The organism is Chryseobacterium sp. KLBC 52, from assembly GCF_003347605.1.
Classification (GTDB): domain Bacteria; phylum Bacteroidota; class Bacteroidia; order Flavobacteriales; family Weeksellaceae; genus Chryseobacterium.
The window spans coordinates 1-57671 of the sequence record NZ_QDFZ01000001.1 but is presented as its reverse complement, the minus strand read 5'-3'; the positions used below and the strand labels follow the sequence as shown (position 1 = coordinate 57671).

Annotated in this window: 60 protein-coding genes and 1 riboswitch (1 of these 61 running past the window's edge); of the genes, 24 read left to right on the top strand and 36 right to left on the bottom strand. The window is 36.6% G+C overall.

Annotated elements, in window-relative coordinates; all coding sequences use genetic code 11:
- Both DDF69_RS00310 and DDF69_RS00305 read left to right on the top strand, forming a co-directional pair.
- Positions 1 to 2121 carry the 3' portion of a TonB-dependent receptor gene (locus DDF69_RS00310; RefSeq protein WP_114819024.1) on the top strand. It extends 669 nt beyond the left edge of the window, so the window shows 2121 of its 2790 coding nt (coding positions 670–2790); its start codon lies off the left edge, out of view; it ends in the stop codon at positions 2119 to 2121.
- Between the two features lie 44 nt (positions 2122 to 2165).
- Entirely contained in the window at positions 2166 to 3575 is a 1410-nt protein-coding gene (locus DDF69_RS00305; RefSeq protein ID WP_114819023.1) for a hypothetical protein, read from the top strand.
- Between the two features lie 478 nt (positions 3576 to 4053).
- Here the strand turns inward: DDF69_RS00305 and DDF69_RS00295 are convergent, their stop codons facing one another.
- The 7 genes from DDF69_RS00295 to DDF69_RS00265 all read right to left on the bottom strand — a co-directional run bounded on the left by DDF69_RS00295 (position 4054) and on the right by DDF69_RS00265 (position 12165).
- On the bottom strand, positions 4054 to 5292 hold the full coding sequence (locus DDF69_RS00295; protein WP_114819021.1) for an amidohydrolase: 1239 nt from the start codon (positions 5290 to 5292) through the stop codon (positions 4054 to 4056).
- A gap of 79 nt (positions 5293 to 5371) precedes the next feature.
- On the bottom strand, positions 5372 to 6217 hold the full coding sequence (locus tag DDF69_RS00290; RefSeq protein WP_114819020.1) for a helix-turn-helix domain-containing protein: 846 nt from the start codon (positions 6215 to 6217) through the stop codon (positions 5372 to 5374).
- A 238-nt stretch (positions 6218 to 6455) separates the two neighbouring features.
- Positions 6456 to 7787 (bottom strand): amidohydrolase, encoded by a 1332-nt coding sequence (locus tag DDF69_RS00285; protein ID WP_114819019.1) that lies wholly within the window; start codon positions 7785 to 7787, stop codon positions 6456 to 6458.
- A 324-nt stretch (positions 7788 to 8111) separates the two neighbouring features.
- Positions 8112 to 9401, bottom strand: a complete 1290-nt coding sequence (gene hemL, locus DDF69_RS00280; RefSeq protein ID WP_114819018.1) for a glutamate-1-semialdehyde 2,1-aminomutase — start codon at positions 9399 to 9401, stop codon at positions 8112 to 8114.
- A gap of 74 nt (positions 9402 to 9475) precedes the next feature.
- Complete coding sequence (locus tag DDF69_RS00275; RefSeq protein WP_114819017.1) at positions 9476 to 10534, bottom strand: glucosaminidase domain-containing protein; 1059 nt, start codon at positions 10532 to 10534, stop codon at positions 9476 to 9478.
- Positions 10535 to 10600: 66 nt separating this feature from the next.
- Positions 10601 to 11509, bottom strand: coding sequence for a 1-aminocyclopropane-1-carboxylate deaminase/D-cysteine desulfhydrase (locus DDF69_RS00270; protein WP_114819016.1), 909 nt, complete (start codon positions 11507 to 11509; stop codon positions 10601 to 10603).
- Between the two features lie 329 nt (positions 11510 to 11838).
- Entirely contained in the window at positions 11839 to 12165 is a 327-nt protein-coding gene (locus tag DDF69_RS00265) for a hypothetical protein (RefSeq protein WP_114819015.1), read from the bottom strand.
- Positions 12166 to 12205: 40 nt separating this feature from the next.
- On the opposite strand from DDF69_RS00265, the gene DDF69_RS00260 reads away from it, so the two are divergent.
- The 3 genes from DDF69_RS00260 (at position 12206) to DDF69_RS00250 (ending at position 15018) form a co-directional block, all read left to right on the top strand.
- Positions 12206 to 12388, top strand: coding sequence for a DUF5522 domain-containing protein (locus DDF69_RS00260; RefSeq protein WP_047434227.1), 183 nt, complete (start codon positions 12206 to 12208; stop codon positions 12386 to 12388).
- Between the two features lies 1 nt (position 12389).
- Positions 12390 to 12917 carry a DUF4136 domain-containing protein gene (locus DDF69_RS00255; RefSeq protein WP_110011388.1) on the top strand — a complete coding sequence of 176 codons (528 nt, stop codon included), beginning with the start codon at positions 12390 to 12392 and terminating at the stop codon, positions 12915 to 12917.
- Between the two features lie 310 nt (positions 12918 to 13227).
- A complete protein-coding gene (locus tag DDF69_RS00250; RefSeq protein ID WP_114819014.1) occupies positions 13228 to 15018 on the top strand; it encodes an endonuclease in 1791 nt (596 codons plus the stop codon).
- A gap of 188 nt (positions 15019 to 15206) precedes the next feature.
- Here DDF69_RS00250 and DDF69_RS00245 read toward each other — a convergent pair whose 3' ends face one another.
- The 17 genes from DDF69_RS00245 to namA all read right to left on the bottom strand — a co-directional run bounded on the left by DDF69_RS00245 (position 15207) and on the right by namA (position 31142).
- The gene (locus DDF69_RS00245) at positions 15207 to 15926 is read right to left on the bottom strand and encodes a hypothetical protein (protein WP_162800838.1); all 720 of its coding nucleotides are present in this window, start codon (positions 15924 to 15926) and stop codon (positions 15207 to 15209) included.
- Positions 15927 to 16078: 152 nt separating this feature from the next.
- On the bottom strand, positions 16079 to 16456 hold the full coding sequence (locus DDF69_RS00240; RefSeq protein ID WP_114819012.1) for a hypothetical protein: 378 nt from the start codon (positions 16454 to 16456) through the stop codon (positions 16079 to 16081).
- Positions 16440 to 16913, bottom strand: coding sequence for a LemA family protein (locus tag DDF69_RS00235; protein ID WP_228411891.1), 474 nt, complete (start codon positions 16911 to 16913; stop codon positions 16440 to 16442). Before DDF69_RS00235 ends, DDF69_RS00240 begins: the two co-directional genes overlap by 17 nt.
- An 86-nt stretch (positions 16914 to 16999) precedes the next feature.
- Complete coding sequence (locus tag DDF69_RS00230) at positions 17000 to 17782, bottom strand: hypothetical protein (protein ID WP_114819010.1); 783 nt, start codon at positions 17780 to 17782, stop codon at positions 17000 to 17002.
- A 93-nt stretch (positions 17783 to 17875) separates the two neighbouring features.
- Entirely contained in the window at positions 17876 to 18526 is a 651-nt protein-coding gene (locus DDF69_RS00225; RefSeq protein WP_114819009.1) for a hypothetical protein, read from the bottom strand.
- 67 nt (positions 18527 to 18593) lie between these two features.
- Positions 18594 to 19247, bottom strand: coding sequence for a hypothetical protein (locus tag DDF69_RS00220; RefSeq protein WP_114819008.1), 654 nt, complete (start codon positions 19245 to 19247; stop codon positions 18594 to 18596).
- Between the two features lie 9 nt (positions 19248 to 19256).
- Positions 19257 to 20072, bottom strand: coding sequence for a hypothetical protein (locus DDF69_RS00215; protein ID WP_228411890.1), 816 nt, complete (start codon positions 20070 to 20072; stop codon positions 19257 to 19259).
- 8 nt (positions 20073 to 20080) lie between these two features.
- On the bottom strand, positions 20081 to 22741 hold the full coding sequence (locus tag DDF69_RS00210) for an OmpA family protein (RefSeq protein ID WP_114819006.1): 2661 nt from the start codon (positions 22739 to 22741) through the stop codon (positions 20081 to 20083).
- Positions 22742 to 22752: 11 nt separating this feature from the next.
- Positions 22753 to 23241, bottom strand: coding sequence for a DUF4280 domain-containing protein (locus DDF69_RS00205; RefSeq protein ID WP_114819005.1), 489 nt, complete (start codon positions 23239 to 23241; stop codon positions 22753 to 22755).
- 28 nt (positions 23242 to 23269) lie between these two features.
- Positions 23270 to 24313: a LysM peptidoglycan-binding domain-containing protein gene (locus DDF69_RS00200; RefSeq protein ID WP_114819004.1), complete on the bottom strand. Its 1044-nt coding sequence runs from the start codon at positions 24311 to 24313 to the stop codon at positions 23270 to 23272.
- A 57-nt stretch (positions 24314 to 24370) separates the two neighbouring features.
- Entirely contained in the window at positions 24371 to 25783 is a 1413-nt protein-coding gene (locus DDF69_RS00195) for a T6SS phospholipase effector Tle1-like catalytic domain-containing protein (protein ID WP_114819003.1), read from the bottom strand.
- 34 nt (positions 25784 to 25817) lie between these two features.
- Positions 25818 to 26792, bottom strand: coding sequence for a DUF2931 family protein (locus DDF69_RS00190; RefSeq protein WP_228411889.1), 975 nt, complete (start codon positions 26790 to 26792; stop codon positions 25818 to 25820).
- 61 nt (positions 26793 to 26853) lie between these two features.
- Positions 26854 to 27024: a hypothetical protein gene (locus tag DDF69_RS21965; protein ID WP_156106421.1), complete on the bottom strand. Its 171-nt coding sequence runs from the start codon at positions 27022 to 27024 to the stop codon at positions 26854 to 26856.
- A gap of 1 nt (position 27025) precedes the next feature.
- Positions 27026 to 28957, bottom strand: coding sequence for a type VI secretion system Vgr family protein (locus tag DDF69_RS00185; RefSeq protein ID WP_114819001.1), 1932 nt, complete (start codon positions 28955 to 28957; stop codon positions 27026 to 27028).
- Positions 28958 to 29103: 146 nt separating this feature from the next.
- The gene (gene tssD / locus DDF69_RS00180) at positions 29104 to 29508 is read right to left on the bottom strand and encodes a type VI secretion system tube protein TssD (protein ID WP_034695070.1); all 405 of its coding nucleotides are present in this window, start codon (positions 29506 to 29508) and stop codon (positions 29104 to 29106) included.
- A gap of 270 nt (positions 29509 to 29778) precedes the next feature.
- Positions 29779 to 30057 (bottom strand): DUF2752 domain-containing protein, encoded by a 279-nt coding sequence (locus tag DDF69_RS00175; RefSeq protein WP_114819000.1) that lies wholly within the window; start codon positions 30055 to 30057, stop codon positions 29779 to 29781.
- A 32-nt stretch (positions 30058 to 30089) separates the two neighbouring features.
- The gene (namA, locus tag DDF69_RS00170) at positions 30090 to 31142 is read right to left on the bottom strand and encodes an NADPH dehydrogenase NamA (RefSeq protein ID WP_114818999.1); all 1053 of its coding nucleotides are present in this window, start codon (positions 31140 to 31142) and stop codon (positions 30090 to 30092) included.
- A gap of 101 nt (positions 31143 to 31243) precedes the next feature.
- Between namA and DDF69_RS00165 the strand changes: the two genes are divergently transcribed.
- Entirely contained in the window at positions 31244 to 31726 is a 483-nt protein-coding gene (locus DDF69_RS00165; RefSeq protein ID WP_110011371.1) for a cytidine deaminase, read from the top strand.
- A 310-nt stretch (positions 31727 to 32036) separates the two neighbouring features.
- Here DDF69_RS00165 and DDF69_RS00160 read toward each other — a convergent pair whose 3' ends face one another.
- The 8 genes from DDF69_RS00160 to DDF69_RS00125 form a co-directional block, all read right to left on the bottom strand.
- Positions 32037 to 32348: a barstar family protein gene (locus tag DDF69_RS00160; protein WP_114818998.1), complete on the bottom strand. Its 312-nt coding sequence runs from the start codon at positions 32346 to 32348 to the stop codon at positions 32037 to 32039.
- A complete protein-coding gene (locus DDF69_RS00155) occupies positions 32345 to 32968 on the bottom strand; it encodes a Zn-dependent protease (protein ID WP_228411888.1) in 624 nt (207 codons plus the stop codon). Before DDF69_RS00155 ends, DDF69_RS00160 begins: the two co-directional genes overlap by 4 nt.
- A gap of 73 nt (positions 32969 to 33041) precedes the next feature.
- On the bottom strand, positions 33042 to 33395 hold the full coding sequence (locus tag DDF69_RS00150) for a GIY-YIG nuclease family protein (RefSeq protein ID WP_262510842.1): 354 nt from the start codon (positions 33393 to 33395) through the stop codon (positions 33042 to 33044).
- Between the two features lie 24 nt (positions 33396 to 33419).
- Entirely contained in the window at positions 33420 to 33923 is a 504-nt protein-coding gene (locus DDF69_RS00145) for a ribonuclease domain-containing protein (protein ID WP_114818996.1), read from the bottom strand.
- Between the two features lie 26 nt (positions 33924 to 33949).
- A complete protein-coding gene (gene nadE, locus DDF69_RS00140) occupies positions 33950 to 34741 on the bottom strand; it encodes an NAD(+) synthase (protein WP_114818995.1) in 792 nt (263 codons plus the stop codon).
- A gap of 13 nt (positions 34742 to 34754) precedes the next feature.
- Complete coding sequence (locus DDF69_RS00135; protein ID WP_185144301.1) at positions 34755 to 35288, bottom strand: GNAT family N-acetyltransferase; 534 nt, start codon at positions 35286 to 35288, stop codon at positions 34755 to 34757.
- The gene (locus DDF69_RS00130; RefSeq protein ID WP_114818994.1) at positions 35285 to 35815 is read right to left on the bottom strand and encodes a GNAT family N-acetyltransferase; all 531 of its coding nucleotides are present in this window, start codon (positions 35813 to 35815) and stop codon (positions 35285 to 35287) included. The genes DDF69_RS00135 and DDF69_RS00130 overlap by 4 nt, the downstream gene beginning before the upstream one ends.
- Before the next feature lie 11 nt (positions 35816 to 35826).
- The gene (locus tag DDF69_RS00125; protein WP_114818993.1) at positions 35827 to 36465 is read right to left on the bottom strand and encodes a leucine-rich repeat domain-containing protein; all 639 of its coding nucleotides are present in this window, start codon (positions 36463 to 36465) and stop codon (positions 35827 to 35829) included.
- 52 nt (positions 36466 to 36517) lie between these two features.
- Between DDF69_RS00125 and DDF69_RS00120 the strand changes: the two genes are divergently transcribed.
- The 9 genes from DDF69_RS00120 (at position 36518) to DDF69_RS00080 (ending at position 43676) form a co-directional block, all read left to right on the top strand.
- Positions 36518 to 37501, top strand: coding sequence for a gliding motility protein GldB (locus tag DDF69_RS00120; protein WP_185144300.1), 984 nt, complete (start codon positions 36518 to 36520; stop codon positions 37499 to 37501).
- A 33-nt stretch (positions 37502 to 37534) separates the two neighbouring features.
- On the top strand, positions 37535 to 37858 hold the full coding sequence (gldC, locus tag DDF69_RS00115) for a gliding motility protein GldC (RefSeq protein ID WP_034695059.1): 324 nt from the start codon (positions 37535 to 37537) through the stop codon (positions 37856 to 37858).
- Between the two features lie 128 nt (positions 37859 to 37986).
- Positions 37987 to 39126: a cystathionine gamma-synthase gene (locus DDF69_RS00110; protein ID WP_114818991.1), complete on the top strand. Its 1140-nt coding sequence runs from the start codon at positions 37987 to 37989 to the stop codon at positions 39124 to 39126.
- A gap of 67 nt (positions 39127 to 39193) precedes the next feature.
- On the top strand, positions 39194 to 39643 hold the full coding sequence (locus tag DDF69_RS00105) for a GNAT family N-acetyltransferase (RefSeq protein WP_114818990.1): 450 nt from the start codon (positions 39194 to 39196) through the stop codon (positions 39641 to 39643).
- An 89-nt stretch (positions 39644 to 39732) separates the two neighbouring features.
- On the top strand, positions 39733 to 40245 hold the full coding sequence (locus DDF69_RS00100; protein WP_114818989.1) for a DinB family protein: 513 nt from the start codon (positions 39733 to 39735) through the stop codon (positions 40243 to 40245).
- Positions 40246 to 40490: 245 nt separating this feature from the next.
- The gene (tnpA, locus tag DDF69_RS00095) at positions 40491 to 40919 is read left to right on the top strand and encodes an IS200/IS605 family transposase (RefSeq protein WP_114818988.1); all 429 of its coding nucleotides are present in this window, start codon (positions 40491 to 40493) and stop codon (positions 40917 to 40919) included.
- 300 nt (positions 40920 to 41219) lie between these two features.
- Positions 41220 to 41768, top strand: coding sequence for an L-threonylcarbamoyladenylate synthase (locus tag DDF69_RS00090; protein ID WP_114818987.1), 549 nt, complete (start codon positions 41220 to 41222; stop codon positions 41766 to 41768).
- Between the two features lie 107 nt (positions 41769 to 41875).
- Positions 41876 to 42220 carry a nuclear transport factor 2 family protein gene (locus tag DDF69_RS00085; protein WP_114818986.1) on the top strand — a complete coding sequence of 115 codons (345 nt, stop codon included), beginning with the start codon at positions 41876 to 41878 and terminating at the stop codon, positions 42218 to 42220.
- 37 nt (positions 42221 to 42257) lie between these two features.
- Positions 42258 to 43676 carry a CCA tRNA nucleotidyltransferase gene (locus DDF69_RS00080; RefSeq protein ID WP_114818985.1) on the top strand — a complete coding sequence of 473 codons (1419 nt, stop codon included), beginning with the start codon at positions 42258 to 42260 and terminating at the stop codon, positions 43674 to 43676.
- 153 nt (positions 43677 to 43829) lie between these two features.
- On the opposite strand, the gene DDF69_RS00075 is transcribed toward DDF69_RS00080, so the two are convergent.
- From DDF69_RS00075 to DDF69_RS00065, 3 genes are all read right to left on the bottom strand, one after another.
- Positions 43830 to 44888 (bottom strand): YncE family protein, encoded by a 1059-nt coding sequence (locus DDF69_RS00075; protein WP_114818984.1) that lies wholly within the window; start codon positions 44886 to 44888, stop codon positions 43830 to 43832.
- Positions 44889 to 44909: 21 nt separating this feature from the next.
- On the bottom strand, positions 44910 to 46736 hold the full coding sequence (locus DDF69_RS00070; protein WP_114818983.1) for a TonB-dependent receptor plug domain-containing protein: 1827 nt from the start codon (positions 46734 to 46736) through the stop codon (positions 44910 to 44912).
- A 32-nt stretch (positions 46737 to 46768) separates the two neighbouring features.
- A riboswitch (cobalamin riboswitch) is annotated at positions 46769 to 46947 on the bottom strand.
- A 136-nt stretch (positions 46948 to 47083) separates the two neighbouring features.
- On the bottom strand, positions 47084 to 48379 hold the full coding sequence (locus tag DDF69_RS00065) for a T9SS type A sorting domain-containing protein (RefSeq protein ID WP_228411887.1): 1296 nt from the start codon (positions 48377 to 48379) through the stop codon (positions 47084 to 47086).
- Positions 48380 to 48551: 172 nt separating this feature from the next.
- Between DDF69_RS00065 and DDF69_RS00060 the strand changes: the two genes are divergently transcribed.
- Both DDF69_RS00060 and DDF69_RS00055 read left to right on the top strand, forming a co-directional pair.
- A complete protein-coding gene (locus DDF69_RS00060) occupies positions 48552 to 50168 on the top strand; it encodes a helix-turn-helix domain-containing protein (RefSeq protein ID WP_114818981.1) in 1617 nt (538 codons plus the stop codon).
- Complete coding sequence (locus DDF69_RS00055; protein WP_114818980.1) at positions 50165 to 51295, top strand: tetratricopeptide repeat protein; 1131 nt, start codon at positions 50165 to 50167, stop codon at positions 51293 to 51295. The genes DDF69_RS00060 and DDF69_RS00055 overlap by 4 nt, the downstream gene beginning before the upstream one ends.
- Before the next feature lie 234 nt (positions 51296 to 51529).
- Here DDF69_RS00055 and pafA read toward each other — a convergent pair whose 3' ends face one another.
- Complete coding sequence (pafA, locus tag DDF69_RS00050) at positions 51530 to 53176, bottom strand: alkaline phosphatase PafA (RefSeq protein WP_114818979.1); 1647 nt, start codon at positions 53174 to 53176, stop codon at positions 51530 to 51532.
- 101 nt (positions 53177 to 53277) lie between these two features.
- On the opposite strand from pafA, the gene DDF69_RS00045 reads away from it, so the two are divergent.
- From DDF69_RS00045 to DDF69_RS00010, 7 genes are all read left to right on the top strand, one after another.
- The gene (locus DDF69_RS00045; protein WP_114818978.1) at positions 53278 to 54063 is read left to right on the top strand and encodes a hypothetical protein; all 786 of its coding nucleotides are present in this window, start codon (positions 53278 to 53280) and stop codon (positions 54061 to 54063) included.
- Between the two features lie 20 nt (positions 54064 to 54083).
- Complete coding sequence (locus DDF69_RS00040) at positions 54084 to 54476, top strand: VOC family protein (RefSeq protein WP_114818977.1); 393 nt, start codon at positions 54084 to 54086, stop codon at positions 54474 to 54476.
- Positions 54477 to 54493: 17 nt separating this feature from the next.
- Positions 54494 to 55030, top strand: a complete 537-nt coding sequence (locus DDF69_RS00035; RefSeq protein ID WP_114818976.1) for a GNAT family N-acetyltransferase — start codon at positions 54494 to 54496, stop codon at positions 55028 to 55030.
- Positions 55031 to 55110: 80 nt separating this feature from the next.
- Positions 55111 to 55344, top strand: coding sequence for a hypothetical protein (locus DDF69_RS00030; protein WP_114819244.1), 234 nt, complete (start codon positions 55111 to 55113; stop codon positions 55342 to 55344).
- Between the two features lie 113 nt (positions 55345 to 55457).
- Positions 55458 to 56024 (top strand): putative glycolipid-binding domain-containing protein, encoded by a 567-nt coding sequence (locus tag DDF69_RS00025; RefSeq protein ID WP_114818975.1) that lies wholly within the window; start codon positions 55458 to 55460, stop codon positions 56022 to 56024.
- An 87-nt stretch (positions 56025 to 56111) separates the two neighbouring features.
- A complete protein-coding gene (locus tag DDF69_RS00020) occupies positions 56112 to 56660 on the top strand; it encodes a hypothetical protein (RefSeq protein ID WP_114818974.1) in 549 nt (182 codons plus the stop codon).
- Between the two features lie 312 nt (positions 56661 to 56972).
- Positions 56973 to 57524: an REP-associated tyrosine transposase gene (locus tag DDF69_RS00010; RefSeq protein ID WP_114818972.1), complete on the top strand. Its 552-nt coding sequence runs from the start codon at positions 56973 to 56975 to the stop codon at positions 57522 to 57524.
- Positions 57525 to 57671: the final 147 nt, after the last annotated feature.

Here is a 57671-nt window from a genome sequence, read left to right as displayed (position 1 = left end):
GAATATACAGGTGAATGGGGAGGTGCACTGATTCAGGTAAATACGAAAGATATTCCTAATAAAAACTTCTTCAATGTACAGGTAGGTGTAGGTGGAAACACCGCTACTATGGGACAGGAATTCCACATGCAGAAAGGAGGAAAGTGGGACTTTTTAGGAATTGATGACGGTTACAGAAAACTTCCTACCAATATGCCTGCAAAAAATGCTTTCAGTATTCTGACTGAAGCACAGAAAACAGAGATTGGTAAAGGATATACAAAGAATCTTGGATACAACAGTATCGGTTATCCTGAAAACTTAAGTTTACAGTTAGACGGAGGTTTCAATACGAAATTATTTGGAAAAGATTTAGGAGTAATTGCTGTTTTAAACTATAGTAACAACAAAAGAAGAACTGAGTCTACCAACCGTTTCTTTACGATCAACAACCAGCTTGCTGACACCAACTTCGATTATTTTACAGAAAAATACAGTAATGATATCATTTTAGGAGGGATGTTGAACCTTTCTTTAAAGCTGAACAACAATAATAAAATTTCCCTGAAGAATATCATTACCAACAATACGGTAAACCACATGTCCTTCAGAACAGGAAAGGACTTTGAATTTGATCCGATTAACGGTACCAATATCATGGCAAGGGAAATTGGATTTAAAGAAACTACTTTCTATAACTCTACCCTTTCCGGTAATCATAAAATTGATGTTCTTGGCGGATTGACCGTAAACTGGTACGGAAGTTTCGGAATCCTTGATCAGTATATTCCTTTGCTACAGCGTTTACAGTACAATCAATATACTACCATGCCGGGAAGTCCTTATTTAGCATTGATTTCTAATGGTCTTTCTCAGAAATCAGGAAGTGTATTCTACTCTACATTAAGTGACTATTTATATAATGCAGGAGGTGACGTATCCAAGACGTTTACGATGTTCGGACAAAAGCAAACGATCAAAGGAGGGTATTTATTCCAGGTAAAAGACAGAATATACAACTCAAGACCATTCTCTGTAAGACTTGAGAACTTCAATCAGGGATTACTTTCCCAGCCTTTTGAAACTATTTTCAATCCTGGTAATTTCGGAACTAACGGAGGATTTACATTTGATGAAATTGCTGGAAACCAGTACAGATATATTGCCAACACCATCCTTAACGCAGGATATTTACAGTTTGATAACAACTTCACACCATGGTTAAGAGCAGTTTGGGGATTAAGAGTGGAGAACTTTGACCAATTGGTAGGAAGCACGAAGAAAAGCGATGACCGTTTTGTCAATACACGTGTTACAGATTTCTTACCTGCTGTTAACTTAACATTCAAAGTAAATCCTAAAATGAATATCCGTCTTGCAGGTTCACAAACTGTTGTAAGACCGGAATTCAGAGAGGTTTCTCCTTTGGCATACTATGATTTTGACCTTGGAGCAACGGTAATCGGTAACAAATCTATCGAAAGAACTAAAATCACGAGTGCCGACCTTCGTTGGGAATTCTATCCAAGAAACGGAGAAATTATTTCCGTGGCAGGTTTCTATAAAAACTTCAAAAAACCTATCGAATTATACTTCAACCAATCAGGGGTAGGAACGAGTAACACCTTCAACTACCTTAACGTAGATAAAGCTGATGCTTATGGATTGGAAGTTGAAGCCAGAAAAAAACTGGATTTTGTAAGTGCTCTTAAAAACTTTACCCTTGGTGGAAACGTAGCATTAATCAAAAACAGAGTAACGGACGAAGCTACTAATATTGACAGACCAATGCAGGGACAATCTCCATACACTGTAAACCTAAGTCTTCAGTATGATACTGAAAAATCAGGATGGTCTTCAACATTATTATTCAACATGATTGGAAGAAGAATCCTTTACGTAGGAAACGATCAGGTTCCACCAATCTGGGAAGCACCTAGACCTCTTCTTGACTTCCAGCTTGCTAAAAAACTATGGAGCAACAAGGGAGAGATCAAGCTGAATGTTTCAGATATCCTGAACCGTCGTGCGAAATTCTACCATGACCTGAACGACAATGGCAAATATGACAGCAAAGATGCTCTTGCTATTGAAAGACTTACAGGAACCAATATCAGTTTAACACTGGGATACAATTTTTAATTCACTCAACAAATAATCTAATAAATAATTTAATTCTTTATAACATGAAAAAGTTCGTTTTATATTCTTTAATGCTTGGCGCTCTAGTATCAACTACCGCATGTAGAAATATAGAAGAAGATGGACCTACCATTATTCAAAATGGAGGTAACGGAAACGGAGAAACTGAAAACCTTATTCTTTCAGGAAAAATCACTTCCAATACTACGCTTAAAGCAAATAAAATTTATAAGCTGAGAGGACTGGTATATGTAACTAACGGAGCTACTTTAACGATCGAGCCAGGTACAAAGATTGTAGGTGAGGCTGATAAAAACGGAGCTTTAATCATTACAAGAGGAAGCAAAATCATGGCAGAAGGAACTGCTGCTAATCCTATTATCTTCACTTCAGAAAAAGCAAGTCCTAAAAGAGGAGACTGGGCAGGTGTAGTAATCTTAGGAAATGCTCCTACTAATGCATCTTTCGGAGGTGCAAACGGAGTGGGAGAAATTGAAGGAGGGATCAACAACTCTGAAGGTCTTGGACTTTATGGAGGAACTAACGCTGCTGACAACAGTGGTGTATTAAAATATGTAAGAATAGAATATGCAGGATATGCATTCTTACCAGATAAAGAGATCAACGGACTTACCTTCGGTGGTGTAGGTAATGGAACTACAGTAGATTATGTAGAAGTTGCGTATGCTAATGATGACAGTTTTGAATGGTTCGGAGGAACAGTAAACTGTTCTCACCTTATTTCTTACAAAGGTCTTGATGACGATTTCGATACAGATAACGGGTATTCAGGAAATGTACAGTTTGGTATTGCTGTAAGAGATTCTCAGGTAGCAGACGTTTCCGGTTCTAACGCATTTGAATCTGATAATGATGCTAACGGTTCTACTTTAACGCCTCAGACTTCAGCTACGTTCTCAAACATGACGATTATCGGGCCAATCAACTCTGCAGCTCCGGGATCAATCAATGCTTTATTCCAGAATGCGTTACAGATCAGAAGAAACTCTTCAATCTCTGTATTCAACTCTGTATTCACAGGATTTCCGGTTGGTTTATTCATTGATGCTACTAAAGGATCTCCAACGGATAACAACATCGTAGGTAATAAATTATTCTTTGAAAACAACGTTTTAGCAGGAAATACAACTCCTTTAAAATTCGGACCATCTACCTCTACTCCGACAACCTATACATTAAACGATCTTACAACGTGGTTTAATGCTAAAGGAAATACAATCCTTGCTTCTACAGCTGATGTAAAACTTGCCGGTGCATGGGCTCCTGCAGGAACTACACCAAACTTTACGCCTAATGCTGGATCTCCATTATTAACAGGTGGAGCATTTACCAACCCTAAATTAGCAACCTGGTTTACACAGGTTACTTACAGAGGTGCTGTAAAAGATGCTACGGATACATGGTATGCAGGATGGACTAACTTCAACTTATAACATATCATCATATAAGTACCTAGATTTAATTTCAAATAAAAGGCCTTCGGAAATATTTTCTGAGGGCTTTTTTTATCGTTATTATCCGATATGATGTTGGTCTCACGAAATTAATATTAAGAGGTGTTCATATTGTAAAAACAGAAAAAGGGAATATGAACAGTAATTTTTGGGTTTGAACACAGATAGATGTTCTTTCATAAGTTTGGGCTAAAGCCTGAGGAGTTTATTCTATTAGATTTAAACGGGCTAAAGCCCGTTCCTATTGAATATAAAAAGTTCGAAGTTCACAACCCCAACCCAAAACCTCAAAACTCGAATCACGAATCACGGATCTCAAAACCTCGAATCCCGCACCCAGAAACCTCATCATCGATCATTCATCAATCATCATTCATCATTTATAAAAAAAAGCCACCAGGAAATTCCCGATGGCAATTACAAAAAACAAGTGTATAAAAAATATATATACTTCAGATTAATTTCTCCAGAATAAATTCCCGTCATTCATCAGGGCTTTAATTTCTGACATTCTGGATACAGCTTCTGCAGAACATGACGCGTCTGTCAGAACAATAGCGGCTTCATCACCGGCTTTAGGCCATTGCTGCTTTCCTTTTTCATCCAGAGGAAGAGTGCTTTGAGTAGCAAACTGCAAAGATCTTGATAAGGCATATTCCGTAGCATAACCATACAGCTCTGCAATCAGATTCGCTTTCTGCAGCATATTTCCGGATCCGAAAGTACTCCAGTAATCCTGTACATTATCATTTCCGATCAATACATTTACTCCGTATTTTTTCAGGGTTGGAATAGGCATTATCTTTCCTTTAAAAGGTACAGAAGAAGCAATTCCTACTTTTCCGGCAGCCAGTCTTTCTGCAATCTGCTCTGTTTCTTTAGGAGAAAGGTGAGCTAAAGCAAATGCATGGCTTACAAACGTTTTTCCCTGAAGTGCCGGATTTTCCATGGCTTTATCAATCAGATAATTGATCGTTTTCATTCCCGACTCTCCTGCTTCATGCAGATGAATATCAATTCCTTTATTGTGATCTAAAGCCAGTTGAACCGTAAAATCCATTACTTTCTCAATACTTCCATCAATGCTCAGTGGATCCAATCCTCCAATAAAGTCTACAATTTTCAGTTGGGCAGCTTCTTTCATCAAAGGAGCAGATTCTGTGTAATACACTCCATGTTGGGGAAAGGCTACCAGTTCAGCTTTGAAAGAATCTTTTTTGTTTTCAAGTGCCTGCTCAAGATGTTCCAGAGATTTCAATCCTGATGTAGGATCTATGTTGAAATGAGTTCTTGCAAAATGAGTCCCATAATGCTGCTGCAGACTGATCAGCTGTTCTGCTCTGCTTACCGAAGTTTTCAGCAATTCAGGGATGATTTCCTGTTCATAAGCGATCATATCTTTCACCGTTCTTCTTTTTGGAGAAAGTGCCTGCCATGGAAGACCATACAATGTTTTATCCAGATGGATGTGCATATCCCTGAAAGCAGGAAGCATCAGATATCCTTTAGCATCTATCGCTTGGGAAGCAGGATCATTGGCTTTTACACTTTTTATTTTTCCGTCTTCAATTTCGATACTGAACAGGTCTGTTTTTGTTCCGGTAACCTCTTCATTTTCGTATTCAAAACCTGTTTCCAGGCGGACATTTTTAAGGGAATAGTTTCCTTTTGCAGTTAATTGATAGGGAAATTTCATGATTTAAAATTTAACAATACAAAATTAAGCCGGCTTGAGGGTAAAACCGGTGTATCAATTATGTCTTGTTTTGTACAGATTATTCTTTAAACTGGGAAGGTGTCATTCCTGTTTGGGCTTTAAAGAATTTGGAAAAGCTGGCATGATCATAAAACCCGAGGTCATACACAATATCTTTTACAGACATTTCGGAAACTTTTAAAAGTCTCTTTGCTTCCAGTAAAATGCGGTCCTGAATAAGGGATGAAGCCGAAGCATTGAGGTTTTTCTTGCAGACAATATTCAGGTAGTTGGCAGAAATATTCAGTTTATCGGCATAGAAAGAAACGGATCTTTCTGTTTTGAAATACTCATCAATGAGATGCAGAAATTTTGAAATAATAGGATTTGAATTATAGACTTCAAAATCTTTATAAGCACCTTCCACAGATTTACTCACCAATAAACCGATGAGTTCACTTCTTTTCTGAATCAGTTCCCAAAAGACTTTTTCTCCGTTCAGTTCTTTCTGAATGGCCTGAAATTCATAGAGAAAAGTTTCAAAAACTTCTTTGGAAAGATTGATCACCGGATGGTTCTGGTAATAGGAGGCAGAAAATCTTAACGAGGGCAGAAAACTTTCAAACCAATCTCTGCTGATCATCAGCTGATATCCGATGGTTTCTTTTTCAATCACCCATTGATGTACCTGGTCCGGAAAAACAAGATGAATTTGGTAATCTTTCACCTCATATTCTGTAAAATCTATGGCGTGTGAGCCTACTCCCTGCTCAAAAAGATTGATGATAAAAAAGTCATGTTTGTGCGGATCATCAATGGAGCGCGCACCGGAAAGTTCATTGAACAGCAGATTACAGCCTTTCAGCTGATTTTCACTAAATTCCTGAATTCCCAAAATAGGAAAATGATCTGTATGATAAGCCACTCTACCTGATTTTCTCCTAAAATTACTAAAATTTATGAGAGAAAAAACTAAAACAACCACAAAAGGAACAAAAGCTTTATCTGCATCACTCTATCTTCAGTCTCTATCTTCATTCAGTGACGGTCTCTGAAAATCTTAACAGATTCGCAGGCTTTCCCGTAAAGCTTTCATGCCCTTTGTGGTCGAAAAAACACAACTAGATTATATATTAATTTATTTAATCCTTTTTTATTTTAAATTAAAAAACAACGTTACCATTGTGAACTAAAGATTCCACCTCTGAAATTCTTGATACTGCTTCTGCGGAGCAACTTGCGTTGATCAATACAAAATCTGCTTTATCACCTGACTTTGGCCATTGCTGAGTTCCTTTATCATCCAACGGAAGAATATTTCCAGTGGCCAGTTTTAAGCTTCTTGATAATAAAAACTCTGTTGAATATCCATACAATTGTGCCATTAAATTGGCTTTCTGAAGTACACTTCCTGTCCCGAAAGTATTCCAGTGGTCTACAATGCTGTCATTCCCGGTAAGGACAGTTACGTTATGTTTGTAAAGCGTTGGAATAGGCATAATCAGCCTTCCGAAAGGGATTGTAGAGACAATTCCGATCTGTGCTTCACCTAATTTTTCAGCAATTTCTTCCTGTCTCGCCGCTTCTAATTTTCCAAGAACAAAACAGTGGCTCAAATAGGTTTTCCCTTTCAAAGCAGGGTTTTCATTCACTTTTTTAATCAGATATTCTACCGTTTTCAATCCCGAGTCTCCGGTTTCGTGTAAGTGAATATCTATTCCTTTTTTATTGTCTAAAGCAAGCTGAACCGTAAAATCTACCACTTTTTCGATATCTCCATCGATGTTGAAAGGATCTACTCCACCGATAAAATCAATATCCATCTTCGCCGCTTCTTTCAGATAAGGTACGGAATCCGTATAGAAAACACCATGCTGTGGAAATGCCACCAGCTCGGCTCCAAAACCTTTCTTCTTATTTTCTAACGCTTTTTGCAGATTTTTTAATGACTGAAGTTTGGAAGTCGGTTCAATATTCACGTGACTTCTTGCATAGGAAGTTCCCTTAGACTGTAATAACTCAATCAGTTTTTCAGCTTTGAAAGTTGAATTTTTCAGCATCTCAGGAAGCATTTTCTGCTCCAGTTCTATCATGCCTTTTACCCCTCCGGTTCTTTTTCTCACGGCCTGCCACTGATCTCCATAGAACGTTTTATCAAGGTGAATATGCATATCTTTAAATGCGGGAAGCATCAATAGACCTTTTGCATCTACCGCTTTAGCATTCGGTTGATTGGGTGAAATCTTTGTGATTTTTCCGTTTTCAACTTCTACATAAAAAAGACCTGTTTTGGTAGAAGACACTTCTCCATCCTGGTAATCAAAACCAGTTTCCAGACGAACATTTTTCAGGCTCATTTTTCCTTTTACTGAAAGATTTTTCTCATCGAAAGGCGATGCAGTCATGATATTCGGTATTAAAGTGAGTCCCGCTACAGCCAGCACTGAGTTTCGGATAAAGTCTTTACGGGAGATATTATTGTCTGAGGTCTTCATTTCCAATCTATTTAAGACAAAATTAAAAAGAAGTGCTCTGAATGAGGTGTATGGTTTATTACAAAATCTGTATGATTTATGCTTTGTGGTAATTATTTGGGAGAATACTTTATCATTTCCTTAAATTATCTTTTCTATACTACAAGAAAGAAAATATCCACAACGCTTGTCATTCCGCAGGAATCCCAATTATGCTGTTTTTACGTTGCTGAGACTCCTACGTAATGAGAAAGATTGTGTTAATCTTTTTTCAATTCAAACTCTTTAAATCAAATTTCTTTTGCATAAAAAAACCGGATTTAAAAAATCCGGCTTCATGTATTTTTATTTATTTGAATATTCAAATTTTCTTACTGCTTCCAGTGTCATATCAATTTCTCTATCCTTGATGGCATCACTGATGAAATATGTTTCGTAGCCGCTTGGCGGAAGGTATACTCCATTCTGTAACATTTGATGGAAGAAATTATTGAACAATGGATGGTTTGCTTCCTGTGCTTCATCAAAGTTGGAAACACTCTTGATATGGAAGAATACAGACATCATTGAACCTTTTCTGTTGATTCTGTGAGCAATTCCTTTTTCGTTCAGAATTTTTCCGATTTCAAAATCCAATGTTTCTGTTGTTTTTTCCAATCTGCTGAAAAATTCAGAATCATTTTTAATAAGCTGAAGGGTCTTTAATCCTGCTCTCATGGCTAAAGGATTTCCACTTAAAGTTCCTGCCTGGTAAACACCGCCTTTCGGTGCAAGGTGATCCATAATTTCATTTCTACCAGCGAAAGCTCCTACCGGAAGACCTCCTCCGATTACTTTTCCGTAAGTTACCAGGTCTGCTTTTACATTGAAAAGTTCCTGAGCACCTCCGAAAGCTAATCTGAAACCGGTCATTACTTCATCAAAGATTAATAAAGCTCCGTTTTCATCACAGATTTTTCTCAGTTTTTGTAAGAAATCATTTTCTGGCAATACGCAACCCATATTCCCTGCAACCGGTTCTATAATTACTGCAGCAATCTCTCCCTGATTGTGACGGAATAAATCCTCAACCTGTTCGAAATCATTATAACGGGCTAGCAAAGTATCTTTTGCAGTTCCGGCAGTTACTCCCGGAGAGTTTGGGTTTCCGAATGTAGCGGCACCACTTCCCGCTTTGATCAGGAATGAATCTGAATGCCCGTGATAACAGCCTTCAAATTTTACAATTTTATCTCTTCCTGTATATCCTCTTGCCAGCCGGATAGCGCTCATGCATGCTTCTGTTCCTGAAGAAACCATTCTGATCTGGTCAATATTCGGGACATTTTCAATGATGAATTTTGCAATTTCTGTTTCCAGTTCTGTAGGTGCTCCGAAAGAGAATCCTTTCTCAGCCTGTATCTTCAGTTCTTCCAATACTTCAGGATGCGTATGTCCTAAAATGGCAGGCCCCCACGAGTTGATATAATCGATATAAGTATTGTCATCTGCATCGGTAAGGTAAGCCCCTTTTGCCGATTTCATAAAAACGGGCACTCCTCCTACGGATTTGAATGCTCTTACCGGAGAGTTTACGCCTCCCGGAATGTATTTGTAGGCTTCATCAAATAAAGCCGAACTTCTCTGATATTTCATATATACTTAGTTGCTGTTGACAGTTGCTGGTTGGCATTTATCTGTCAACGGTAGACTCTCAACAAAAAATTAAATTAGTTTCGTGGTTTTTTGTCTATTAAATAAATCAGCTGTCCTGCTGAAGGCTGCTGCCCTTCATCCATTCTGTTTTTAGCATATAATTTATTTAACTTGATTCCGAATTTTTGTGCAATATCATGCATATCTTCTCCGGATTCAGCTTTATAAATTGCAGTATTTCCTGTAGAATTTTTTGACTCAAGGAAAACAATGTCATTTTTCTTTAAAGTCTCCGTTTCCAGTTCATTCCACTTCATCAGTCTGCTTTCGCTTACTTTGAATTTATTGGCAATGAATTTTACATCGGTATCTTCAGGAATGATAATATACTTCAGCCCGTCATTCGGGTGACTTTTGATCAGAATAGAATTAAGAATTTCAGCTTTCGTTTTGATTCTTTCTACTCTTTTCTGCTGTTGTGCATAAGAAGTCTGTTTGTAAGGAACTTCTACAGTTACCGGCTCTTTCACTTTTCTGGTTGCTTTTGAAGGTTCCAGTTGTGCCATGAAAGTTCTGTCGTCTTTCAGATCCGGATACATTTTGAGAACAGCATACAATACTTCATTAGAATTGGTATTGTCGTATTCGTATAGCTTATACTTTTCAATTTTAGTGATCAGAATAGAAGCATAACGTGGATTGGTAGCATACCCTGCTTTTTTTAAACCGGTTGCCCACGCTCTGTAATCTTTCATATCCAATTTGAAAAGGTTGGCGTAATATTTTCTTGTGGATAAAAATATAGAATGGTCTTCATAAGACTGTCTTGGATCGTCGTACACCCGGAAACATTCGTTGGGTGCATCATCGGTATGTTTCATTGTTCTACCGGTCCAGTCTTCTTTACATTTTATACCGAAGTGGTTTTTACCTTCCTGTGCCAGCCTGCTCTGCCCGCCTCCGGTTTCCAATAATCCCTGGGCAAGGGTGATAGAAGCCGGAATTTTATATTTTTCCATTTCTTCTACAGCATATTTAGCAAACTTCTGAATATACTGATCTTCGGTTGCCCAAGTCTGGGCTGAAAATTTTGATAAAACTAAAAGGCTTATGGATAGAAAAAGTCTTTTCATCTTATATTTTTTATTGTTTTAAAATGAAAGATGGAACACTAAGTGTTTCATGTTTTTCAATTTTACTTATATAATTAAATTTCTATTCTGTTTTTCCAACAGCAGATTCGCTCCTTCAATTCCCTGTAAACCACCAGTGTGAAAGCATAAAATCTTACTGTTTTCAGGAAAATACCCTTCTTCTATCAGTTCAAAAACTTTCTCCATCATTTTCCCTGTATAAACCGGCTCCAGAGGAATACCGTATCTCTCCTTGAAATCATTGATAAAACAGACGTTTCCGTCACTTATTTTACCATAACCTCCGAAACATGAATCTATTAGATTAAAATTATGTCTCAAAGTTAATTCAAAAATTTTACTTTCCAGAGAAGCATCATCAACAGCTTTAAATCCTATAACTTTCTGATTCTCTTCACAAAATTTTGAAATTCCTGCAATGGTACCTCCGGTTCCAACTGCGGTGCAAAGATAGTCAAAATCTTTTGTTTGTTCGTTGAGCATCATTTTCACTCCTTCTACAGCCTCTTCATTAGTACCTCCTTCAGGAACTATCAATGCCTCAGGAAACTCCTGCTGAAGGAATTCGGTGAGCTTTTCTTTATGGCGGTATTCTTCGCGGGTGACAAATTTCAGGTTCATTCCGTTTCTTTTCGCAAAAAGTAAGGTTGGGTTATCCCTCCATTTATGCTGCAGTTCTTCTCCTCTGATAATTCCCAGTGTGGGAATTCCTGCCATACTGCCTACAGCAGAAACCGCTGCAATGTGATTGGAAAAAGCACCTCCAAAAGTGATGATATAAGGATTATCAGTAACTTTTTCCAGATAGTGATTGACATTATGAAACAGTTTCCAGTATTTATTTCCTGAAATTAAAGGATGAATCTGATCTTCCCTTTTAATGAAAAGCTTTACATTTTTATCAATTGGAATTTCCTGGATGGAAACAGGTTCTGTGGGAAGTTTTAATAGCATTTCAGTTTTACGAATCAGGTTTTACTCTTTGCAAAAGTAACAAAAGATTTGGTGTTGTGAGGGTTTTCTTTTTTCCCACAGATAACACGGATTTTCACAGATGTCTTTTTTGATTTTTAGGCTTTTAGGTTTAGGCTAAAGCCAGATGAAAACTGTTTTTTTATAAACCGGGCTAAAGCCCGCTCCTACTGAATATTAAATGTTGACTACAGAGAATATTGAAATTAAAGTATAAAATATAAATTCCAAAACCAACTTCCAAAAACTCACCTCAAAACTCGAATCCCGAAAACACGCAACTCATCATTCATCATTGATCATTTATAATTTCAAAGGTATTTCCTGAAGTTCCAGAATTTTCTTTTTCTAAGATAATTCATATTTTTTTCATTAGCGTAAGCTTCTCTTTCGAAAGAAATTCTTCTGTAAGCAAGGTAGCCGTCTTTGAGTTTGAAAAACCAGTAATAGTATTCAATAACATAGAAAATATAGAAGAAAATGACAAGCATTTCCAATTGTTGCCGCAAATGGATTTTTTCGTGATTGATCAATACATTATTTTCCTTATCTTCGGGTTTCCTAATGAAGATAAAGGGAAAGAGAGCAATGCCATTAATTTTTAATTTTTTTAAGGGCTTTTGGCATACAATTATCATAGTAACAAATATAAAAAGTTTTTTGACTAGCATTTAACTTATGGCCCATTATGACATCAAAGAAGGTGAAGACTTCTACTATAATGAACAGGGGTACAAAGTTTTTACAGAAAAATTCCATCTGAAAAGAGGATATTGCTGTAAAAGCGGCTGCAGACACTGTCCTTACGGGTACGATAAAAAGACTGATACATTCATTAAAAGTGATAAAAAAAATAAATAAAATGAAAAAATATATTTTTATTTTGTTGGCATCTGCTACATTAGGCTTAACTTCTTGTAGCCCTTTTCAGGTACGTTCGGATTATGCTGAAACCGCCAATTTCAATTCTTATAAAACATACAAAATCAGAATTGATGATCTGAAACTGAATGATATTGATAAAGACAGAGTACTGAATGAACTGTCCAGACAGCTTCAAAGCAAAGGACTTCAGTCTGGAGAAAACCCTGATCTGATTATCAACGTAAAAGCAAATCATAAAAAAATCACGGATATCAATTCCTCTTCTCCTTACGGAATGTGGGGATGGGGCGGACCATTCGGATGGGGTGTTGGTATGAACAGAACATGGACAACCAACTATAATGAAGGCGCTTTGATTGTTGACCTTATTGATGCAAAAAGCAACAAATTGGTTTGGCAAGGGATCGGAAGCGGAATTTCTGTAGATTCTCCAAAAGCAAAACAGAGACAGATTCCAGAAATTATGGCTGAGATTATGAAAAATTATCCGCCACAAAGAAAATAAGATTTAAGTCATCCATTATATAGGCCGGTACATTGTGTACTGGCTTTTTTTTATGGATAAAATTATTAAGTTTTAAATTTTGGCTAAAGCCTGATGAATTGAATTATAATGTATAATACGGTCTATAGCCAATCTTTATTGAATTGAAAACAGATACAGATATTTAACCACAACATCATTCATCATTTATCACTTATCATTCATCACTCATTATGTATCGCATACAGTGCATTTAAAATTAACAATTTTGTAATTTTTTATTCACAAAAATTGTGGTATTCTTGCTGAAACTTTATACTAAATATTAATTATGAAAAAAATCATTTTATTTTCTGTATTTGCAGGACTTGCCCACGCTCAGGCTCCTGCAGGGTACTACAATTCTGCCAACGGACTGAGTGGTGCAGCACTGAAAACGGAATTAAGCAGTATTATTACCAACGGACATATGGATAAAGGGTACAGTGGACTTTGGACAGCGTATAAAACTACTGATATCGATAAGGACTACGAAAATGACGGGACTATCCTTGATATTTATTCTGAAAGGCCTACAGGTAGTGATCCTTACACTTATACTCCGGGATCTGATCAGTGTGGGACGTATTCTACTGAGGGAAATTGCTACAACAGAGAGCATATTGTTCCTCAAAGTCTATTCAATCAGGCTTCACCAATGGTTGCAGATATTCACTTTATCAGAGCAACAGATGGTAAGGTAAATGGGATGAGAAGTAATTATCCTTTCGGAAAGGTAGGAAGTGCTTCTTTTACTTCACTGAATGGATCAAAGCTTGGAACTTCTGCTTCTTCAGGATATTCGGGGACTGTATTTGAGCCGATTGATGAGTTTAAAGGAGATGTTGCCCGTATGATTTTCTATTTCGTAACCCGCTACCAAAGCAAACTTTCAACATTTTCATCAGGAAATATGTTAGGAAGCTCTACTTTCCCGGGATTACAGACCTGGGAACTTAATGTTCTGCTGGCATGGCATAATCAGGATCCGGTTTCTCAGGCTGAGATCAAGAGAAATAACGCATCCTATACTTTCCAGGGGAACAGAAATCCTTTTATAGACAACCCGAATTATGTTAACCTTATCTGGGGTTCCCAGCAGCCTTCAGGTGACACTCAGGCACCTACTGCGGCGACAGGTCTGAATGTTTCAGGAACAACTTCCAGCAGCATTTCTCTTGCATGGAATGCTTCTACCGATAACGTAGGCGTAACAGCTTATAATGTTTATATGAACGGAAGTCTGCAAACGACTACGGGTTCAACTTCTACAACAATTTCAGGACTTACTCCTTCCACAACTTACAGTTTTTATGTGGTAGCGAAGGATGCAGCTGGAAATTCTTCATCGAACAGTTCAACAGTTTCCGGTACTACTAATTCAGGAGGTACTACTCCAGGAACCAACTGCGCCAATGAAAATTTTGAAACAATCCCTGCAGCCAATTCTACGTATACAACTAGAACATGGAGCAACGGAGGTATTTCCTGGACCGCAACGGATGCAAGAACAGACCAAACGATTAATAATAAAGCGATTACGGTAAGAAGCGGCTCTTTAACTTCCGGAAGCTCTGCAAACGGTATCGGATCTTTAACGGTAACGACACAGCTTAAATTCTCGGGAACCAATGGTACTTTTGATGTAAAAGTAAACGGAACTACCGTAGGAACTATTCCTTACAGTACTTCAGTGACAACGACGACCATTAACAATATCAACGTTTCCGGAAATGTAGTGGTAAGCCTGGTTAATAGTTCTGCAAGCAACAGAGTGGCTATTGATGATCTTGCATGGACATGTTATTCAGGATCAAGTGCAAGAATGGCTCAAAATACAGCTGCTGAAACGACTTCCAACAGTTTTAAAATCTCTCCTAACCCAATCACCAATCAGGAGATTTTTGTAAAAGGAGATCTTCAGAAGGTAAAAAAAGCGGAGATTTATAATCTTCAGGGGAAAACTCTTCAGACGATTGATCAGCCTTTCAGAAATGGCAACTCTATTAAAACAAGAAATCTTGGTCAGGGAGTGTATATTTTGAAGCTGGATCAGGTAACGATGCAGTTCTTAGTAAAATAATTCAAATACTGATTTGATATAAAAATGCCGGTTCTTTTTAGACCGGCATTTATTTTTTTTAAAACTCTCGCAGATTGTGCTGATTGAGCAGATCTTTTTAACCTAAAGTTTTTATCTTTCTAATGTTTTATTTCAGAGGGCAAAGAGGAATCAGCAAGCAAATGGTTTAATTTCTTTGCTATATTCTTTTAGTTCAGGGAGATTTTATCCAGGTCCGGATATCCTGACCCTTTCAGAAGATCTTTCCATTCTTTATTTTTGAATACGAAGAGATTACAACGGTATTCGTCCGGTTTATTATCTATTTTGGTTTCGCAATAGTAATAGAGCATATCTCTGTTTCTCCAGATAGCAACTTCCTGTCTGAATTTATTATGAGTCTGAATGACCTCATTGTCTTTAACTTCAGATTCAAAACCTTCGCGGATGGTATCAAAGCTTGGTTTCTGAAGTGTTTTATTCAGATTATCCAGGAGTGCTGTTTTTTCCTGTTCCGTATAGATATCAAGCTGATACATTCCCAATTCATCTTCTTTTTCATTAGCAAGCGGGCCGATTTCCTGGTCTACTTTTCCAAAATGCAGAAGGACTTTATTGATGTTTTTATTATTCTTTCCTTCTAAATCTATCCCGTTGAAATGTAATAATTCTTTTGAAGAAAAAGCCAGCTTTTCATTTCCGATCAGCGTAACGTCAGTGGTACGAACAGCATCTTTGGAGGTTGCTCCGGCAGATTTTAAAATATCGTTGATATTTTGTCCAACAGCAACTTTAGCAAGATTGAAGGGCTCTGTCTGAGTACTTCCCTGGGTTTCAACCAGAGACTCAGTTTCTTTATTTTTCTGATGGCCGCATGAAGCAATTGCCAAACAGACCATTGGTATTATTATATATTTCAATCCTTTCATAATCTTAGTGTTAGTATGCAGCTATCAATAATAGAACAGAAAAAAATGGATTCAAGTATCCGGAGATGCTTTTTTATTTGTTTTGCTCTATTTTAAATGCCTTTATTTAATCATATACTTATTCCTTGGAGAAGCGATATTTCAATCTAAAATTACTGATTTTCTTTTTCTTTAATTATTTTAGACCAATCGGTAAACATTTTAGTAATGGTATTGGCGTTAATCAGGCTGAAAATAAACATTCCTGTAAAAACCGTAAGCCAAGAATAGGCCAGTTTCACTCCATTTTTATCGGTAATAAAGAAAAGGATCAATATGGTGAGTGTTCCTACTATAAATGTAAAAAGCAAAGTATACATCAATACATGAATGATGTACATATTGAATTTCAGCTTTCTAAAGATCCATCCTATCACTGCCATCGGAATAAGCAGCAAAATGGGTACTAACATCGCTCCGAAAATGGTTGCTTCCGGGTAAGCAGCAATTTTGTCTTCTAATCCGAAAAAAGTATTAAAACTGAACTCCATTATATTGTTTTTCAGAGTCTGTTATTTCCAGTAGTGTTTTGTCTTTATATGCCAGCATTTTTGCCAATATCACATTGGGAAATTCATGAATTCCGATATTATAAAGGTTTACACTGTCATTGAAAAATTCTCTTCTGTCTGCTATTTTGTTCTCCAGATCGGAAATTCTTTTCTGCAGTTCAAGAAAATTATTATTAGATTTCAGTTCAGGATAGTTTTCTGAAACCGCAAAGAATGAAGAAAGCGCTTTTGAGGTTTCATTGGCAATCTCGGTTCTTTTATCGGCATCCGTACTGTTATTGTAAAAAGTTCTGAGCTCTGTAAGGCGGGTAAGCAGCTTTTCTTCGTAGTTCATAAAGTGTTTGGCAACGGTGACCAAATTGGGAATTTCATCTGCACGTTGTTTCAACACCACATCGATATTGCCGTATGCTTTGTCAACGTTAAATTTGAGCATGACCAATTTGTTGTACAAATTGATCAAAAAACTTATAACAACTACCCCAAGCAGGATAAGTAATATGATAGCGACCGTCTGATTCATTATTGTGTAAGTATATAAATAATTATTAAAAGGATGATGGAACAGGTAAACATAAATGACCTCAACAATGGCTGATATTTATTCCAGACTGTGATTCCTGATGATGAAGTAATCCCGAGGATTTTATAATGCTCATCTTTTCTGATGAAAGGGGTTCCGTTTCTGGAATCGGCATAGCCTACCAGCAGCATCTTCTGACCGTCTTTTAAAAGAGTTTCTTTGTACCTTTTACCGCCATGGCTGCTTATATTGGTTTCTTCCAATAAAACCAGCTCTATTCCTTCCGGTTCTACTTCTATGGTTCCTGTGTCATCTTTAACCCTGAAGGTATTGCATTTCGTTTCCCTGTGAATAGTTCTGTAACTTTCTTTGCCGTCTGAATCTCTGTCAATATCTTCAATGGTATAATAATATCCGATGCAGGCCTCATTATTTACTGGTGAAAATAAAGGATTCATCATCATTAATGTTCCTTCAATCTCTGCCAGTCCTTTTGCTACAGAATGGATCTTAGAGGTTGGCAGTGAGGATTGCAGACGTAAAAAACGTTTTGACGCAGTAGGCTTCATTAAAACAATAAAGATGAAAACAAAAAAAAGTAAAGGAAAAAAAACGATCGCTTTCTCTGCGTAACTGTCATAGTTATTGGAAATTTCAGAAGCATACTCATGCAGCGGCATTTTATCTTTGAAAATAATCCACAGAATAAAATAAATAAAGCCTGCAGCTATTATTCCTAAAATACTATAGGCAATGTATGGTTTTCCCTTTTTTACTTCCATCTATTTTGTTGCACAATCTGGTGAAATATCTGAATTTTGCTTCAGTATTTTTCTTGTCAATGATGTCTCATTCTTTTCTCTATGGAAAAGATTTTAGTTCATATACTTATACCATGGAGAAGCAGGAGGTGTAGGATATTTCAATCCAAAAACTGCATTATTACGATAGGCATCTTTCGTCACAGAAATGTATTTATTTCTTATTCTCCCATCATCTTCAATAGAAATACTTAATATGGAATAATTTTTCCCGTCATCCCAGAAGAAAGAAGTTGGATAAGTAAAGGAATTTTTCTCATTTTGATTCCATGACACTTTTTCTGGAGAAAGTTTTTTAAGCTTTTCAAAAATAGGTTTTACCAGCTTAGCATCTACAGTTGCTTTATCTGTAATTGAAGCAGTAGGATTTCCATTCTTTTTTACTATTTTTTCTACAAATTCCAAAGAATATTTTTCGGCAGCATTGGTGTCCAGAGCCCCTACTTTTCCTTTGTATACTGTAATCCTTGTACCCATGGTATTATCTAATGGTATATTTCCATAGGTTATTCCTTTGTTTTCATCAGCATAGTATTGAATGATATCGGTTTTTGCTACATCTTTCAGAAATAAGTCTTTGTTTTCAAAATCATACTTCTTTGCATCTTCACCTAAGGAAACGGATGACAGGTCAAATGATTTATTTCCACAACAGATATTGATCAATACTACAAAAATCAATACCAGCACTCTTGCTTTTTTCATACTACTTTATATTTTGATGATTATTATAATTCGTTATCTTTTTGATAAACTCTCTTTTTAAAAAAAATTATGATTTCAAATATATGAATACTATACAGGAAATATTAATGAAAAGCAGTAATAGTGCCAACCGGACAGACCAGTTTATTCTTTTTTTCATAGGATATGATGTGGTGTAGGTAGAAATTAAGGCAGCAAAAAATGCAGCAAACCCTGTAAAAAAACAGCCACCAACAAACATCACCCAATCCAGCTGAAGAGCATTGGTATTTTCTTTACCTGCTTTATCTGTTATCTTTAGTTTCTGTCCCATAGCGGGTGGGTTATCGCTTGTAATATCCAATGTTTTTATCACTTTTTTCCCATTATTATCTGTATATTCTACTTTTGGAAAAAAAATAGCTTTATCCCTGTAAGTAGAGTTTGAAAAATTTTTAAACTTCGTTATTTCTTTTTTATATCCCACCACGGTTGCTTCATACTGTGGCTCATCAAAGGTTCTGTATGCTTTTTCCCAGAAAAAGGTATACGACAGGACAAACGCCATTGCATTCACAGAAATCATAATGATTGAAATGATTAAAAGAAGGAATCCTTTTTCCAGAAAACCTCCTTTTTTTCCCGCATTATTTCTGTTCGCTGCAAATTTCAAAAAGATTTTATATCCTTTATACAGAGAGAATATGACAATTATTGCTGTAAAATATCCTAAAAAAGTCATTTTCAATGATTAAATAATGCTGAACCCTTTTTCTTTTGTTCTCATATGAAGCTTCACTTCTAATTCTATATTGCTTTGTTTTTCAATATCGGGACTTTTGAATTGTAATGGTTGTGAGCCGTCTTTTCTCATCAGTCTTACTAATTTTCCGTATCCCATTACTTCAAGCTGGAGATCAGCTTCATGAAGTTCTTCCACTTCTAAGTTCTGGGAAAATAATTGTCCGGCACTCTCCAGAAATCTTTTTTTTCTTTCTTCCGTATAGTATAAGGCCTCTTCCTGCAATTTCATTTTGTCCTTTGACATGTCAAGGTATTTTCCGGCATCGTGGCTTTGCAATACAGCTCTGATCTGTTTATAATATTTTAAAACATCACTGAAAAGATCTTCTTTTTTGATGTCTTTCAGGTCTACTGAATTCTGCCATCCATCTAATACAAAAGGAAGTTCAACTTCTATTTCACCTGCAATTTCAAAATGAGGATATTTGATATTGTCACTGAGACCATCCCATGGTGATTCAAGTTTAGGATGAAAAACAGACCTGGAAGCTTTCCAGTTATCAAGCTCGGCACAGAAAAAATCAATAGACATCATATCGTCTTCATCCAATACATTTTTTCCTAAACGAGGATACATTTTCCCGGTTACTTTATATTTTCCACTCTGAAGCAATGCCTGATTAATCATGGTGTCACCTCCGAATCCTCCTTCTTTTGTCTCATCCCCGTACCAGTCTATCACAGGAACATCATTCACATAGATGGTTCCTGAACAGTACATTCTTGGATATACAGAATATAAGGGCTTTTTTAAATTATGCATAGGTCAATTTAAGTTAAATATTTTTTTTCCAAATAGAAGGTTTCTTCTTTTATTGCTTTTTCTTCTACTTTAAAATTGCTTTTCCACCAGCCTACTTCTCCTTCTATTTCTACTGAAAGTACTACTCCTGAGAATTTCAGGATAGGCTGTATAAATAGTCCTTTAGTATCAGAATCCAGTACAATATCTCCTCCAAAGTAGGAATCTGCTTTTGCAGCAGCTTTAAATGTCATAATAGGTTTTGATTTGGTCCCTTTTACTCTTCCAATCTCAACGCTGACACTAAGTTCAATGGTAGCCCCCATTTTTCCTCCAATGGTGGTTTTCCCCTGCATATTGATCCCGTTGATACTGTCAATTTTCAGAGCATCTACCATGATTTCCAGTTCGCCATAAAATGTTGCCGTAAAGGTTACCGAAGCTCCCAGTTTTTCTAATCCTCCACGGAATTTATTAATGATTCTTGCAGCAGCAGGGTTTCCTGTAGCTCCATATGAGGCGGCAGCAATAGCAGCTCCCAATATATCAATAACAACTTCAGCTCCGATCAAGGGTTTAAAACCAAAGCCCACTTCCCCAATTACGCTGAGTGTATTTCTTTCGTTGACTCTTTCCAGATACCATTTTCCTACAACGGTAAATTTTGGATACCTGACATTGAAACCCACTGGTATTGCTGTTTCTTTTGCTGCACTTTGCGCATAGTTGATGGCATTCTGTACAATATTTACAGCGGTGGCAATCATCCTGGCTACCAGTTTAATTTTATCCGCAAATTCATTGGTAAAGCTTCTCTTTTCTCTACCGGCATCCCATTCCGCAGATAAGCCAACTCCTATTGAAATCGGAACTTTTCCGGTTTCATTCATTCTCATTCTGTTGTATCCTGCCTGTCTGGATTTTTCCTGGTGTTTTGCATACACAGATCCGGGCGGCATATTGGCAGCTTTATAATTGGAAACATTCACCAAAAACTCAAGAGCAAGTTCCCATTTAATATCCGGATAAGCTTTAATCAGTACCGTAGTTCTTTTTTCATTACTAAAGTATCTGCAGCTATGAACATGCAAATGGAACTGATTCGGATTGGTTGCTGAAGGCCAGATGTATTCTATTGGAAATGCATGAACTCTGGAAAGGTTTGAGTATACTCCATAAGTAAATGAAGGAGTGGTAAATGTCTTTACGGTATCTCCTTTATCTATCGCCTGCCCTACATCTACAAGCAGGGTTTGTTTTTTATGTTTTCCTTTGCTGTCTCTGAAACATTCATTGGTTTGAAAACCTGTAATATCAATTACTAAATTTTTCTTTGTAGATACACTCGGTGCTGTTACTTCATAGTTTACAGTCTGAGCATCATGGGCATTAAAAACAAATGAGATGTCTACTCTACGGTTATTTTCGTAGTCTTTCTCATTTTTGTATTTGATATTGTCTCTTCCCATTTTATCATCGGTAGGATCTACTTCTCCTTTTCCTACGGAGATTATTCTTCTGGGATCTAATCCACCATCGGCAAAGAATTTTTTGACAACGTCTGCTCTTCTTTGGGAAAGTCCTTTATTATAATTTTCTTTTCCTATCACGCAGGCATAACCACTCAGATTCATGGTTGCATCTTTATGTTCCAGAAGAAATTTAAGTACATTATTAAGAACGGCAACTCCGTCTTTATCAATGACTGTGGAATCAAATTTATAATAGATTGTTCTCTGAATATGTTCCTGCAGAGCAGCAGACTTTAGCAATTTGACACCGTTTCCATTGTCAAACACTTTAACGGTTGTATTGCTGGCTTGTCCGTCCTTGGTTTCATTTTCAGTGATTTTGATCACTTCAAACTTACAGGGCTCGAGTCTGACGGAGTTTACATCCGGCTTATAGACTTTGGTTGGCGTCTGGTTCTGCGCGCCGTTGGTATTGGTAGTGGCTACTTTATTTTTAACATTCAGATAGATGGCATGAAGATCATCACCCAATTTATCTTTGATATATTGTTTGGAAGCAACATCTTTCACTTTAATATAGAATTCTTCTACATTCTGGATATTATCTACAAAGGCCATCCAAGCGAAGGTATTTTCTATTTTCAGATTGACTTCACCATCGATTACCTGTACATTATTGTAGGTATGGACCAGTTTATCCGCTTTTGCTGTCTGCTGATTCCAAAGTTCGATACTCACTGTATTTCCATTCAGCCCTTCTGTCATCAGATTCAGATGAACAATGTGTCCGTAGGAAATGTATTCGGACTTTTTATTGTTTTTTATGCTTTTGCTGTTTTTCTGTGTAGACCACTTGCTGCTTATAATTTTGGGTTCACACCAGCCTTTTACAAATATCCCTGTGTTACTTTTAGTATCTCTTACTCCTGAAAGACTGGCTTCAATATAAAACTGATAGCTTCCACAGAACTGTTTGCCGATTAAAAATTTATATCCGGTAGCAGAAGTGATCTGATTGATAATAATTTTTTTACTGCTGTTCTGCCTCATCCAGGTGAGAGGCTTCTTTTTGTCTGCATCTGTAGTGTCCGGAAGCCACTCACCCACGCCGAACTGTACCCACTGATCCGGCTTTATGGTAATCCTTTGCCCTAATACAGACATTTTGGGATAATACAATCCGCTTACAACCTTTATTTTTTTTACGCCTTTTGCCATTTTCTTATCATTTAGATTGCACCATCCTGCCCTCCTCCTGAAGGCTGTTCGTTATACATTTCTTCGGAATCTACCAACGGATTGATCTGCTGCTGGATGTCTTTATCTGCATTTTTAAAGTTCTGCTGGCTGGCTTCTGCTCTCTGCCCGTGGTCTATAATCTCAATGCATGGTGTTCCTGCAACAGCACAAACGGCCTTGCTGTCCTCTACAATGATGTATCCACCGTTGCTGAGCTGTACTTTATCATAGAACTTCTGCCATTCTGTAACCATAATTTTGCATGGAGGCGGCGGCCCTCCCATTTTGGTACAGTTTCCGAATGTATTTTTTTCAAATGTGGCGGCTCCTATTTCTTTCGTGGTAACGATCAGTTTTTTGGAAGCGCTTTTATCATTGGCATATTCTTTTTGATGTGTAAGTACTTTCAGCTTATCCGGAACCTGTCCGAACTGGCATTTGCATAGGGCGCCCTGTACTACAATATGTTTTTCTGCCATATTAATTTATCTTTAGTGAAATGGTATTTTAGTTTTCATCAATTCCTGAAACTGATACTGAAATCTTTTTTTCTTCCTGCAGCATGATACTGCATTCCAGGTAAAGAGATTCCGGAAGTGAAGTTTCTCCTTTCAGATAGCTTACAAATCTGAAAGTTCCTTCTTCATTCATCACAGGGTTTTCTTCTATAATCAATGAAAAAGGTGATTTTCTTATAAAATCATCAATATCTCTTTCTTCATATAATTTCCCTGATCCTTCTATGGTGATCAGACCTGTTTCTCCTTTTAACGGATCTGTTTCCAGTGTCAATTTATATCTGGGTTCGATCGCATTGTCCACTACAGGAAAAGTTGTTGTCATCTCTGTTTTAAATTCCTTTCCGAAGCTTTGGTAGATTCCAAAGAATAAAGCACGGATGAAGTAATCATTTTTCAGGTACAGACTGATTGCCTCAGGCTGGCTGATTACTTTTTCAATCTTTCCGCAGTATTCGTCTACGGTTTCGCCTTCAAATTCTTTATATAATTCTTCTTTTACAGCCGTCCATCTTTTTGAAAAAGCCTCAGCATTTTCTACTTCTTCAAATTTCCCGTGTTCATCTGTACTGATGTGTAAAGGGTATAAAACTTTAGAAGTTCTGTAAGCCAGAAGATCTGCAATTTCATTCACTTCTTCTTCATTAAGATAAAGATTTGAAGTTCTGTCTATCTCAAAAAAATGATGTCCTTTTTCTGTTTTCAGCCAGCGAACGGATGTTTCATATTTTAGTTCGCTAGTACGTTCTCCTTTTTCAATGGTAATGACTACGCTGTATCTTCGCACTGAAGTTTCCGGCTGAAGAGTAAGACTGTTAGCTCTTCCGAATTTTACTAAAATGTTTTTATCTGCAACCGCTGTTCTCGGAACAAAAAGTTCTTTCTGCCCGTTAAGATTGATCAGGATCATATCCTTCACAGTACAGTGGTTATTATGGAAGTGTTTTAATGCATCTTTATCTATCCCGTACAGCGAGGCTATACTTTTTAATGTTTCATCTTTCTGAACGGTATGTATGTTATATTTCTGCATAAAATGTTCCTGCTTCAAATTTTTTCTTTGGACAGTATCTTTTTTTAAAATTTAATTCTAATGGATAACTCTTGTTCTGTTCGGTCTCGGGTCCATACCGATCTTTTCCCTTCTTGCTGACCAGTGAAGGTAATGAAGACGAAGGAATCTCAAATCGTTCTGTTCTTTTACTTCTTTCTGATAAGCATCCTGACGGTCTTCCGGCACTTCGTTTCCACCATAAGCATCCCGCAGTGCTTTAAAATGTTTGAAGGCATAAGGTTTGCCATTTCCCATCACATACCTTCTGAGACGGTCTTTTATTCCTATTAAAAACTGATCATTCAAAATGGAATATTTATCATCCGTCATTTTTTTTAAGATGATAGGAAGATTTTTCTCAATGCCGTATTCAGCCATAAAATGTAGAGGAATATAGCTGTAAGTTTTCAGCAGGTAACGGGATCCTCTCAATGATAAATAGAATCCGGGAGTAATGGTAAGCATATCTTTTTCATACCAACCTTCGGATACAAGTTCTGCTTTTAATGCTTCTAATTTGGAACTGGTTGTCCAGGACGTTTCCACCTCTTCCCAAGTTTCCTGTCCGTTTTCATAGGCTCCTCCAACATCACAGTGTACACCAGGAAATGTTTTTTCAGTTCCGATATGGACCCTTGTCAGGTCAAAGTTTTCTCTGTGTTCATCAGCGGCTATAAAGTGAACTACAGTCTGGGCTTTTCCAATTTCATTCAGGCTTAATTCTTCTACGTCATTGCTGAAATTAGGTACTGGTGACAGGTATTTTGAATAGGAAGAAACGGTATCGTAAATTCCCAGAAATCTTACTTTTAAGACATCTACCTTTAATCCTGCTTCTTCAAGCTTGAGACCAAGGTGTCCCCATTTTGGAAGTTCTTCAGAATCAACACTTTTCCCGTCATCATCTGAATAGATGGTCACTGAAACAGCTTCGTTTGCGACGGTGCGTGAACTGGCTTTATATTTTGCCTTTCCTATTTCGTATACAAAATTACGTGCGGCAGCAGCTCCACGGCTGAAACCGAATACATCAAAAGTAAGAACCGCAATTTTATCTGCTTTTTTTTCTGCTTTAATGGTTTTCACCTTTTTTACGATTTCTTCGCAGCCTTTTCTCACTTTTGATCTGATCCCGGTTTCTCCGGTTCCGAAAGCATATCCCAGGGTAGCATCTCCTTCTTTATCCTGTGTACCGATTCCTTCTATATAAATTCCGAAGTTTTTATCATAGTTATCCCACATGCGGGCTACATTACTCCAATCATTGTTATAACTGGTGTTATCTTCAGCTTTTCCGCCGTGTTTTTTATGGGCATCTGTTCCCTTTTTTCTTTCGTCTGTATTGGTTTTATTATTCAGGGTTCCGTCAAAAAAAATCCCAATGGTAATATCCAGTACTTCCTCTTTGGATACAGATGGTGTATAACTTCCAAATTGATTATTGTGCATCGTTCTTGTTTTTAAATTGACTGATTGAATCCTATTATTCTATCTTTCGGGATACCCTGATTTTTGCTTTGGTAACGGCCATTTTTTCTTTTTCAGATTCTAAAGACACTACAACTTTGGTATTGTCTTCATTGACTTTAATGGTCAGATCAATATTTTTGTCTTTTCCTGATTTCTGAAACAGATCAAATATTTCTTTATCATCAAAAGCGTCTATCCATACGGCATATCTGTTGTTGTTTTTATCTTTCCAGTAAAAACCACAGAATCTTGGTACAGCTCTGCTTTTGTAAGTATTCTCTTTTAAACTTTGGTCAAAAAGATTTTCCTGCTCCCCGTTATAATTGGTGAAACCGAAATCGATCCATGTGGCTCCTTCAGGCAAAACCACAACAGGTTTCCAGCTGTATTTCTCTCTGTATACGTTATAAATATCTGCTGCAGGATAGCCTTCTTTTTCAATTTTCTCACGAACTTCCGGCTTGAATGTCTTGTAAGAAGGATCTTTAAGCATTCTTTCTGCAAAGCCTTCCTTCAGCATATACTGAGCGTTATCGTATGCTTTTTCTTTGGTAATAATGGTATCATGAGCCTGAAAAGCACCTATTTCTTTCTGGTTTCCGGGACCTTTCATCCAAAGCACGACTCTTCCCTGCGGAGCTAGTCCTACCACAAAGGAGTTGTAAGTAGCTTTCTTTTTCGTATCCTGATCTACAAATCCTTCATTAAAAAGGCTTTTAATCTTTTCTTTGTCCAGATTCCATTTTCCGGTGTAGAATTTATTTTCTACCAGAGAATACCATGTGAATTCCAGTTCATGAGGAGCATCCATCCTTTCGGTATTGACGTTCATGGTGCCTCCTTCTTTTCCCCAACCTGTATTCTGTGTTCCCCAGATGGCATCAAAGCCGTAAGTAAAATCATCGGCAACAATAGCTCCTTCATACACTTCCATCGGGTATTCCTGCGGGGCAGAAACGGTTCCCAGCCAACTGTATTTTTCTTCCATTTTTTTATTCTGACAATTCGTTAATGAAAAACATCCTATTAAAAGAATCAGCAGGTTATATTTACTTATGACCATGGGACATAATCTTCTTGTTACTTGCTAAAACCAGGTTATCTCTGTGTGCTTCCACATTAATTTTTTTTGCTATTTTTTCAACCTTTTTTCCTACGCTCAGATGGTAAGAATCTTTCACTGTGATGCGCAGATTGGTTGCTGTTTTGATGATCGCCATATCAGAAAAGTTTTGATTTTTCAGCACTGTTGAATTCTACAATCTTTCCGCTCTGCATGGTCATATTTTCCAGTTCGCTGAACATGGAAATTTCCCCTGCTATTTCGTTGGATGTTTCAGACTGTCTCTTGAATTCTTTTTCAATCATTTCCGTTCTGGTGTCGGAAGCTTCCGTAATGTCTCCTGAAGCGGTAAGTTTCATATCTTTTCCTGCAATGGAAACAATATTATCATTTGCGGTACTGGTAATACTTGCTCCTGCTCCTATTGAAATTTCTTTTCCTGCAGTGATGTTGATATTATCACCCGCATTCAACGTAAAGTTTTTAGGGGCTTTCATACTGATATTTCCCTGTCCGTCCATGTAATAGGTATTTCCGCTTGGATCAAGAATCGTTACACTTCCTTCTTCATCATTCATTAGAATCCTGATTCCGCTTCTGGTCTGGATAGATTTCAGGTGATTGTTGACGCCACCTCCTAAAGCAATGCCTCCGTGGAACATTCCTCCCATTACGAAAGGTCTGTCAGGATGGCTGTGTACAAAATTGACCATCACCTGATCTCCCACTTCCGGAATGGCTACGTAACCACGGTTTTGGGTAATCTGATCTGTTCCTCCTGCATCGGGGCTCATCATACGGATAAAGTGAGTGGTATCATTGGTCTGCCAGTCAAATCTTACCTGTATTCTTCCCTGTCCTTCGGGATCCGTATTGGAAATTACAGTGGCAGTCTGCGGCTCCGCCTTCGGAATGGTGTATTCCGGTTTTGGAAGAAACCCTGTATCTGCCGCTATTCCTACGAAGCTTCCTTTGTAATGACCGATGGTGTCAACTTCATGTTCTGCTTCCGTAATCATGATTCTGGTAAAATACGAGGTTTCATTGGAATCCTGTTTACGCATCTGGACATCTGCTACGCAGCCTGGATGCAGGAAAGGAACCGTTGTATTTCCTGAAACAGAAAAAACATTGACTGCTTCACTTCCAGCTGCACTTTTCTGAGAGTACTCCACATCTAAATGGGTAGTAGCTTTGATAGGAGCCATCTGTAAAGCCGGAGTTTTATAGATCGTTTCGTTATGACTGTATGCTGTTTTTGCAAGATCACTTACATGCTTGATGGGGGTAGAACCGGAAGTCAGCCTTTCATTTTTATTACTGTTGTAACCGTAAAATTGAGGTTTTGTATGTACTGCTTTCAGCTCAACTTTTATTTCATTGGCGCTGCTTCCATAGGTAAGGATAATAGGTTTATTCTGAGCAGGAAGCTTTCCGAAATGTAAAACTTCACCGTCATAGTAAAATTGTTCCCCATAGGCTTCAGCCATTCTTGCCAGATAGTTATAATGCGTTTCATCATACTGGCTGCTATAGATAATCTGAGAAAAGTTATTGGCATCTACTCTGACATCAAATCTGCTTTTGTCAATTCCCTGTTTGATTACTTCTTCAGCAATAATTCCTACATTAACCGATTGACTCCCGCCAAAACTCTGGATATGCGGTGCTCCGTCAAGAAGAATGGTAGGACTGAAACCTGTAAGCACAATATTTCCTAAGCTCATATGTTCCTGACTGAATCCCACGCCGGTAATTACTCCTACAAAAGTTCTCTCCGGGCTGTTGTCAATATCTTTATAGGAAATAACGGCTGTAAGTCTCTTTCCAAGGAATTTGTTGGCTTCTTCCAATGAATGGGTCTGTCTGTCTCCCAGAGTATCGTGTGCCAGTGTCAGCGTAAATTCGTGATGTCGTCTGGTACTTTGCTTAAGCTTGAAATGCTTATAGTACTTGATAATCTTCCCTTCTATGACGAGAGAAAGTTTTACCAGACGGTTGATACCTGTGTGATGGTTTTCGGAAATACCATCTGCATTCTGCGTCGGACGAAAAGACGCCGCTTGTGAGTTTCCAGGTGTATTTGACATATTTTTAGTGATTTGATTAGTTTTCTAAACGATTATTCAACAGAAAGAGAGTTTAAAAATAAAAACAAAAGATCCTGCAGAATATAGTCTTAGGTAAAAAAAGACCGTCTTATAAGACAGTCTTTTATTTCTTACTCATGAAAGACTTAGCTCATTGGCCAAAGTCCGTCATAAGATGAATTTCCATACGTAATGCTTTCAGCACTGATTACAAAGCTGATCAGCATATTATTGCTATCAATGGCATCGAAGTCTACTTCGTGCTGGATTACATATCCGTTTTCCCACTTCAAAGAGATCAATGTTCCTTCTTCGTGAGATTTATTAAAGTTGATTTCTCCGCTTGTTGGCTTATATTTACTGTTTAATAAACTTTCTAAAACATCAGATTTCTCTGTTGCTTCAATTGTTACTTTGATCAATGCGTTTGACGGGTCAGATGCTACACGTCCTGAAACATCTGTAGATCTTGACACGCTATAGTTAAGCTTTAACAACTTCTGACCTTCACCTCCATTGAATTTTAAGATTCCTCTTGAATTTCCTGCCATATTCTTAAATTTTAATCATTAACGACTCTTCCCTGATATAGGATTTATGTAACAAAGATAGAGTTCATGTTCTAATTTAAAAAGTTTTTACGGCACTGTTTCAGAAATTGTAGTAATTCTACGACATTTTAAAATTCTACACAACAAAACAATACAGGAATTTTAATCTAATAAATTGTATTTTTTATTAAAATTTTACCACATACACGAAATAAAAGACCAAAGCACTCAAACAACTTAAAATCAAATACTTACTGTAGGTTTTTATAATTACAAGTGTTTATACAGATACCCAATTACCATAATAATCAGGTTAACAACCACCATAATCATTAAAATATGACTGTATTTTCTTTTTTTATCGATAAAGCTTACCCCAAGGATCAAAAAGAATAACAATAAGGTGTATACAGCCGGATACATTTGAAAAGCTTCTGAAAACTTTCCTTCAAATACCAATACGATTGCTCTCTGCGCACCACAGCCCAGACATTCTATCCCAAGGAATTTTTTACTGGGGCAGGTAAGCATAAAATCATTGATATCCATTTCTGTTGTTTTTACAGATTATTTTCTGGTCGTTAAGTAGAGATTTTGGCTCTGGTATACTGGTGTGGGAAAAAACAGTCTTCTTTCATTTCGAAAGATCCCTGAACAGCAATATAAGGATTTCTCAGAATCTCTCTTGCTACAAAGATAAGATCAGCATCCCCTTTCTGAAGGATTTCTTCGGCTTGTTGTACGCTGGTAATCAAACCTACTGCTCCTGTCTTCACTTCAGCTTCATTTCTCACCTGTGAAGAAAAAGGAACCTGATACCCATCGAAAACTGAGATTTTCGCCCCATGAATATTTCCTCCGCTGGATACATCTACAAGGTCTACGGAATGTTCTTTTAAAATTTTTGCCAGCGCTACGCTGCTATGAATATCCCAGCCATTTTCAGCATATTCCGTTCCTGAAATCCTTACAAAAAGGGCTGTATTTTCATTAAGCTCTTCGTTAACAGCATCTACAATTTCGATCAGAAATCTGATTCTGTTTTCAAAGCTTCCGCCATATTCATCTGTTCTGATATTGGAAAGCGGTGACAAAAACTGATGGATCAGATATCCGTGAGCGCCGTGAATTTCGATGACATCAAAACCTGCTTTTACGGCTCTTCGAGTTGCTTTTTTAAAATTCTGAACAATTTCCTTTACCTCATCCGTACTCAATACATGCGGAATTCTTTCTGTAGGGTGATAAGGAATAGGGCTTGGTGCAACTGTTTCCCAACCTTCTTCCACAGGAATCTGTATATTATTCCATGTTGACCCTTTTCTTCCGGCATGAGCCAGTTGAATTCCTATTTTACTTTCTGAATTTTTATGTACAAATTCTACAATTCTTTGCAGTTTCGCTGCCTGTTCATCATTCCAGATTCCCATGCAGTGATTGGTAATTCTTCCTTTGGGTTCTACTCCTGTAGCTTCTACCATCAAAAGACCGGTACCGCCCTGCGATCTGCTTCCATAGTGTACAAAATGGAAGTCGTTAGCCTCTCCGTTTTCACACGAATACATACACATGGGAGACATTACCCATCTGTTTTTTAACTCTATATTCCTGAATTTTATTGGTGTATATAACATTGTATTATTTTAAAAAAATTGAACTTTTCACCGGAAGAATAAAATATTGCCCACTTCATTAAAAAGAACTAATTTTACCCCCCTTTTTTAGTTGACAATATATGAAAAAAGACATACAGATCGGTTACGAATATTTTAAAAATAGCAGTGAACTGAGCGATATAGAAAAACAATTGTTTGAAAGAGCCAAAGAGGCTCGTGAGAATGCATATGCGCCTTATTCTCAATTTTTGGTAGGATGTTCCGTATTATTGGAAAACGGAGAAATCTATTCCGGGAACAACCAGGAAAATGCAGCCTATCCATCCGGTCTGTGTGCTGAAAGAACGACTGTTTTTTGGGTTGCCGCCAATTTCCCGGATGTGAAAATAAAAAAGATTTTCGTTGTGGGTGGACCTAAAGAATTTCATGAGAAAAACCCACCAATTCCTCCTTGCGGAGCTTGTCGCCAGAGTTTGATTGAATACGAAACCAAGCAGAATGAAAATATCGACCTTTATTTTTCAAGTATGAATGAGGAGGTTGTAAAAGTACATGCAGTGAAAGATCTGCTTCCTTTTTATTTTGATTCTACGTTTTTGTAACTAAAGCGAGATAGTAAATTGACCAAAAGATGAGATTTTTCACCCTTGTCAAGGTTTAAAACCTTGACAAGGGTGAAAAAAGTAAACTTGATATTTTAAACCCTGTCCAAGTTTGAAGCCTTTACAGATTTGGAAGCAAAAACTTCACATTGATTAGTCCTAAATAAACGCTACAGTTAAATAAGATAAGAAACCTAACAGGTTTTGAAAACCTGTTAGGTTTGTATGTTAAAGAATAAAGATTTGAATATTATAGAATAAGGATCAGCATAAAAAAGGCTGTCTCCTGTATTGGGACAACCTTTATTTTTTATTCTTCTTCAGATTCTACATCATCATCTTCGTCTTCGTACTGCTCAAGATAGTAGCTAAAACTAAATTCTTCAACTTCTTCTTCCGCATCTTCAAGAGTAGTCAGCAAGTCTTCGAAAATCTCAAGCTGATCTACAGTCATGTTAACGAATTCTAAGTGGAGTGGCATTTCCAGATTACCGGTAATGGTATCAAAAAGTGCATCAAGATTATCCCCAAAATGCTCAGGAAGCTCAACTTTCTCCTTGAGCTGGGTGTAAAAATCTTCATAGTCACCTATGTCTGTAAAATCTATATATACTGTCTTCATATTGAATTAAATTTCCAATTTTTATTAATTAAAAAAGTTTTGCATTTTTTGCAGAAATCCGTTTCTTCGTTGGTTGGATTCTTACCTTCTGCATCTCTCATAAAACACATTTTTTCCGGGCAATGGGGTAACCCTTGTGTATGACCAAGCTCATGAATGGCTATTTTATAAAACTGTTCATCCCGGTTTTCTTTACTCAGTCTGAAATCTGAAGCTACACAAGCTTTTCCAGGCCTGTACCCCAACCCCATGATTCCAAAGTCTTTGATCTTTCCTCTGGTGGCACTGATATCCTTCGCTGTCAGACCTATTGTCACAAAGCCTTCTTTTGTTTCTTTATTCAAAAATTTAATGATTGAATCGGCTCTATAACGGTTTCTCTCTTTATAATAAGTATTTTCAGGAAAGTCTATCGCATTCAGAACTTTTACGTTCGGATATACTTTTTTTATCCCTTCAGTTACTTTTGCTACGGTTTCAGGTTTAATATCTTTAAATGGCTGTATGAGTATTGTTACGGCTGGTTTTACGGCCTTTTCCTTTACCCCATTCTTCTTTTCTGAACACGAAAGCATCAGAAATAAGATGATGGTAAAGTAAAAAAGATTATAATTTTTCAAAATTAAGATTAATAATAATTACAATGCAAATTATACATCCTGTCATTGCGAGGAGCTCCGCGACGAAGCAATCTCAGAAAACATCCATAATATTTTCAACATCGTCCGCAAAATCTTTCCAATCAGGATTCATACTATTGATCAAATCAAGTTTCTTTTGTCTTGAACCTGCTTTTATTTGTTTTTCTCTACCGATAGCATCCCCTATTTCCTGGAAGGATTCCCAATACACAAGTAGATACAAATTATATCTTGAGGTAAAACTTTGAGAATAATATGATTCTTTATGCTGTTGAACACGTTTGGGCAGATTTGAAGTAACTCCTGTATAAAGAGTAGTGTGGTTTTTATTGGTCATGATGTAGACAAAACCTGCTTTCCAAAACCTGCTTTCACCTGTGATTCTTTTTAGAGATTGCTTCGTCACTCCGTTCCTCGCAATGACTGGGCATTATTGCTTTTCAAAACTTTTATAATGGTTTTTGGTAAGGTATACATCACCATTCTGAGTATAGATAATACGGTCAGCATTTCTTCCTCCACAATGATAGTTTACGTCTGCTTCGAAATATCGTTCTCCATCCGGCAAACGTCCTTCCCTATTTCCGAATTTATCACCGCCAATAGCTTTTCCGGGAAGTACATCACAAAGATTTCCTTTGGAAGGATTCCAGCCCTGTTTTCTTGCTTCATTTTTGGTGATATAATAATCCGGAAGCTTATGATTTTGCTTTACATAGCTGATTACCGTTTTCTCTTCTGTAAGCTGGTCTATCGAAACCTGAGCTGATGAATTTCCCTCCGAAGAAGTACTTCCATAACTCACCGCTTCTTTTTTTGCAGAACCTGACTGATCTTTTTTATCTTCAATAAAGTTCCTGTAGACGTACATCACAGACATTCCGAAAAGAAGCCCCAGACATATAAAAAATACAGATCTTATTTTACCGTTCATAGCGATTATTTAATGTAATACTATTTTTATGCTCTCCACTCTTCAGGAATATCACAAACCGGAATAGGATCCATTTTATGTTTTGCAGCCTTATGCATTCTGTCAAAAATCAGGAATACTTCTTTGTCTCTTCCTTCATAATCGTCAGCCGTTTTCGTTCCATATTCCTTCTGGATTTTTTCCAGTTCCGGATACGTAGCACCAATCTGCTGTTCATCTGTTCTGTCCACATCCCAAAGTCCATCGGTAGGAATTGCTTCCTGAATGCTTTTAATTAAATTCAGTCCTTTGGCAAGTTGATATACTTCAGTTTTATAAAGATCTGCAATTGGAGAAACATCTACTCCGCCATCACCATATTTTGTATAAAACCCGATTCCGAAATCCTCCACTTTATTTCCTGTTCCACAAACCAGAAGTCCGTTCAGCTGTCCGTAATAATACAGCGTAAGCATTCTCAGACGGGCTCTTGTATTGGCAAAAGCTAATTTTTCATTAGGATAGAGATCCTCATTTACATCAAAAGTTTTGTACAATTCCTCAAAGGCAGGTGTCAAATCTACCGACATGATTTCTACATTAGGGAATCTGGATTTAAGATCATCCATATGATCCTTTGCACGGGTAACCTGATCGGCTTTCTGGCGGATCGGCATTTCGATCAATAATGTTTTCAAACCGGTCATTGCTGCCAGTGTAGAAACCACTCCTGAATCTACTCCCCCGGAAACCCCAATTACATATCCGTTTACTCTTGCTTTTGCTGCATAATCTTTTAACCAGCTTACAATATGATCTGTCACTTTTTGTGTCTGCATCGTTTATCTTTTTTTAGTCTATTCCAAATTCCTGAGGGTATTTCACCACCCCTTTTTTATCTTTTAATCCGTCTTTTACCAATTCTATTGCCATTCCGTTTTCTTCCGGAATTTCGAATGGAAAAGAAATTCCAAAATTACTTGTTTTTTTGTAACCAAAGCGTGGATAATATTTTTCGTGGCCGATCAATATCACTGATTCGTATCCCAGTTCTTTCGCGATGTGGTGTCCTTCAAGAATCAGCTTTGCTCCGATTCCCTGATTCTGAAACTCCGGTTTTACTGAAACAGGTGCCAAGGCAAGAGAATCAAACGATTTTTCTTCGTTGACAATTTTAATTTTAGTAAACAGAATATGTCCGGCAATTGTGCCCTTTTCATCTTCAGCTACTAATGACAATTCCGGGATAAAATCTTCAGATTTTCTCAATTTTTCTACCAGAAACTGTTCCTGATGATCGCTATGTTCCATTTCTCTGAAAGCTTCCTCCGTAAGCTGAAAGACCTGTTGATGATCTTTTTTTTCTTCCTGTCGTATTGTTATCATTTTTTACTGTATTTTTCACGCTTCAGTTCGTACCAAAAGCAAATTCCATCAGGTTCTTCAAATTCACTGGTTTTTTCAAATCCTAATTTTCTTAGAATATGATTGGAAGCATCGTGTTCAGAATGGGCATAGGCATAAATAACTTCTGCATTTAAATCATTAAAACCATAATCCAGAGAAGCTATTCCGGATTCCACAGCATATCCTTTTCCCCATGATTCCGGAAGAAAACGATATCCCAGTTCCAATACATTTTTGTACCCATTGGTTTCATGAGTCAATAATTTTAAGCCGCTCCATCCTATCAGAAGTCCGCTTTCTTTTTCTACCACTCCAAGTCTTCCTACTCCATTCTCCACATACTGCTTCTGAATTATGCTGATCACTTTTTTTGATTCATTGACGTCTGTCAAAACCGGTACACCAATATATTTCATGACTTCAGGATTGGAATCCAGCAGAAACATACGTTCACCATCTGTCTCTTCAAGTTTTCTTAAAATCAGTCGTTCTGTTTCTATTTTCATAATTATTGGTTTTAGTCTTCAGCTCCAAAAATAGTCACGTTTGTTTTTGCGGCTTTACTGATATCTGTTTCTCTTATCTTATTCCCCATGATATTAAGGGTTTGTAAGGCCGGATTACCGGAAATATCAATTTTTTGAAGTTTGTTATGTTCTACATTCAGTTTTCTCAACACTTTAAACTGAGTCAGGTTTATTTCTTTTAATCGATTTAAAGATAATGTTAATTGGTCAATTTTCGGAATCTCCATCAGCGAAATACTTTCCAACAAATTATTATCGAGATATAATGAACTTAAATTTTTAAGATTTTCGGCTTTGAATGAAGAAATTCTGCATCCCGTACATGAAAACAATTCAAGCTGAGACAGATTGTTTACGACAATATCGGGAATTATATTATCGTCCAGGATAACCACTTTTACATTTTTGAAAAATGGCAGATCTTCTACAGAAGTAATTCCTTTCTGAACAAGGAACAGATTGGTAACCCTGCCAGCTTCCTGAGATTCAAGTATTCCATTTTTATTCTGATCAAAATTTTCCAGTACTGCTTTTTCAAAGTTTTTGTCTTTAAACTCAAGCTTTTGCCCGTAGAAAAAAGAAAGTCCCAAAATAAGATACAGGGCGGTAAATATTTTAATTTTCATCATGAATTGTGTATTTAATCCTTATTTTTGTAAACTTAAATTCCATGTAAAAATAATGAAGATTTTTAGATATATTGCGCTTTCTTCTCTTCTGGCTGCCGGAGTTATTTCCTGCAAAAAAGAACCTGAAAATCAATGGAAGGTAGAAGTGAAAGCAACTGCCGAAAAAGTTGACATCACAGATATTTCCAAAGAATTCTACAATCCGAATATTCCACTGGATCAGTTTAAAACTCAATTCCCATGGTTTCAGGGGAGTGTTTCTGATGCTGATTTCGGAAAAAGACGAGTGGATGCTGAAGAGATCAAAATCTACAAGGAAGCTATTGGAAAAATAGATCAGACAAAGCTGCAAAATGAGCTTCAAAGTTTATTTTCACACATTAAATATTACTTTCCGCAGTTTAAAAACCCTAAAGTATATTTGTTTTCCTCTGCTTTACAGATGGTTCAGGATCCGATCTTTTATGATCAGAAAGGAAATCTTTTGTTCATAGACGTTACCGGTTTTATGGGAGACGGAAATGCCAATTATAAAGGGTTGGAACTGTATTTCCAGAAATCGATGAACCCACAGAATATAGTTCCGAAGGTATCACAGCTTTTTGCCGAGAATATTGTTACAGAATCTCCTGATCATCAGAAATTTATTGATCAGATAATTCTGAACGGAAAGGTAATGATTCTTCAGGATGCTTTTCTTCCTGATACACCCGATTATCTGAAAATGAATTATACTCAGAAGCAGTATGAGTGGGCAAAAAGTAATGAAGCCAATATCTGGAATTATTTTGTAGAAAGCAATCTGATCTTCGGAGATGATCCCAGACTGGGAGAACGTTTTATTTCACCAGGGCCATTCTCGAAATTTTATACAGAAATCGATAATGAATCTTCACCACAGATCGGAATTTTTACAGGATGGCAGATCTGTAAGGCATATCTGAAGGAAAAACCTGAAACGAAATTAACGGAGTTTCTGAAAATGGATGCTACCACAATTTTTAATCAATCCGGTTATAAACCGAAACTTAAATAACAGAAATTTTAGAATTTAGAAAAAATAGAAAAAATGAGAAAGACTCAGATTACGATAGATGTGGAGCTTGATGAAAATCATGTACCGGAAAACATTACATGGAACGCTCAGGATGGCGGTATTGACAAACAAGATACAAAAGCAACCATGATTTCTGTATGGGATGATAAGACAAGAGAAGCATTAAGAATTGATCTTTGGACCAAAGAAATGCCTGTAGACCAGATGAAGATGTTTATCCACCAGATTTTAATATCTTTAGGAAGCACCTACCAGAGAGCGACAGGGGAAGAGGATGTAGCGCAGTGGATGGAAGAAATCGCAGAAGAATTTGCGGTGAAATCTGCCATTAAGTAAAAAAATACAATGGCAATAAGCTGAAGACGGTAAGCGGTAAGCTTTTTGTACTCAGTTAGAGCTAATTTTAATAAAAATAATGAGCATTAAACGAATATGATTAATGTTCAAGCCTAAAGCAAAAAATTATGAATTTTAATACAAAAGTAATTCACGGAGGGCAGCACCATGAGTCTGCAACAGGTTCTGTAAATGTACCTGTATTTCTGACTTCTACGTTTGCTCAGAAAAGCCCGGGAGTACATTCCGGATATGAATATTCAAGAGCTGCTAACCCTACAAGACAGGCATTGGAAGACTCTTTGGCGAGTATTGAAAACGGAGCGAGAGGTTTAGCTTTCGGTTCTGGTCTAGCTGCCATCGACTGTGTTTTAAAATTATTAAATCCAGGTGATGAAGTAGTTGCTGTAGATGATCTTTACGGAGGTACTTACAGAATGTTCACAAGACTTTTCGAAAAATACCAACTGAAGTTTACGTTCGTAAATTTTGATGATGTTTCTAAAATTGCTGATGTTATCACAGATAAAACCAAGCTGATCTGGGTAGAAACTCCTACTAACCCATTAATGAAGTTAGTTGATATCAAAGCAGTTGTAGACATTGCGAAAGGGAAAGATATTCTTGTAGCAGTAGACAATACTTTTGCAACGCCTTATATCCAGAGACCTATTGATTTGGGAGCTGATATCGTGATGCACTCTGCAACCAAGTATTTAGGAGGACACTCTGATGTGATTGCGGGAGCACTTATTGCTAAAGATGCTGAACTGGGAGATAAACTTCACTTCATTCAGTTTGCAAGTGGTGGTATTTTAGGACCGCACGACTCTTACCTGGTATTGAGAGGAATCAAAACACTGGCATTAAGAATGCAGAGACACTCTGATAACGGTCTTGCAGTAGCAAAATATTTGGAGACTCATCCAGCGGTAGATAAAGTAATTTATCCAGGATTGGAATCTCATCCACAATATGCATTGGCAAAATCCCAGATGAAGGAATCAGGGGGAATGGTTTCATTCACTTTTAAATCCGGAAAGAAAGAAGATGCTATCAAATTCTTAGAAAAAGTAAGAGTTTTCACGCTTGCAGAATCTTTGGGAGGAGTAGAATCTTTGGCTAACCACCCTGCTCTGATGACACACGCTTCAATTCCTGCAGAGAAACGCGCTGAATTGGGAATCACTGATGACCTTGTTCGTTTAAGCGTAGGTATTGAGGATGCTGAAGATCTTATTGCAGATTTAGAGAAAGCTTTTTCTTAATAAGCATACAATACAATGAGAAGGATTTTGATAATCCTTCTCATTTATTATAACACCAACTGATATTATGAAAAACTCAAGGAAAGCAAGTATTTCCGACTTACCACAACTCGCAGAATTATTTGATCAGTACAGGATATTTTATCATAAAGAATCAGATATTCCTGCTGCCACAACCTTTCTTCAGGAAAGACTTGAATACAAAGACTCCGAAATTTTTGTTGCGGAAGAAAATGGAATATTAACAGGTTTTGTACAATTATATCCTATATTTTCATCTACAAGAATGCAGCGCTACTGGCTGCTGAACGATCTTTACGTGAATGAAGACCACAGAGGAAAAGGCTATTCTAAGGAATTAATTGAAAAATCCAAAGAACACTGTCGATCTTCAAAAGCCTGTGGTATTCTTTTAGAAACAGGCAAAAGTAATGACATCGGAAATCAACTCTATCCAGCCTGTGGATTTGAACTGTATGACTCCGTGAATTTCTACGAGTGGACTAATCATGAGTAATGAGCAACGAGTAATTGATACATTACACTCACCATCCAGAATCTCAAAACCCCGAATCCCGAAAACCCGTAACCCAAACAAAAAATAATATGACCGAATTTCAAAAATATATCCAGAGATATTTAGATCAGATTCCATCCGGAAACTGGATCAGCGAACTGCAAATATCAGCATACAAAACCATTGGAATTTATTCCAACCTTACCGAAGAACAATCAAATTTTGCTTATGCAGAAGGAAAATGGACTTTGAAAGGTCTTCTCCTTCACTTATCGGATACAGAAAGAGTGTTCCAATACAGAATATTAGCTTTCGCCAGAGGAGAGAAAAACAATCTTCCCGGATTTGATGAAAATGAATATGCAGACCAATCTTTTGCAAACGAAAGAACACTTGATTCCCTTTTGGAAGAATACAAACTGGTGAGAAAATCTTCTGAGATACTACTGGAAACCCTTCACCCTTCAGCTTTACAAAATACAGGTACAGCCAATGGCCATGAAATTTCTGTAGAAACCATCGGAAAACTTATTGTAGGGCACAATTACCACCACCTGAATATTATTGAGGAAAGGTATTTATCGAAATTGGGATGGATGTAGTACAAAGAAATTAAAAAATACGTTTGACTTTTGATAAGTTTGGCTAAAGCCGAATGATTATTTAAATTGTTTCAATGGGCTAAAGCCCATTTCTATTGAATTGGATATTCGACGTTTTTTTTAATATCGCACGGATAATAAAAAAACATCAATAGGAACGGGCTTTAGCCCGTTTTGATATTATATACCATTCCTTTGGCTTTAGCCTAAATCTAAAAAATATTATTTTTGATAAAACAACACAAATGGCTTTTATCAAAATTTACATTCACCTTGTCTTCTCTACAAAAAATAGAGATCCGTTTCTCAATACATTCGAAATACGTCTTAAGGTTTGGAAACATATTAAAGAATATGCAACAGAAAAAGGAATATTTTTAGACATGATTAATGGATATTCAGACCATTGTCATTGTCTTATTTCTCTGGGATCTGATCAAAATATAGAAAAAATTGTACAATTATTAAAAGGTGAATCTTCACATTGGATCAATAAAAATAAACTTACTTTAGGAAAATTCTCATGGCAGGATGAATATTTTGCTGTATCAGTTTCTGAGTCTATGATAGAAAGCGTAAGAAATTATATTAAAAATCAGGAAAAGCATCATCAGAAAAAAAGCTTTGGAGAGGAATATAAGGAATTTATTGAAAGATATAATTTTAAAAACTAAGTAGGTTTTGGCTAAAGCCGGAGGATTTATTTCTTTTATTTAAATGGGCTAAAGCCCATTTCTATTGAATTGGATCTCTAAAATTCATCGTATTATTTTTTTAATTAAATCAATAATCCTATTTAAATTTAAACATACTACAATTATCAATAGGAATGGGCTTTAGCCCGTTTTCAAATTATATACCCTTCCATTGGCTCTAGCCACAACCTATAAATATGTCCACATTTACATCCCATTTTTTTGCCTGAAATTCTTATATTCTCTACCTTTATCCACTCTTTGAACTCATATACAATTATGGAACATATTATCGAAATATTAAAATCCGGCGGAACAATTCTTTACCCTACAGATACCATTTGGGGAATTGGTTGCGATGCAACCAATATAGAGGCGGTCAATAAAATTTTTGACATCAAAAAGCGTGAAAAAAACAAATCCATGATCATCCTTGTGGAATCTGAGAAAAGACTTCAGGAACTGGTGGACGTTCCTGAAATGGCATGGGAAATTATTGATCTCAGTGAAAAACCGGTAACGATCGTTTACGAAAACCCAAGAGGCTTGCCTAAAGAACTTCTTGCAGAAGACGGAAGCATCGGAATCCGATTGGTAAAAAATGATTTCTGTAAAAAACTGATTACAAAACTGAACAGGCCTTTGGTATCAACTTCTGCCAACTTCAGTGGTGAAAAAAGCCCGCTGAAATTCTCTGATATTTCTGATGAGATGATCAGTCTAGTAGACTATGCAGTGGAGGAAGACAGAGAAAAGGTTTCCAAATACTCAGGCTCATCAGTGATCAAAATATGGAATGACAACAGAATAAAAGTTCTTAGAGAATAAGAATTCTGAACTTTTATGTTTATTTTTTAGAGTCTTGTCAGTTTATATCGGCAGGATTTCTTTTTTTTAATTCTATCTTTGCAAACTCAACTCATAAACTATTTGCTATGAATCATCATGAATTTGCTCAAATGTGGCTCAACGCGTGGAATTCTCATGATTTAGAGGATATACTTTCCCATTATTCGGATGATATTGAGATCACCACTCCTATGATCGCACTGGCTACTGACGGTAAAGAAAGTTCTTTAAAAGGAAAAGAATCCGTCCGTGAGTACTGGAAAAAGGCATTGAATAAGTTTCCGGACCTTCATTTTGATCTGATGCATTCCACAGCAGGAGTAGACTCGGTAGCATTATTTTATAAGTCGATTATGGATAAACATGCTGTTGAAGTTATGTTTTTTAATGAAGAGGGGAAAATTAGTAGAATGTATGCTCATTATGATTAATGGGTAGCATACGTAGAAATTGTCACTATTATCAACGATGAAAATTAATCTTAATCAAAATAAGAATTTAAAACTATTTAAAATCATTTCTGAAGCAGCAGAAAGGAATAATCAGTCCGTATACATTGTGGGCGGTTATGTACGGGACCTGCTGATGAACAGAAAAGCTTCTACAGATATAGACTTTGTAACGGAACAAAGCGGTATTGAACTGGCTCAAAATGTAGCTCAGGATATAGATCCTAAATTAAAAGTTTCTGTATTCAAAACGTATGGAACAGCAATGATCAAGTATAAAGAACTTGAACTTGAATTTGTGGGAGCAAGAAAGGAAAGCTACACAGAAAACAGCCGGAAGCCAGAAGTAGAAGGCGGAAGCCTTGAAGATGACCAGAAAAGAAGAGATTTTACCATCAATGCGATGGCTATTTCTTTAAATAAAGATAACTTCGGAGAATTGATTGACCCGTTCAATGGAATTGAAGATCTTGAAAAAGGGATTTTAAGAACTCCTTTAGAACCTGCTCAAACTTATTCTGATGATCCATTGAGGATGATGAGGGCGGTACGTTTTGCTTCTACTTTAAATTTTAAAATTGAGGATGAATCTTTGAAAGCAATCCAGCAGGAAGCAGAAAGAATCAGGATTGTTTCTATGGAGAGAATCATGGTAGAGTTTAACAAAATTATGATGTCTGAAAAGCCGTCTGTCGGACTGAGACTGATGGAACAAACCGGTCTTATGAAGCTTGTTATTCCTGAACTGATCGAACTGAAAGGCGTGGAGGAAGTGGAAGGACAAACCCACAAGGATAATTTTTATCATACGCTGGAAGTAGTGGATAATATTTCTGTAAATACGGATAATCTTTGGCTTCGCTGGTCTGCCCTGCTCCATGATATTGGAAAAGCTCCGACAAAAAAGTTTGTGGAAGGAACAGGCTGGACGTTTCACGGACACGAATTTTTGGGTTCAAAAATGGTAAAAACACTTTTCCAGAGATTAAAATTACCTTTGGGAAGTGATATGAAATATGTTCAGAAAATGGTAAAACTTTCGTCAAGACCTATTGCACTGATTACGGATGATGCTTCAGATTCTGCATTGAGAAGACTATTATTTGATGCAGGAGAAGATCTGGAAGATCTTTTCACCCTTTGCAAAGCGGATATTACCACTAAAAACTCTAAGAAACAGGAGAAATTTAAAAGAAACTTTGAATATGTAGCGGTAAAGATCAAGGAAGTGGAAGAAAAAGATCAGGTAAGAAATTTCCAGCCTCCTATTACCGGTGAAGAAATTATGGAAATGTTTAATCTTAAACCGGGCCGCGAAATTGGTATACTGAAAGAGAAAGTAAAAGAAGCTATCCTCGAAGGGGAAATTCCCAATGAAAAAGAAGAAGCGACAAAATTTGTGATTGCTGAGGCTGAAAAACTGGGATTAACCTTATAATTCAATTTAGAAAAATATTAAAAATTCCGGCGGGATGTTCCATCCCGCCGGAATTTTTTTCTTAAGGAAACAAAGCCGGCCGGTTTCTTCGAAACCGGCCGGAAAAAAACACAAATGATGAAAAAATAAAAAATTATTTTTAGAAGTACTATATTATTGTGGATTCAGGAAAGTTCCGTTAGCACCAAGACCTCCTGTTTTAAGAGAAGTAATTTTGCTCCCCGTAGTTGCTGAATATATTAGCATTTCGCTTTCTGCTGTAAACTGATGAACATCTGATGCAAAAATTCTACCATCAATAACATTAAATCCATAAAGTGTAAAGTAAGGACCGCCATCTGCAGCTGTTAATAGTGGGCTAGCAGGAATTGCCGGAGTCGCTAAGCTTGTTGTATACACTTTATTGGCAGAGCTGAAGTAAATTTTATCATTATCAATCTGAAGATTGGTAGCACTTGGAATTCCTGTCAATGTAACTACAGGTGTCATAGCTCCTGTGCTTGATATTTTGTAGATATAGGAATCAGCTGCTGTAGAAGAAATTGTATACACGTTAGATTTGTATGAAATAGTACTGTTGATCTTACCATTCGGAACAGTAAGTTCAGTCTTACTGTCATTAGAAGTATTGATATAAGTAATCATATTTCCATATCCTGAAGTAGCATTCTGTACAAAAACATTTCCACCTGCTTCTACTGTTTTATCAGCACCGCCTGTCATGGTGATTTTGCTTACAAATGAATAGTCAGAAGCTTTATATTTCGTTACACTTGTTGCATTCGTAGAGAAGTTTAGGTTTGCAACATAGATAAAGTCATTAGCAAAAGCAATTCCTCTTGGATTATCAATCTGATCAGTAATTACTGCTAGTTTTTTGAATGTATAACGGTCTACTACAACAATTTTGTTTGAGTTATTCAAAACAAGATAAGCTTTATTTCCGTTAAGACCGATGGTCTGAAGAACATCACCCAGGATTTCTTTATTGTTATTGTATCCATATACATCATCCTGCTTTAAGTTTAAATCTCTTGTCAGGAATGTTACTTTAGCTCCCTGGCTGTTAAAATTCCCCTCATTAGCGATAAAATATCCGTTCTGGTACGTGATCGGGGAAATTTCAAATTCGGCAGAATCACTTGTACATGAAGAAATATTAAACAATAATACAACTGCAAATAGGACAGTTAAAAGTTTAGTTATTTTCATAATTTATTCAATTTTAATTTATTAAAAATTTATTGCTGCATACACACTATAGTTTCTTTTCGGTAAAGGATAGAAAGAAACAGTTTTATAGTAGGTATTGGTTAGATTATTCACTTTAAACCCTAAGGTATATTTCTTGGCTAACGTGGCCGAAATGCCCATATTTAAAAGAAAATATGGATCTATGGCATCAGATCTTTTTTCATCACTTGTCGTATAAGTAACCCCATTCAGCTGTCCCTGTGCAAAAAACTTAAAGAAACCATATTCATAATCTATACTGGCATTTCCTCTGTGCATGGGAACATAAGGTCTCTGCATTTTCGTTTCTTTATCAATAGATTTTGCATAGTAGTATCCTGCATTCACGCGGATTTTATGGCTGCCCAGCTGTTTACTGAAAGACAACTGAGATTCCAGGCCGTAAGATTCAGATTTATTGACATTATACGCCTGCCAGTATCCCAGAGCAGTCGGAAGCCATACAATAAGATCGGTCACATTCATATAGTAAGGAGACAGGGTAAGTTTAAAATCTCCTGCTTTGAACTCATTGGTCATATCTACCTGGGTAGAGGTTTCCGGTCTCAGATCTTTATTTCCTCCCGGTTCGTAATAAATATCATTGAAGGACGGATATCTGAAATTTTTTGATACATTAACACTGACATCATACCACTTTGCAGCACTCCATTTTCCAGAGAAAGAATACATTAACGGGGACTTAACATCTTCTACAAAATCTTTCTTAAATCCACCCTCAAAACGCAGGTCTTTTGTTGCAAAATATCGTAGCAATCCTGAAACGGAACCTATATTTCTGCTGACATTGGATATTCCGCTCTGATATCCTTCTCCTTTATTAACCTGAAACTCTCCGATGATATTAAAATTCCATTTTGAATTCAGAAAGTAATTGAAATCATTTTTAAAAATATAATTCTTCCCGGTTCCTCCACTTGATTTAGGTAGATTTAATGAACCAAAATACTGAAAATTCTCTTCCGTATAAGCTGCTCTAAGGGAATTGCTGAACTTCGTTTTGTTCCAGTCCCAGGAAAGAAGACTTCTTACACTCTGAGTTTTATATTTCGTTTTGGTTCCCGTTTCTTCATATACCGGATAATGCTGTGAAGAATCAAAAAACTGGCTCTGCCACGAGATCTTATGATCGTCCGTAATTTTATAGGATGCTCCTGCATTAAACGTTGTATTGTAATAATTTCCGTTTCGGTTGATATAGTTCAGATCGCTGACCTTATAATCATTTTCACTTACAGAATAATTTCCGGAAGCTTTAAAACTGAACTTATCATTGCTGTAGGAACCTTTTACAAAATTGTTATAAGTATTAAAAGAAGCTACTTCTGAAAATAAGGAACCATGGAAACCTTTATTAAAATCAAGGGTATTATTGAGGTGAATACTCCCCCCGATGGCACCACTTCCATACACTACACTTCCACCACCAGCTTTGATACCGATCTGATCATAGCCGAACAAAGCAATATTATTGATATCTCCCTGGCCTAAAAAATTAGAATTGATATTAATCCCATTCCAGACAAAAGCAGTCTGCTGGGCGGTAGTTCCTCTGAAAGAAGGTGAAGAAACGGCTCCACGGCCATTTTCTTTGATAAAAACCTGTGACTGAAACCTCAGAAGCTCCGAAAGATTACTGGAATTTTTTTCAGCATCTTCTGCTGTAATTGTTTTTACGGGATGAAAAAGTTTCACCCTGTTCATCTGGTTGTCGAAGACATAAATAGTGTCAATGGTTTTCTCTTGTCCAAAAAGAAAACATCCATAAGATGAAAAAAGCAGTATTAAAGATCTTTTTATATCCATACTTTTTTACTTTTCCTCCGAAAGCAATATGTTTTTTTAATTATAATTCCGGCAGGTCTCCTGACTTTCGCATTCTGCTCCTTCCCGTTATAAAACAGTGGTTTTTTGCAGAAACTTGTGTTGCGATTTACAGTTGCGGGGACAGTCCGGGAGTTACACCCGATTCCCTTTTCATTCCAAAATACTGGAAACCAAAATTTTTGCAAAGATAGTTTTTTATGTGTATTCACCAAAAACTACACTTCGCCTTAAAAATGTTATCTTTTTGTCAGTTAAACAAAAAAAAGAACGGCCGCTTTCACTATTGAAAACAGCCATTCATCCCACTACTTTACTATTTATATATGTTACTTTTTAATAAATTTATAAGGCTCCTGTTGTACTCCTTTTACAGAGTATTGTAAGATATAATCTCCTGTTGACAGAGCCGAAACATCAATCTGTCCTTCTACAGCATCCAATGATTTCACTTTTTGTCCAACCATATTATAAATTTCTGCTTTCTCTATTTTTCCTGTTCCTTTAAAATATAGGATATCAGTCACAGGATTAGGATAGATTCCTCTACTGTTTTTCTCTTTTACGGCATCATTCACCGATAAATATTCAGAAGTATCCAGGTAAAAGGCAATCATTTGACCGGAAGCATTTGTCCCTGATCCGGCAATTTTCTTTCCGTCCTGTGAAATTGCTAAAGGAAGCCCCATCGTGACTCCATTGGTAGCAATTCCTAAAGACGCGGCATAATCATTCAGGTTAATTCTTCCGCTGGCAGAGGTCCAGATAAAGCCTTCACCTGACATCGGAGGTGCTCCAAATGCTCTGTAATACCCAATTACTTTTTTTCCATCAGCAGAAATTCCCGTTGCTCCTCCTTTGAAGCTGAAAGAAGCATTAGGATGTGTTATATAAGTAAGCCCGCTTACCGCATTCCAGACATAAGGATTAGGATTTGCTGCCCCTATGATTGTATTTCCATCTGCAGAAATCCCTCCTGCTTCTCCTACATTATTCCCATTATTATCTGTAATAAAGCTTTCTACTCCATCCTGCCATTTTGCGCCACTTCTTGTCCCGGTTGGCTCATCCTGCCAACCTACAATTACTGTTCCTGCCGCATTGATTGCATTGGCTCTGGAACTGCGTCCGGCAACAATACTTCCCAAATCTACCATTCCGTTCACTTCATCCCATTTCACAGCATGCGCGTTCGCAGCAGTAAGAAACCCTAAACCCACAATCGTACTCCCATTGGTAGTCATCCCCCAGGTTGAACTTACACTGCCATCCCATCCTGTAGGAACAAGCCCACCTCTGTTTACCCAGGTGGAAGTAGCCACATCATAAGTAGATATTTCATTAAATCCCGTTGCTGTATTTGTTATCGAGGACGAAATTTTGGTTCCATCATTTGAAACAACAGTTCTCCCCGCAGCCGGATATCCGTTTGATATGGAACCTATCTGTACAAGCCCTCCCGCTGCATTCCATTTATATATTCCTCCTGCGCTGGTATGCATACTTACGACCCCGTTATCCGAGACTGCGCCCACATTATAATTTCCCAAACCTATTACAGTAAGTTGAGCGCCTGCAAAAGCAAATTTCAGGAAAAGGCAAGCCGTCAATATTTTTATTGACATTCTGTAAAAATTTTTCATATTTTATTATATTTAGCGTTTTGAATTGGTGAAAACAATATTAATACAATATTTTACTTATCAAAAGAAATTGGCTTTCATAATTCAGGAATTTTAAAAGAATTTAATTTTCAAAAACCTAATAACCAAATACATACAAAACAATATTTTGAATATGGATTTTACCAGAACTATTCAAAAAAACACAAAAAACAAATTATCAAGACAAAAATTATTTCAAACTTTACTGCTTATTTTTATTTTCTGCTCGCTTACCACCAAAGGACAGTCCGGTCCGGACTTCAATGTGTTGGCAGATAAAGCATTTCTGAAATTGTATCAGAATCCTGATGAATGCATCAGCTATACCCAGGGAATTCTTGTGAGTGATCAAAATGCGGAACACAAAATTGTACTTCAAAATATTATTTCACAAGCTTTTGCCATGAAGGGGGAATACGTACAGTCTGTCAATATTTTCGCTCAAAAAGAAGAGCCAGATCAGAAAAACGACCTTTCTTATTTTATGCAGGTCTTCAGTGATTATAATCTTGCCGATCAGTATCAGAATCTGGGTTTGTACAATCAATCGAAAAGAATTATTTCTCATCTGTTGTCGGATCAAAAGCTTCTTAAAAGCAATAGTCCGGCATTACGAATCACCACTGCAAAATTATATCAGCTTCAGGCGTTGAACTCGGGAATCAACAGAAACTATCCTGAAGCCTTAAAAAATCTAGATCAGAGTAATCAATACCTCGGCGATTATAATGAAGAAAATAGAATTTTAAAAATTGAAAACAGAATTTTCAGATCTTCCTATCTCCTGAAAACATATCAACAATCTGAATATAAAATACTTATAGACAGCATTATTGCAAATCTTGAACATCAGAAAAACCAGCCTTTTCTCTTAGGACTGGCCTATGAAAACATCTCTCAGTATTATTTTCTGAAACAGGATTATGCAATGGCTATAAAAAAACTGGAAGCAGGACTTCAATTGATAGAAAATCTTCCTTTTAATAATTTAAAAATTAAAATCTACGAATCACTTTCCCGTACTTATTACGCGGTACATAATGATGCAAAATACCATCAGTACAATAAACTTTACAATGATTTAAAAACAAAAACAGATTCCGGTTCAAAAGAAGGAATACGATACCTTGTGAAGCTTGTGGAAACCAATCAAAATAAAAATATTGAATTTCAGAAACATATGCTTCTAAGATCTTCCTGGTCTTTAATCCTGATTTTATCTTTGATCATTCTGGGTTTGTTTATTTATTTTTTACTCATGAGAAGTAAAAATAAAGACTTAAAAAAACAGTTTGATTTCTTTGAAAAACAGATCAGGCAGAAACCTCAGCCCATCATTTTACACAAAACAACTCCAGCGACAAAGGATTCCGGCACAACAAAAATATCCCGGGAAAAAGAAGATGAAATTCTCCAAAAGTTAGAGGAATTTGAAAAATCCGACCGGTTTCTGAATAAAAATATGTCTCTGTCTCTGCTTTCCTCTCAAATGGAAATCAACACAAAATACCTTTCGGAAATTATTAATAATAAGGAAAAAAACTTCAACGGATATATTAACAAGCTCAGAATCAATCATATTGTACAGCTGCTAAGAACTGATGCTGCTTTTCTTAATTATAAAGTGAGTTATCTGGCAGAATATTCAGGATTCTCATCACACAGTGCATTCACTACTGTTTTTAAGTCAGTTACGGGAATGTCTCCCAATGCCTATATTCAGGAAATCAGTAAAACAAAAGCCTTATGAAATCAATTTTTAAAATAATACTGTTGCTGGCTGCCTTTTGTAATGGTATGAAAGCACAAAAGACACCTGATAGTGTCTTAATAAAAAAGGCCAAACTTGAAATTTATGACAATCCGGATAACACCATCAAAATCGGAGAACAATTATTAAAAAAATCTCATGATATTAAAACTTCTATTAACCTTTACATGCTGCTTTCAACGGCCAATATTGCCAAAAGAAATTTTGAAGTGTCTTTACAATATATTCTAAAAGCAAAAGAACTGTCTCAGAAAACCAATGATCCCAAAAGCCAGGCAGGTGTTCTCATCTCCGTCGCCATCCAATATCAGCAAATGGAACTTTTCAACAAATGCCTGGAAACACTGAATGAGGCAGAACAGTATATTGCAAAAATTCCTGAAAAAAATCCGGAGAAATACATTGAAACGGCTGCAAGCTACGCAATAAGAGGAATGGTATATAAAAGTCAGTCTAATTCAGAAATTGCTTTGGAAAAATTCCTGATTTCTATACGAAATTATGAAAAGGTTCCTGCAAAGAAAACCACTTATTCTAATATGAGTGTCGTGTATTACAATATTGGGTACTGTTATCTTAACCTTAATCAAATTGATAAAGCGCAGGAGGCTTTCATACAGTCCATCAACTATGCCCGGAAAAATTATGCTAAAAGTCTGGAAGCATTCGCTTTGAAAGGAATTGCTGAAATACACAAACAAAGACATGAAAATCAAGCAGCGATAAACCTTTTACTAAAAGCTGAGGATCTTTCTAAAAACACCGGAGATATTATCCTGAATGAAGGACTTTATAAAGAATTAGCTGAGAATTATCTTGCTATGGGACAACAGAATCTTTACCAGCAGTTTAATAAAAAACACATGGAAATGAGATTTAAAAGAAAGCAGAATGAGCTGAAATCCATTAATCAGGTGATCGACAACCACAATAAGGAAACAGCATTAAAAAGTGAAAAACTGAAATCTGATTATCGTTATATTAAAATGGCATCAGTCCTTCTGGGATGTATTTCGATAATCATTCTTTTATATTTTATTATCAAAATCAGAAAACAGAATAAGAAGTTTCATAAAGAGATCCAGCAGATGATCAGGACATCATAAACTATGAAAATAAAAAAACATCCCAAATTGGGATGTTTTTTTTATACTGTAACTGTTCAAACTTATCAAAAAATTTCGATGAACCATTAAGGATCATTTAAGAAATAATGTATAGTTAAGATAAATCATTCTGATTTTTAAGCTTAAAGCGAAGCTCATTTTAATACTCTCAACACCTTAATACAATCTTAATGTTTCAAATAAATGTTTAAACAGATTTGTTCTATAATTAATTTATTTACCTATAACTTCGGTAATCGGATTTCCTACATTTCCACTTGGAAACTGGATTTTCAGTAAGGAAGATACCGTAGGAGCAATATCTGTCATGTGATATTCTTTGTTGCTTTCTCCCTGTTTCACTCCCCAACCCATAAAGATTAACGGAATGTGAGAATCGTAAGAATTCCACACACTGTGTGTAGTTCCTGTTTTAGAATATGGCGGAAGCATAGAATCATGAGAAATTAACTGGATATCTCCACTTCTCTGTCTGTTGATTCCATTAATAATTCTTTGTTTGATAGGCTCCGGGATGCTTGCCTCCTGAACTTTGTCTACAGAAACAGCATATAAAACTGTAGGATCTTTTTCAATTTCTTTTACAGCAAAGTTTCTTACATCATCCAATTCAAGCTTGTTGTCTGCCAATACTTTTCTGTCGAAATAAACCTGATAGTTATCAATGGCATTAACCAGTTTATCTGCTCCGAATTTCTCTTTCAGTTTCTGGTTCAGATTCTTTTCGGCATCTTCTCCGAAGAAACCAGTCGGGATTTTATGTTCTTTAAGGAATCCTACAGAGTGTGCTCCACCATGGTCAGCAGAAAGGAAAACAGTGTACTCTCCTTTTCCTACTTTTGAATCAAGATATTTGAAAAACTCTGCCAAATCCTGATCCAGTCTGATATAAACATCTTCTACTTCAATAGAATTCGGTCCGAATTTATGTCCTGCATAATCTGTAGACGCAAGGTTGATCGCTAAGAAGTCTGTGATAGTATCTCCACCCAGTTTTTCACCTTCTACAGAAGCTTCTGCCAATTTTAAAGTCAAAGTATTTCCGAATGGTGTATAACGGATATTGTCTTTTTTAGTCTGGTAGTCTTTTGCTAAATTACTGTAAGGGAAAGTAGGTGTTTTTGCACTTCCCAACAGACCTTCCCAAGGAGAATTGTCTGGTGCACTTTCAGTGTATTCATTGATTGGAAGTAAAGTATTCCATCCGTTAGCCACTAATTTTTCAGGAAGGTTCTGTGAGTTGAATGATTTTACCCACTGAGGAAGATCATTCATATACCATGTACTGGTAATGAAATTCCCCGTGCTGTCATCAAACCAGAACGCTCCGTTTGGAGTGTGTCCTGCAGGAAGAATAGAAGCACGGTCTTTCAAAGAAACACCAACAACTTTTCCCTGGAAGTTCGTTGCCAGTCTCAATTCGTCAGTTACTGTTGTAGACCAAAGATTCTTCGGAGAGTGGCTTCCTGTTTTTGTATTGGTAGTTCCTACCGGCTGAACGCTCTCATCCGCGGTACAATAAACTCCTTTACCTGTTTCTTTATCCGTCCAGTCGTTTCCTGCAATTCCATGAATAGCCGGTACAGATCCTGTATAGATACATGTATGCCCTAAAGCCGTAATGGTAGGAACATAAGGAATATGTACATTATTCAAAGAATATCCTGTATTCAAAAGTCTTTTAAAACCATCATTCCCATACTTACCGTAGAAACGGTACAAATAGTCCCAACGCATCTGGTCTACTACCAGACCTACGACTAATTTCGGTCTTTCCAGTTGAGTATTTCTGTTCTTCTGTGCATTGATTGTAACTACGGACAATAAAGTAGCTGCCGCAATTGAAATGTTCCTAAGCATCCAAGTAAATTTTTATTGACAACAAATTTAAGAGTTTTGAAAGTTTTGGAGTGTGAAATTTTATTTAATTTTGATTATTGTACAATTATCAATAATCTTCTATGATTTTAGGCGTATACTGGTATTTCAAATTTCCCGATCAATTATATGACTTTCAGTTTTTCAAATTTTATCCTGGATATGGAGGGCATGCCGATAATCCTGCTGAACTGGCAGCAAGAATTCAGGTTGAAAATACAGATGATTTTATCCATAAACTGGAAGCGTTAAAATCAGATTTCAAGAAAACATATTTATACCTGAATATCGATGGAAATCAAATTATTATCAATATTGGAGACTATATGCTTTTTGATTTTCATTTTCAGTTTGCCAAAGAGGTTGAAGAGCTATTGATCCGTGAAAATACAGTATCATTGGATGCAAGTCATCCTTTTACCATTCAATCCAGCAAAAACTATCCTCCGGAAAGACAGGAATTCAAAACTATAGAGCACCGTTTCATCCAGATGGTCGGCTCTGACTTCAAAAAAAGTAATGCAGAAAATTATGCAGCCAGAATAGATTGTAATCTGCCTTTACATCATAAAAAAGAATTGATTGATGACCTGACCCGGATTTGCAGGGAAGAAAACCTTCATGTATTTTACTACAATGATTTTGATTTTAAAGATCATTGTAACCTGATGCTCTTTTTCACCAATGGCAGACAGAAAAAAGAAGCTATTCAAAAGGTTGACATCAATTCTTTTGGTAACAAAGTAAGACAGCTAACTCAGAAATTCCCTCTTCATTTCGGTCATTTCGGAAGTTTCAAAGAGTATCCTTTACATGGTCCTCATACTGTGTTGATAGCAGATGAGGAATATATTTTAAACAAAAAATAAAAGCATTTTAATTCAATACTATGATCAAATTCAAATATGTCATTCTCTATGTTGAAGATGTAGAAATGTCTATGAACTTTTATAAAAACACCTTTGATACTGAAATAAAATTCATCACTCCCGAAAAAGATTATGGTGAACTCCTGACCGGAGAAACAAGTCTCTCATTCGCCTCTGTGAGCCTGGCCAATTCCAATATTAAAAAAGGATTTACAACAGCCAAAAACGAAGATCAACCTTTCGGAATGGAACTGGGATTTACAACGGTTGATGTGGAAGCTTTGGTAGAGAAAGCCATAAAAAACGGAGCTGTCCTTTATGAAGACATTGCCCTAAAACCATGGGGACAAAAAACCGCCTATATTAAAGATCCCAACAATTATCTGGTAGAAATCTGTACTGAAATTCAATAAAATAAAAATATCTAAGGGTGGAAATAAGAAAATTACAAAAACTAACCTCTGATCCAAGCCTAGATTGGGGACATAACGGGTATATAACAGACATAAGATATGTGGTTTCCTCTATCGAGTTCGGAGGTTCTTTTGAGTTTATTTTAAAAGAGAAGTCTTTGCCTTACCACAAAATATGGGAAACGACTTCTGACGATCTTGAAGAATTGAATATCATCATTAAACAGGGAAATTCATTCGGTGCTTTTGTTAATGAAGATTTGGCAGGCTGGATTATCTGTGAACAAAGAACATGGAACAACAGTTTTTATATTGAAAATATCCTGATCAACGAAAAATATAGAAGACAGGGAATTGGCATTATGTTGATTAAAAGTGCCATTAAAGAAGCCAGGAAATTAAACTGCAGAGTGATTGAGCTGGAAACACAGAATACCAATTACCCTGCGATACAATTTTACAGAAGAATGGGCTTCAATATTACCGGACTGAATACAAGATTGTATGAAAATGCTGAGGAAATCGCGCTTTTCATGACTTTAGATATAGAGTAATTTCATCACATTCATTAAAACACTTGCTGGTGTGTTAATAATTTTATACATTAGTAATCAACAAATTAAAAATGATTACTATGAAAAATTTAAAAAAATTAAAGAGAAATCAGCTGGTGCTGATCAGTGGTGGAGACACTCCTTATGCATTGTGTGATATGGATGGCAATTGTCCACCAACTATTGGTTCATACTATTGTAGTGATGGCACCTGTTACAGAGTTTCCGGAGGTGGCGGAGGCAACCCTGGATGCAATGAACCTATGCGCCTGTGCCAGGAATGGGAAACAGGATGCGGATGTGTTTATTTGTAAAAAATATTTGTTAGATAAAATTTTGTTGAGGGCGGTTTTTACCGCTCTTTTTTTGTAACCAGCCCTTGCATTCATTAACTTGCATCTTGTAACAATACATCAAACAATATTTTATGAAAACATTGATCTGGAAAGGAATATTTTACCAATCTCTTGAATATTTTAATTTACAATCTGATGATATAAACTATACGGTAGAATCAAAGATCATCGGTTGTCTTGAAGATAAAATATATAGTATAGAGTATAAAATTCACATTGATAAAGACTGGCTCGTTCAAGACTTTCTGATCGAATCGGAGATCAATAAAGTAAAAAGAATACTTACCGGGAAAAAAATCCAGGATCAATGGGAAATTAATAATGTTATAAACCCGGAAATCAATGATTTTAAATTTATAGATATTTCTCTGACACCATTTACCAATACTTTGCCGATCAACAATTTAAAGCTTTCAGAAAACAGTTCTCAGAAAATTGATGTCATCTATATCGATGTCTTCAACCATCATATCAGACCTGTACAGCAGCAATATACCCGGACAGCTGTCAATCAATATCTGTATGAAAATGTTGAAACCGATTTTAAAGCTGAAATTTCGGTGGATGAAAGTGGATTAGTAACCAACTACCCTGAATTGTTTAAAAAGATCGCAGACTCTGAAAATATAAATAATTGAAATATCGAGTAAGACCGATAATGGCAATGATCTTTACTCCATAATCTCCTTCATTTTCATTAATTTCGCAGAAACCTAATTACCATAATGGATACTAAAAAAAATGTGCTGGAAAAAATGTCCAGTCAGGAGCTTGAAAAATACATTAACCCTAATAGTAAATTTGTTCCACAGGCAGTACAATATGCCTATGAAATATTGCTGTCAAGAGGGAGAAAATTCACTGATGAGGAGTCGGCACTCATTGCTTCCAGAACGGCAGATCTTGGCAAAAAACAGGAAATAACAATACATCCCAACCACACTAAAGCTTCCAATATCATGTATTTGTGTGGGGCATTAGGTATTGCAGGATTTATCTGGGCTTATGATCCTTTCAATTCCGGATTATCTATTTTTGTCGGGATAACGACTTTGGTCTTTATTTTTGGAATGGGCTATTTTATAGGAAAAGGGAATGAAGTAGCAAAATACGTTCTCATAGTGACCTTTATACTAGGGCTTTTCGGGTTTTCCTCTATTTTGAAAAATCTGTTTGTCAATCCTGTACTGGGAATCATCAGTATAGTACAGACCATTCTTCAAATCTGGGTCATTATCCTCCTGGTAAGAATTCCTAAGAACAGCATATCATAATTTCCATTATGGAAACCTTCTCAATATATAATTTTCTGACATATTACCAATACGTAAGATAAGTTGGCAGCAACGATAGTCTAACGTTGGCGCAAGCATAGGGATTTTAAGGTTATTACCCGCTTTGTGGAAACAAGAAGCGATAACAGATTTATTTTTATAATCAGATTTCGGCGCAGCCTCCGGCCGCGCCGAAATCTTTCCACCATTAACATATTCATAAAACGACGCTGGCGCGAGCGTCCCGCTCGTGTCCCCACAAATTAAAAAAATGTCAAAAATGATAATCTGAGTTTTTATTACTTTTAGATTATGAGTAGAAAACACAAATTTCATGAAAAAGAAGGAGCATATTTTATAAGCTTTGCTACGGTATTTTGGATTGATATTTTTACAAGAATTGAATATTTCGATATCATTATTGAAGCATTAAATTATTGTAGAAAGAATAAAGGAATGACTATTTTCGGATATTGTATCATGCCCAGTCATATACATTTAATTTTCAGATCAGAAAAAGGTCAACCTTCAGAATTAATTAGAGATTTTAAGGGCTTTACTGCTAAAAAGTTGCTTAAGGCTATCGAAGAAAATACTCAGGAAAGCAGAAAAGAGTGGTTATTGTGGATGTTTAAAAAAGCAGGAAGCCGAAATTCTAATATAAAAAAATATCAGTTTTGGCAGCAGAATAATAATCCAATAGAAATATGGACGTTGAAGGTATTTGAGCAGAAACTAAATTATGTTCATCAAAACCCTGTGAAGGCGGGCTTTGTTATGGAGCCTTGGGAATGGAAACACAGTAGTGCAAGGAATTATTGTGATGATTATGATGAGATTCTTGAAATCGATGTTAATTTATGATTGTGGACACGAGCGGGACGCTCGCGCCAGCAAAAGGGAGCCTTGGGAATGGAAATATAGTAGTGCAAGAAACTATTGTGATGATTATGAGAAAGTACTGGAAATAGATGTTAATTTGTGAGATTATGGGCACGAGCGGGACGCTCG

Bases quoted from the DNA above. Each gene is read 5' to 3' on its own strand.
- gldC (WP_034695059.1), top strand. From the start codon at position 37,535: ATGAGAAAGACTCAGATTACGATAGATGTGGAGCTTGATGAAAATCAT.
- namA (WP_114818999.1), bottom strand. From the start codon at position 31,142: ATGTTATATACACCAATAAAATTCAGGAATATAGAGTTAAAAAACAGA.
- DDF69_RS00305 (WP_114819023.1), top strand. From the start codon at position 2,166: ATGAAAAAGTTCGTTTTATATTCTTTAATGCTTGGCGCTCTAGTATCA.
- DDF69_RS00250 (WP_114819014.1), top strand. From the start codon at position 13,228: ATGAAAAAAATCATTTTATTTTCTGTATTTGCAGGACTTGCCCACGCT.
- DDF69_RS00045 (WP_114818978.1), top strand. From the start codon at position 53,278: ATGATTTTAGGCGTATACTGGTATTTCAAATTTCCCGATCAATTATAT.
- hemL (WP_114819018.1), bottom strand. From the start codon at position 9,401: ATGAAATATCAGAGAAGTTCGGCTTTATTTGATGAAGCCTACAAATAC.
- DDF69_RS00195 (WP_114819003.1), bottom strand. From the start codon at position 25,783: ATGCACAATAATCAATTTGGAAGTTATACACCATCTGTATCCAAAGAG.
- DDF69_RS00225 (WP_114819009.1), bottom strand. From the start codon at position 18,526: ATGAAAAAAGCAAGAGTGCTGGTATTGATTTTTGTAGTATTGATCAAT.
- DDF69_RS00125 (WP_114818993.1), bottom strand. From the start codon at position 36,465: ATGATGAAAATTAAAATATTTACCGCCCTGTATCTTATTTTGGGACTT.
- pafA (WP_114818979.1), bottom strand. From the start codon at position 53,176: ATGCTTAGGAACATTTCAATTGCGGCAGCTACTTTATTGTCCGTAGTT.
- DDF69_RS00110 (WP_114818991.1), top strand. From the start codon at position 37,987: ATGAATTTTAATACAAAAGTAATTCACGGAGGGCAGCACCATGAGTCT.
- DDF69_RS00255 (WP_110011388.1), top strand. From the start codon at position 12,390: ATGAAAAAATATATTTTTATTTTGTTGGCATCTGCTACATTAGGCTTA.
- DDF69_RS00040 (WP_114818977.1), top strand. From the start codon at position 54,084: ATGATCAAATTCAAATATGTCATTCTCTATGTTGAAGATGTAGAAATG.
- DDF69_RS00025 (WP_114818975.1), top strand. From the start codon at position 55,458: ATGAAAACATTGATCTGGAAAGGAATATTTTACCAATCTCTTGAATAT.
- DDF69_RS00285 (WP_114819019.1), bottom strand. From the start codon at position 7,787: ATGAAGACCTCAGACAATAATATCTCCCGTAAAGACTTTATCCGAAAC.
- DDF69_RS00275 (WP_114819017.1), bottom strand. From the start codon at position 10,534: ATGAAAAGACTTTTTCTATCCATAAGCCTTTTAGTTTTATCAAAATTT.
- DDF69_RS00090 (WP_114818987.1), top strand. From the start codon at position 41,220: ATGGAACATATTATCGAAATATTAAAATCCGGCGGAACAATTCTTTAC.
- DDF69_RS00270 (WP_114819016.1), bottom strand. From the start codon at position 11,509: ATGCTATTAAAACTTCCCACAGAACCTGTTTCCATCCAGGAAATTCCA.
- DDF69_RS00245 (WP_162800838.1), bottom strand. From the start codon at position 15,926: ATGAAAGGATTGAAATATATAATAATACCAATGGTCTGTTTGGCAATT.
- DDF69_RS00030 (WP_114819244.1), top strand. From the start codon at position 55,111: ATGAAAAATTTAAAAAAATTAAAGAGAAATCAGCTGGTGCTGATCAGT.
- DDF69_RS00055 (WP_114818980.1), top strand. From the start codon at position 50,165: ATGAAATCAATTTTTAAAATAATACTGTTGCTGGCTGCCTTTTGTAAT.
- DDF69_RS00135 (WP_185144301.1), bottom strand. From the start codon at position 35,288: ATGATAACAATACGACAGGAAGAAAAAAAAGATCATCAACAGGTCTTT.
- DDF69_RS00120 (WP_185144300.1), top strand. From the start codon at position 36,518: ATGAAGATTTTTAGATATATTGCGCTTTCTTCTCTTCTGGCTGCCGGA.
- tnpA (WP_114818988.1), top strand. From the start codon at position 40,491: ATGGCTTTTATCAAAATTTACATTCACCTTGTCTTCTCTACAAAAAAT.
- DDF69_RS00230 (WP_114819010.1), bottom strand. From the start codon at position 17,782: ATGGAAGTAAAAAAGGGAAAACCATACATTGCCTATAGTATTTTAGGA.
- DDF69_RS00265 (WP_114819015.1), bottom strand. From the start codon at position 12,165: ATGATAATTGTATGCCAAAAGCCCTTAAAAAAATTAAAAATTAATGGC.
- DDF69_RS00185 (WP_114819001.1), bottom strand. From the start codon at position 28,957: ATGTCAAATACACCTGGAAACTCACAAGCGGCGTCTTTTCGTCCGACG.
- DDF69_RS00165 (WP_110011371.1), top strand. From the start codon at position 31,244: ATGAAAAAAGACATACAGATCGGTTACGAATATTTTAAAAATAGCAGT.
- DDF69_RS00100 (WP_114818989.1), top strand. From the start codon at position 39,733: ATGACCGAATTTCAAAAATATATCCAGAGATATTTAGATCAGATTCCA.
- DDF69_RS00105 (WP_114818990.1), top strand. From the start codon at position 39,194: ATGAAAAACTCAAGGAAAGCAAGTATTTCCGACTTACCACAACTCGCA.
- DDF69_RS00010 (WP_114818972.1), top strand. From the start codon at position 56,973: ATGAGTAGAAAACACAAATTTCATGAAAAAGAAGGAGCATATTTTATA.
- DDF69_RS00175 (WP_114819000.1), bottom strand. From the start codon at position 30,057: ATGGATATCAATGATTTTATGCTTACCTGCCCCAGTAAAAAATTCCTT.
- DDF69_RS00020 (WP_114818974.1), top strand. From the start codon at position 56,112: ATGGATACTAAAAAAAATGTGCTGGAAAAAATGTCCAGTCAGGAGCTT.
- DDF69_RS00240 (WP_114819012.1), bottom strand. From the start codon at position 16,456: ATGGAGTTCAGTTTTAATACTTTTTTCGGATTAGAAGACAAAATTGCT.
- DDF69_RS00160 (WP_114818998.1), bottom strand. From the start codon at position 32,348: ATGAAGACAGTATATATAGATTTTACAGACATAGGTGACTATGAAGAT.
- DDF69_RS00075 (WP_114818984.1), bottom strand. From the start codon at position 44,888: ATGAAAATAACTAAACTTTTAACTGTCCTATTTGCAGTTGTATTATTG.
- DDF69_RS00060 (WP_114818981.1), top strand. From the start codon at position 48,552: ATGGATTTTACCAGAACTATTCAAAAAAACACAAAAAACAAATTATCA.
- DDF69_RS00070 (WP_114818983.1), bottom strand. From the start codon at position 46,736: ATGGATATAAAAAGATCTTTAATACTGCTTTTTTCATCTTATGGATGT.
- DDF69_RS00080 (WP_114818985.1), top strand. From the start codon at position 42,258: ATGAAAATTAATCTTAATCAAAATAAGAATTTAAAACTATTTAAAATC.
- nadE (WP_114818995.1), bottom strand. From the start codon at position 34,741: ATGCAGACACAAAAAGTGACAGATCATATTGTAAGCTGGTTAAAAGAT.
- DDF69_RS00130 (WP_114818994.1), bottom strand. From the start codon at position 35,815: ATGAAAATAGAAACAGAACGACTGATTTTAAGAAAACTTGAAGAGACA.
- DDF69_RS21965 (WP_156106421.1), bottom strand. From the start codon at position 27,024: ATGGCGATCATCAAAACAGCAACCAATCTGCGCATCACAGTGAAAGAT.
- DDF69_RS00235 (WP_228411891.1), bottom strand. From the start codon at position 16,913: ATGCTCAAATTTAACGTTGACAAAGCATACGGCAATATCGATGTGGTG.
- DDF69_RS00205 (WP_114819005.1), bottom strand. From the start codon at position 23,241: ATGGCAGAAAAACATATTGTAGTACAGGGCGCCCTATGCAAATGCCAG.
- DDF69_RS00085 (WP_114818986.1), top strand. From the start codon at position 41,876: ATGAATCATCATGAATTTGCTCAAATGTGGCTCAACGCGTGGAATTCT.
- DDF69_RS00065 (WP_228411887.1), bottom strand. From the start codon at position 48,379: ATGTCAATAAAAATATTGACGGCTTGCCTTTTCCTGAAATTTGCTTTT.
- tssD (WP_034695070.1), bottom strand. From the start codon at position 29,508: ATGGCAGGAAATTCAAGAGGAATCTTAAAATTCAATGGAGGTGAAGGT.
- DDF69_RS00215 (WP_228411890.1), bottom strand. From the start codon at position 20,072: ATGCATAATTTAAAAAAGCCCTTATATTCTGTATATCCAAGAATGTAC.
- DDF69_RS00190 (WP_228411889.1), bottom strand. From the start codon at position 26,792: ATGGAAGAAAAATACAGTTGGCTGGGAACCGTTTCTGCCCCGCAGGAA.
- DDF69_RS00260 (WP_047434227.1), top strand. From the start codon at position 12,206: ATGGCCCATTATGACATCAAAGAAGGTGAAGACTTCTACTATAATGAA.
- DDF69_RS00200 (WP_114819004.1), bottom strand. From the start codon at position 24,313: ATGCAGAAATATAACATACATACCGTTCAGAAAGATGAAACATTAAAA.
- DDF69_RS00295 (WP_114819021.1), bottom strand. From the start codon at position 5,292: ATGAAATTTCCCTATCAATTAACTGCAAAAGGAAACTATTCCCTTAAA.
- DDF69_RS00145 (WP_114818996.1), bottom strand. From the start codon at position 33,923: ATGAACGGTAAAATAAGATCTGTATTTTTTATATGTCTGGGGCTTCTT.
- DDF69_RS00210 (WP_114819006.1), bottom strand. From the start codon at position 22,741: ATGGCAAAAGGCGTAAAAAAAATAAAGGTTGTAAGCGGATTGTATTAT.
- DDF69_RS00220 (WP_114819008.1), bottom strand. From the start codon at position 19,247: ATGACTTTTTTAGGATATTTTACAGCAATAATTGTCATATTCTCTCTG.